Source organism: Streptomyces sp. NPDC048584, assembly GCF_043199595.1.
Taxonomy (GTDB): domain Bacteria; phylum Actinomycetota; class Actinomycetes; order Streptomycetales; family Streptomycetaceae; genus Streptomyces; species Streptomyces edwardsiae.
Window position 1 is genome coordinate 805,562 of sequence record NZ_JBICWF010000001.1, and the last position, 57,671, is coordinate 863,232.

Genomic DNA, 57,671 nt, shown 5'->3' on the forward strand with positions numbered 1-57,671 from the left:
ACCAGGGCGACCTGCTGGTCACTGCGGCCGGTCAGGCGCATGTAGTTCAGCGTCTCGTCGTCGATCGGGAAGATCGCGGCGGTGGAGCCGAACTCCGGCGACATGTTGCCGATGGTGGCGCGGTTGGCGAGGGAGGTGGCGGCCACGCCCTCGCCGTAGAACTCGACGAACTTGCCGACGACGCCGTGCTTGCGCAGCATCTCGGTGATGGTGAGCACCAGGTCGGTGGCGGTCGTGCCGGGCTTGAGCTCACCGGTCAGCTTGAAGCCGACGACGCGCGGGATCAGCATGGAGACCGGCTGGCCGAGCATGGCGGCCTCGGCCTCGATGCCGCCGACGCCCCAGCCGAGGACACCGAGACCGTTGACCATGGTGGTGTGCGAGTCGGTGCCGACCAGGGTGTCGGGGTAGGCCTTGCCGTCCCGGACCATGACGACGCGGGCCAGGTGCTCGATGTTCACCTGGTGGACGATGCCGGTGCCCGGCGGGACGACCTTGAAGTCGTCGAACGCGGTCTGGCCCCAGCGCAGGAACTGGTAGCGCTCGCGGTTGCGGCCGTACTCCAGGTCCACGTTCTGCTTGAACGCGTCGTTGGTGCCGAACTTGTCGGCGATGACCGAGTGGTCGATGACCATCTCGGCCGGGGAGAGCGGGTTGATCTTGTTCGGGTCCCCGCCCAGCTCCTTGACGGCCTCACGCATGGTGGCGAGGTCGACGACACAGGGCACGCCGGTGAAGTCCTGCATGATCACGCGGGCCGGCGTGAACTGGATCTCCTGCGACGGCTGGGCCTGGGAGTCCCAGCCGCCCAGGGCGCGGATGTGGTCGGCGGTGATGTTCGCGCCGTCCTCGGTGCGGAGCAGGTTCTCCAGCAGCACCTTCAGGCTGTAGGGAAGGCGCGCGGAGCCCTCGACCTTGTCCAGCCGGAAGATCTCGTACGACTCGTCGCCCACCTGCAGCGTGCTGCGGGCGTCGAAGCTGTTCGCCGACACGACAGTCTCCTTCATTGATGTGCGCGTACCACCGCATCCTGCCGCCACGCCGCCCTGGCCTATCCGCTGAGGTAAGGCTAAGTTAGGTAGCCCTTACCAGGGTGGCGGCTGCGGTGCGCCTCGGCAGATATCTCGATGTCGAGATAACTCTAGTACACGAGGGCCGAATGGTCATGCCCCGGACCCATCGCACCACCGCCACGCCCCGACCGCATCGCGACCGGATGTCATCAGTACGCCCGGCCGGGGTAGGCGACTGATACGAAGTCAGTTCCGGACGGGAAGGGACACGGGCATGCCGCTCACGTTTCGCAAGAGCTTTCGGATCCTTCCGGGGGTGCGGCTGAACATCAACAAGCGGTCGTGGTCCATCACCACGGGCAGCGCGAACGGCCCCCGGTACACACGGAGCAGTACGGGACGCCGTACGACATCGATGGATTTGCCGGGACCTTTCGGCTGGCGCCGGACTCGCCGGACGCGTCGCACCGGTTGACACTGACGTCACGTCACCCGAATGGACCCCTCAGGATGCCCCATCTCATATCTGAGATAACCTCATCCTCATGTCAGACGACTACCTCGTACGCATCGGCAAGCTCATCCGTGACGCCCGTCAGCATCGCGGGTGGACGCAGACGCAGCTGGCCGAGGCGCTCAACACCAGCCAGAGCGCCGTCAATCGGATCGAGCGCGGAAACCAGAACATCAGCCTTGAGATGATCGCCCGGATCGGCGAGGCCCTGGACAGCGAGATCGTCTCGCTGGGCTATGCCGGACCGATGCATCTGCGCGTGGTGGGCGGCCGCCGCCTCTCCGGCGCCATCGACGTCAAGACGAGCAAGAACGCGTGCGTGGCCCTGCTGTGCGGCTCACTGCTCAACAAGGGGCGCACCGTGCTGCGCCGCGTCGCCCGCATCGAGGAGGTCTACCGCCTCCTGGAGGTGCTGAACTCCATCGGTGTACGCACCCGCTGGATCAACGACGGCGTGGACCTGGAGATCGTGCCGCCGGCCGAGCTGGACCTGGCGTCCATCGACGCGGAGGCCGCCCGCCGCACCCGCTCCATCATCATGTTCCTCGGCCCGCTGCTGCACCGCCTCGACCGCTTCATGCTGCCGTACGCCGGCGGCTGCGACCTCGGTACGCGCACCGTCGAGCCGCACATGATCGCGCTGCGCCGGTTCGGCCTGGACATCGCCGCGACTGAGGGCCAGTACCACGCGGTGGTCGACCGTTCCGTCGCCCCCGACCGTCCGATCGTGCTCACCGAGCGCGGGGACACCGTCACCGAGAACGCGCTGCTGGCCGCCGCCCGCCACGACGGCACGACCGTCATCCGCAACGCCTCCTCCAACTACATGGTCCAGGACCTGTGCTTCTTCCTGGAGGCGCTGGGCGTCAAGGTCGACGGCATCGGCACCACCACGCTCACCGTGCACGGCGTGCCGAACATCGACGTCGACGTGGACTACTCCCCCTCCGAGGACCCGGTCGAGGCGATGAGCCTGGTGGCCGCGGCCGTGGTGACGGAGTCCGAGCTGACGGTCCGCCGGGTGCCCATCGAGTTCCTCGAGATCGAGCTGGCGGTCCTGGAGGAGATGGGCCTCGACCACGACCGCTCCCCCGAGTACTTCGCCGACAACGGCCGTACGCGCCTGGTGGACCTGACCGTGCGCCCCTCCAAGCTCGAGGCGCCGATCGACAAGATCCACCCGATGCCCTTCCCTGGCCTGAACATCGACAACGTCCCGTTCTTCGCGGCGATCGCGGCGGTGGCCCAGGGCCAGACCCTGATCCACGACTGGGTCTACGACAACCGCGCCATCTATCTCACCGACCTCAACCGCCTCGGCGGCCGCCTCCAGCTCCTCGACCCGCACCGCGTCCTGGTGGAGGGCCCGACCCGATGGCGCGCGGCCGAGATGATGTGCCCGCCGGCACTGCGCCCCGCGGTGGTCGTCCTGCTGGCGATGATGGCGGCGGAGGGCACGTCCGTACTGCGCAACGTGTACGTCATCAACCGCGGTTACGAGGACCTGGCGGAGCGCCTGAACTCGATCGGGGCACAGATCGAGATCTTCCGGGACATTTGATGTACGGATGCCGCCGTACCCCGTCTGACCTGCTGTTTAGCGGGTCAGGGAGTGGTACGGCGGCATCTCTGGGACTTCTCTGGGACTTTGGGCCTGCGGTGGGCTACGAGCCACGCTCCACAGACTCTGCCGAGGACCGCAGCTACGCGAAGATCGCGTCGATGGCCGCGCTGCCTCGTGCGCCGGCGCGGGGCAGGAAGTGGGAGTACTTCCGCAGCGTGAACCCGGGGTCGGAGTGCCCCAGCCAGCGTGCCAGGGAGACGATCGATTCGCCAGCCTCCAGTTCTTCGGAGGCGTAGAAGTGGCGGAGGGCGTGGAAGCCGTGCTCCCGGGACGGCTCCCACACGCGAGCACCCTCGGTGCTGCCCTCGTACAGCGGGACGATCACGCCCGCCGTTGCCGGAGCGGGCTTCCACACGTAGGAGTTGAAGTAGTTCCGGCCATGCGTCAACCCTGCCGGGGGTCGCGGGCAAAGGCCCGACCGTGCCGGACCGACATGGGTTGCGTCCGAGGCGACGGTCCTCAACGGCAGCCAGGCGTTCTCCCGAAGTTTCACGATCGCCGGATACTTGCCGGCGTGCCGACGGCCGGGACAGTGGGGCGACGCCGTAGCGGCTCAACGCGTTGAGGCTGTGGGCTTTCGGGCCCGGAAACATGCGAGCCGATCGGCATTGTGCGTTGGGTGAGGTCAGACCACCGGGACGGCGGGGAGCTTGAAGCGGTCGAATTCGCCGCCGAAGGCGTAACTGGTGTTGTCCTCGATGGACGGGGCGCTGGCCTCGTCGAGACGCCGGTAGTGTTCCGGCTCCAGATCGAGGGCGAGCGCCTTGACGTAATCCTGAACCTGCTCGGACGTGCGCGGCCCGACGATCGGAACGATGGCGGTGCTAGCCCGGTCGGCCCGGGCGAGCAGCCAGGCCATCGCGACGCGCCCAGGTGCCTCGCCGGCCTCCTGGGAGACTTCCAGCAGCGTGTCCAGGACAGTCTTCCGCTGTCCTGCGTCCTCCAAGGGGAGGTTCATATCGGTGAACCTTCCCTTCTCGCCGTGACGGTACTTCCCGGTGAGCCGCCCCGAAGCGAGCGGGAAGTACGTGCAGACCCCTAGGCCGAACGCCTCGGCGGCGGGGAGCATCTCGCGTTCCACACCGCGGTTCAGGAGGTTGAGCGGCTCCTGCACACCCAGGAGTGTCGGACTTTTCACCGCCGCGGCTGCCACGCGCCAGGCGGGGAAGTTCGACAGGCCGCCATGAAGGATCTTGCCGGACCGGGTGAGGTCGTCGAAGGTGGTGAGGATCTCGTCGATGGGCGTGACGCCGTCAGGCAGGTGCACCCACAGCACGTCAAGGTAGTCGGTATTCAGGCGCCGCAGACTGGCCTCGACGGAGCGGATGGCGGTCCGGCGGCTGTTACCCGTGAGGTTCACCCCGGTGAGCGGCATGCGCGTGTACTTCGTGGCGAGGACGAACTGCTCGCGGCGGTCTCGCAGCAGATCACCGAGGACGGCCTCGGACTCACCGAGTTCGTAGGCATCGGAAGTGTCGATGAAGTTCCCTCCGGCATCGGCATAGGCGTCAAAAACGGCGCGGGCCTGTTCGGGGTTGGCCCGGACACCGGGCCTCGTCCCGAACATCGCGGCGCCGAGCGCCAGTTCCGACACCCGAAGTCCCGTGCGCCGACCGAACGTCTGATACCGCATAACTACTCCCATGTGCCTAAAACGGAGACCCCCTCATGTTGATCGACGGTACACGAGTGCCTCGAGGTCGATTTCCCGGCCCGGGAAGGGCACAGCGTTTCTGGAACCGTGTAGCCCCAAAGCGGGCGCCGAGCGGCGGGGATGGCGCCTCACCGCTCGGGCGGTGCACCAACACGTGCGCCGTTCGCGGACCTTGGGGCCGCCGCGTGCCTCGTCACCCGCCGCGATTTCTTGAGTACAGTCCGCCGGCAGCGCCACGACCTGAGTCGTTCATGCCGTTCTTGCGCCCCACTGAGGTACCGTCCAGATCGCCTCATCCCCGGACGGCTCTGTGGGGCTCCCCGGTTCGGCCGGGCCGCGAGCACGACACCACCTGCGCCCGCGCACACGGCCTGGTCGACGCCCTGAACCGGCTTGCTGTCACCCTGAGCATCCCCACCCGCCGCCTCCCTCGTCCTGCTCCAGCTCGAACACGACCGCACGACCTCGACGGAGTTCACAGAACGTCACAAGCCGTACCGAGAAGGACTCAGTAGAACGACTGGTCTTGCAGCCTGGTCGGCCTTCCCATACGCTGCCAACGGAACCGAACGTTCTATCGCTAGCAGTGGGTGCGGTGCCCAGTGGCGACCTTCAGTTTTCGTCGATGCCGCTTTCCAGCAGGTCGCCCCATCCCAAGGAGCAGCATGTCCACGAACTCTGCGCTCGTCCTGGTCACTGGTGCCACGGGCAAGCAGGGCGGGGCCACGGCTCGGGCCCTGATCGCGGCGGGATTCCCTGTCCGTGCCCTGGTACGCGATCCGGCGGGCGCGTCGGCCCGAGCGGTCGAGGCGCTCGGCGCCGAACTCGTCAGGGGTGACCTCCTCGACCGCGACTCCGTGACCCGGGCCACCGAGGGTGCACGCGCCGTCTTCTCGGTGCAGATCGCGCCCGGCTCCGCGGAAGGTTTCGACTTCGACCTGGAAGCGGCCCAGGCCGTCAATCTCATCGAAGGCGCACGCGCCGCCGGCGTGTCGCATTTCGTGCAGTCGACAGTCAGCGGCGCCGGCCAGCACACTGAGGAGTTCCCCGGCTGGGATGAGGGGCGCTGGGCTCACATGGAGCCCTATTACTCCACCAAGAGCAGGATCCAGGACCGTGTCCGTGAAGCCGGATTCCCTTACTGGACGCTACTCAAGCCCGGCTTCTTCATGGACAACTTCCTCCCGTCCCTGCGGTTCTACTTCCCGCGTGGCGTCGAGGGCGGTCTGGTGGGCATCGTGAAACCCGAAACGTCGATGCCCCTCGTCGCGCTGCGGGACATCGGCAGCGCGGCCGCCGCGGCCGTCGCCGCGCCGGAGAAGTTCCACACGGTCGAGCTGGAACTGGCGAGCGACTACCTGTCGATGACGCAGATCGCAGAGATCCTCTCCCGCGTGCTGGACGTACCACTGTCCGCCCCTGACATGACCATGGAAGAGGCTTCCGCCGCCGGGATGCCGCCCATGGGTGCCGGGCACGAGCTGTACAACGTGGTCGGACAGCCGGCCCGGCCCGAGTTCGCGAGGGACCTCGGCATCCCGCTCACCAGCTTCGAGGAATGGGCGCGCGAGCACATGAATTTCGCATCCTGAGCTTAGTGGACCACTTGGGTCCGCCGGATTGAACTGTGCGGCGGTCGAACGGCGGACGGGAACCTCGTGCTCGGGGCCGACTCCTTCCGCCTTTTACCCCTTCAGCGGCCGGGCCTTGATTGCATTCATTTGAAAAAGGAAATGAAACATGGGATTCAATCGGTTTACGGACCGCGTCGCCCTGGTGATCGGGGGCAGCTCCGGTATGGGGGCCGCCATCGCCATACGGCTTGCCGAGGAAGGTGCGGCGGTAGTAGTCGTCGGACGGGACGCGGAGAAGCTGGACCGGACGGTTGCTCAGGCGCCCGAGGGCAGCACCATCGTTTCGCGGGTGGTGGACGTCCGAGACGAGGCCGCGGTCGTCGAACTGGTCGACGGAACGGCCGACGAGTTCCAGCGTCTGGACGTCCTCGTGAACTGCGCGGGCGTCAGCGATATCGGCCTGCTCGCCGATCTGGACACCCAGACCTGGCAGGACGTCCTCGCCGTCAACACGAGCTCGATCCTCTACACGGCCAGGGCTGCGATTCCGCACCTCAAGCGGACCCAGGGCAACATCGTGAACATCGGTTCATCGAACGCACTGCACAAGAATTACGGCCAGCCCGCTTACAGTGCCGCCAAAAGCGCCGCAGAGAGCCTGACCGCCAGCATCGCGATCGAATACGGCGCGCAGGGCATCCGTGCCAACACCGTGCACCCGGGCGTGATCTACCCGACCGGCATGACCGGGTTCATGGGCGACGTACCCGGTGCCGTGGATGCCTACTCGTCGCACATTCCCATGCGCCGCATGGGAACACCCGAGGAGTTCGCCGCCGTTGTGGCCTTTCTGGCAAGCTCTGAGGCCGGCTACGTCAACGGCGCGTCCATCACGGTCGACGGCGGACTGAACCAGGTGATCCATCTTCCCCCCACGGTAGCCACCTGAACCGGTGCGCCGAAAGTGCGCACGACAGACTCTGACGCCGCTGACCAGTGCTGAGAGCGGATCAGGATGTTGTTGACCGTGCTGGTCGCAGCCACTCGTCTATGGTTGCGACCAGCATCATCGGAGCGGTGAAGTCCCGCATGACCAGGTCTTTCGCCGGCACCGCCCTCCTGTCCTGGCGGGTCAGCGACTTACGCCGCCGCCTGGACGTGCCCTGGATGGCATGCTCACGCATGATCCGCGCGACCCGCTTCCTGTTCGCCATGGCGCCCCGGCGGTGCAGGGCCCTGGTCACACGCAGAGCGCCGTAGGTCCCCGACGAAGCGTCGTGGATCTGCCGGATCTCTGCGAGCAGGTCCTCGTCCGAAGCGTTCTTCGCGTCTCTGGCGGGCTGCCGGTCCTTCCATCCGTAGTAGCTGGATCTGTCCCATCCCAGCAGGTCACACACCCTTTTGACAGGGTGTTCCGCGCGGATCTCGTCGACGAAGCGGTAGCGGATCACTGCCTCGTCTCCCGTGCGAAACAGGCGGCCGCCTTCTGCGGGATGTCGATGTCCTGCCGGGCATGCGCCAGCTCGTGGTTCCGCTCGGACAGCAGCCGGTCCAACTCGCGGACCTGCGCTTTCAGCGCTTCGGCCTCCCGGCTCACCGCGGCGTCAACCGCCGTCATTGCCGGCGGCCTTGCGCCTCCGGCCCAGCTCACGCTCCACCCAGGTGCCCAGCGTCGCTTTGTGGACGCCCAGCGACCGCGCGATGTCCGCAACCGGCCTCTCCGACGAGGAGAGCACCAGCTCGACCGCGTCCTTTTTGAACTCCTCCGGGTACTGCTTGCCACGAGCCATGGCAGACCACTTCCACCCGCAGGCCGCCACGCGACCTGCCGTTCAGGTATCGGCATCGAAGGGGTCACTTCACCCGAGACCTTCCGCGCCCTCGCCTTCGCCCTCGGACGCCCCGGCCAAGGATCTCAGCACGTCGACGTCGAACTGGACACCGTGGAACCGGCCTGACGCATCCCCGCCGGCCCCGAGCGAAGGGCCGGCGGAAATCAGCGGTAGTGGATCGATCTTGGTTCCGCCTCGGATGTGCCCGTTTTGCCTGGTCAGCGGGCTTTGTGGTCCTCGGCATGCCAAGGACCGCGTTGCCGCGTTGCCGCGTCCTGGAGGTCGGGAACGCCTGGCCCAGGGTGGGGACCGATGCGGAAGCGGCCCGGAGAGATGCCGTACTCGCGGCGGAAGGCGGTGGCGAAGGAGAACTCGTTGGCGTAACCGGACTGACGGGCGATCGCGGTGAGTGGTGCGTCGGTCTCGCGCAACATGCGGGCGGCGGTGCTCAGTCGCACAACTCTCACGTAGGCCATCGGGGGTTTGCCGACGAGGATGGTGAATCGCCGGGTGAAGGCCGTGCGGGACATTCCTGCCTGGCTGCTGAGGAGTTGGACGGTCCACGGCGCGCGAGGATCGTCATGGAGGGAACGTACGGCGGCCGCGATGACCGGGTCGGGAAGCGCCCATGCGTCCGCCGTCTCCGCGTGGCGCAGCACCTGCACGACGACGAGGCCGACCAGCGCCGCGCGGTTCGCGTCCGCCCCGGGCCGGTCAGCGACAAGGTCGTCGCTCAGCAGGGTGGACAGCTCCGCCAGCCGGGGGATGCCACCGGTGACGACCGAGACCGGCGGCAGGCGTCGCAGAGCGGCATGTACTTGTGGGTCGGCAAGGTGGTAGCAGCCGGAAAGCAAGGTGACGTCTTCGCCGTGGAGCGCGTGTTCTGCACCGGTAGGAAGGAAAATCACGTCTCCTGCGGCCGCCCGCTCCGGTGGTTTCTCCGCGGACGTCAGCCAGACGGTTCCGCGCTGGATGACGTGGAAGCCGATGCCGGTTTTGGACGGGAACCTCTGCCGCCACGGCCCCGGCTCGCCGATTTGGCATGCGAAGGCGCGACCACCCCGAATCCGGCTGGCGATGTCGCTGAGCAAGTCCACCCGCTACAGGGTACTGCGGGGCGCGCACAACGGGACATGCACGGTGACCGTACGGACATGGCACCGTGACGGTCCACGATCTTGACTGTCGATCATGAAAGTTGTGCTGACAAGTCTTGCCGTGCCGTCTCATCCGAGGGCCATGACTGCGCCGACGGCCCAGTTGTTGCAGTCCGCAGGGCACGAGTCGCGATCGGGACCTCACAGGAAACATTCCAAATCACGGCATGGACGTTGTTCGCACCTTGACCGACGGGCAGCTCATAGGGCACTGGCTGGCGCACTCCAGCATCGATGCGACGGAACCATCGCCTACGCGATTGGAGAACGCGGACTTCCTGCCCCGCCTGCCTGGAACTGTTGCATAACGGGTGGCGCTGACGAGGGTGCGCGGATGGCTCGCCTCGTTGGACTCATGAATTGCTTGGAGAATTACTATGCCGGTTGATCACCCCACCGTTCCCTCGGCTGCCACCGCCGACCCATGCAGCCGCGCCCGCGCGGCTCGGGCGGTGCTCGCCGCGAACGCGGCGGCGACGGAAGAGCAGGGAAGGCCCACAGTGGAGAGTCGGGCCGCTGCCGAGGAAGCGGGTGCGTTCGCCCTGACTACCCCCGAGAATTTCGGAGGCCTCGACGCCGACCACCGCACGATGGTTGGGGTCTTTGCCGAACTGGGCGCGGGGTGCCCGTCGACCGCCTGGCTCGCGGCGGTGAGCGCCACCGCCAAATCGTTCTTCTTCGACTGGATGACGACCGAGGCGCAGGAGGCCGTGTACGCCGACCCGAACGTGCGGGTGTGCGGCACCGCCATGCCCGCAGGTCATGCCCGCAGGGTGGACGGCGGTTACCTGGTCGACGGGCGCTGGTCCTACGCGTCGGGGTGCCTGGAAGCCCGGTGGGCGGAGGTGGGCCTGGGCGTGATCGACGATGAGAGGACGGACCGCGCGTGTCTGGTCATCCTGCCCACGGAACAGTTGCTGATCGACCGGACCTGGGACCAAGCGGTGGGGTTGCGGGGCACCGGCAGCCACACCCTGGTGGCCGATGAAGTGTTCGTGCCGGACTCGTTCCTGATGACCCAGCCCGAACACCTGGAGGGTCCGGGTATCGGCACGCGCCAGATGTCGATCGTCCTGCACACGGTAGCACCGCTGATCGGGGCGGCGAGGGGAGCGTTGGACCTGGTCAGACCGCTGATGACAACCGAGCGCCCGGTGTTCGGCAGCCCCTACACACGGCGCAGCCAGTCACCGTCGGCGCGACACCTGTTCGCCGAGTCCAGCCAACTCGTGGACACCGCCGAGCAGCGCATGCTGGGGGTAGCGGACATGCTCGATGCTGCAGACCTTGGTAACACCTCCTTGGCCACCGAAGCGGCGGGCGCGCGGATGCAGCTGGTGTCCGCCCTACGGGACTGCCGTACGGCACTGGACATGTTGCTCGATCTGCACGGCTCCAGCGCGCTCACGGGGGGCAATGCGCTGAGCAGGTTCTGGCGCGATGTCGCCGTCGGAAGCCGCCACGGCGTGGTCAACCCATACGTGGTTGCCGACCAGCTCGGCAGCGCCCTGGCCCCCGAGAAGCTGCTCGCCGAGGACTCCTAGACGAGCCATTCCGAAAGCTGACGGCGCGTCCGGGAGCACAGACAGGGCATCCAAGATCGATCTCTGGCGAATGACCTGGACGCCGTGCTCACCGCACTGCACGTGACGATCGACGACGAGATCGGAGATACCAGATGGCTGGGCCGCCCTCCGCGGTTGACGGACCCCGAGCTTGTCTGCCTCGCCGTGGCCCAGGCGATGCTGGGCTTCGCGTCGGAGGCGAGGTGGTTGCGGTTCGTCCGCTCCCGTCGCCCTTGCGGGGTTTCTCTCGCTTGAACGACGACCGCAGCAGCTCCGCCCCGCACAAGGCCAGATCGGCCTCGAACTCCTTGGGGGCGATGCCCTTGTCCGCGATCAGCGGCAGGCCGGGCCGACCAGCAGCGCGGCTCTGAGCCGCTTGTTCCAGCCCGTCTGCTTCGGTACGTACGGGAACATCGCGCCCAGGCAGTCCCTGCTGAAGCGGGACGGCAGTTGATCGAGTCGGTGAACGACACCCTCAAAGGCCAGCTCGACCTGGAACAGCACGGCGGCCGCACCTTCGAGGGCGTCGCCGTCCGCGTCACTCAGCGCGTCCTCGCGCTGGCCGTGGCGATCTGACACAACCACAAGACCGCACAGCCGATCATGCGATCTCGAATCGCCTAAGACCACTGATCACATCGGAATGACTCGGCCAGGCATTCCGGGAGCGCGGGCACATAGCAGGCCCCCAGCCCTACAAGACGTAAGAGGTACGGATTATGAGCGAGAGCACGACCGATGGTGATCAGAACAGAAACGGTGAGCATGCCGACCTGGTCGCCCAGATCGACCGGGCCCGGCAGTCCTTGCGGGGGACCATCAGCGGCCTGAGCGACGAGGAAGCCCGCCGACGCACCACCGTCAGCGACCTCTGTCTGGGCGGCTTGATCAAGCACGTCACGGCTGTAGAGCAGATGTGGGCGAATTTCCTGGCGGAGGGCCCGTCTGCGCTGCCGGACTTTGCCAGCCTGACCGAGGCGGACTGGGCCCGCCATGCCGAGCAGTTCCGCATGATGCCGGGCGAGACGCTGGATGCTCTGCTCGCCGGCTACGACGTGTCGAACCGCCGGTTCGACACGTTGATCGCCACACAGCCCGACCTGGACATCACCATCGCGCTGCCGGATAGCCCCTTCTTCACCGAGCAGCGCTGGACGGTCCGCCGAGTGCTGCTGCACGTCGTGCTGGACACCGCCCAGCATGCCGGCCACGCCGACATCATCCGCGAAGCGCTAGACGGAAAGAAGAGCACGGGCTGAAGGAAAGGGCACTTTCCTCGTTATAGCTACGGCAAGGTGCGAGTAGCACCGTGTGGCGTTCTGGGCTGCGGCCTCGGCGGTATATCAGCGCCGAGCGTCGGCTACGAGGGAGTTGACGCGGTTCTCGTACTCGCGACGGTTCGCCCGGTGCCTGCAGTGTGCGGACCGGCTCGCACAGAAGGGACGGAAAGCTGTGCTCCGGGAGATGCAGGACTCCCGGAGCAAGGTGTTCGCTCGGTGGGCCTCCGCGGCAAAGCGGCTCGGAAGTCAATGGCGTCTCTTCCGGACCGCCTTCGGTTGCGGCCGGCCGCTCAGAGGCTATGCGTCGTCGTCCCCGTCTTCCTGCCGAGGATCGCGTAGAGGGCGCAGACCTGGTGCTGGGGGGCTGGTGAAGGCGTAGCGGCCGAGGAAGTTTATGTGGTCGTACTGGAGTGGGGGGAACCGTGCGACGAGTTCGTCGGCGACCGGGAGCCGTCGGCGGCCAACTGTTTGACGGCGGCGTCGATGTAGAGGCTGTTGAAGAGCACCACTGCGTTGAGGGCCAGGCCGAGGGCGCCGAGCTGGTCCTCCATCCCTTCGCGGTAGTGCCGGCGTAGTTCACCGGGCTGCCCGAAGAAGATCTGTCGTGCGAGGCGGTGGCGAGGCTTGGGTGACGTTGAGCCGGGCGCCGATCATCGTGGCGATAGTCACCGCACGCAGGTGGTGCTGGTCGACGTGGGCAGCCGGGCCCGGTGAGTGCCTCCTCCTCGGTGCCGGCGACGCGGGTGAGGACGGCCTGGCGGGCCCGTAAGGATTCGGCACGGCGAACGGTCACGGTGACCGTTTGCGCGAACACGTCTGGATCGCGCTTCTGACCAGATACCAGTCACTGCCGGTCAATCATTGTGATCATAGGCTTTACGGTCTGACTCTTTGGTTCGAGAGGTCAAGGGCACTTTTCGTGTTTCTGATCAACACTTGGACCGCCCAACTCGTGAAAGCGCGAGCCCAGGACTCTGGTAACCGCCTCGCGCATGGCAGGCATCACACCGGCCGGGTTCTCGCCCGCGATCAGTTGCGCTGCACGGAAGCAGCCCACGCCGACCTCCGCGGCGGTGCGGGCTACGTCGGGATCCGTGCCGAAGTCGCACAACACGTCGGTCAAAGCGTCGGCGATCCGGTCCAGCTTTCTTGCCGCGCGGTCGCGTAGCTCCGGATTGTCTGCGAGCAGACGCGACCGCAGCGCCCACAGCGCTGGGTCGCCGAACATCAAGCCGCCGATCGACTCGGCGATCCTCCACAGCTGCCAGACCGCGTCTGGCACGTCGGTTGCCGTTTCCTGCTGTCGGGGCGCGGTTCGAATGGCTGCGAGCAGAACCTCCTCATCGGCGAAGAGAACTTCCTGCTTGTCGCCGAAGTAGCGAAAGAACGTCGTCCGACCGACCTCGGCGCGTTCAGCGATATCGGCCACTGATACGGCCACGAAGCCGCGCTCGGCGAACAGCGCCCAGGCCGCGTCGACGATCCGCTGCCGAGCGCGCTGCTGCTTCCGCTCGCGCAACGAGAGGCTTTCCATGCACCCATCCTAGTCCGACAGGTCACAGTACGATATGGTACTCAGTACCACTTGGTACTCAAACCCTGGAGTATTCGTGCCCACCCTTGTCATGACTGGCGCGTCTAGAGGGCTCGGCCGACAAGCCGCCGAGCTGATGTTGCGCGATGACCCTGATCTTCGACTGATCGTGATCGCCCGCGGCGAGACGCTCGACCATCCGCGGGTGACCACGATCCGGGGCGACCTGGCCTCGCTGGCCGAGGTGTGGGCCGCCGCTGCGCAGGTCAAGGAGCAGGTCGACGGCTACGTGGGCAACGCCGCCCTGCAACTCAAGGACAGTCGAAGCGCAACGGCGGACGGTTATGAGCTGTCCTTCGGGGTCAACGTACTGGCACATTTCGCGCTAATCCGCGCGCTTACGTTCAAGCCGGGCGCTCGCATCGTGATCACCGGCAGTGACGCCCATTTCGGCACCTTGCGGTACACATTCGGCCTGGTGCCGGCTCCGCGCTGGACCAGCCCGGCTGTCATGGCCCGGCCAGCAGACGTGAACGGCCGCGTTGCCTATTCGACCAGCAAGCTCGGCGTCGTTTACCTGGTCCACGAGTTGGCCCGCCGTATGCCCGATGTCGACGTCTACACATTCAACCCAGCGTTCACACCCGGCACTGATCTGGTTCGGGCCGACAAAATCGGCAACTGGCTTTACCGCCACGTCTTCCCTCACATCCCGGGCGCCAACACCGCAGAGCGCGCCGGGGCTCAACTCGCCACTGTGGCCACCGGTCCGAGGCCCGCACCGTCCGGCGCCTACATCGACCGGGACAAAGTCACGCCCAGCGCTCCGGAGTCCTACGATCAGGAACGCGAGCACGAACTCTGGACGGCACTGGAAACCATGGCGGCGACCGACGGCGCTCCCCACTCAGGCACTCGCTGATCTCTTGCATGGAGCTCATGTCGTTCAGGAGGGTTGTGGATCAAGACGTCCGCCCCAATACCCGAGGAGTGCTGGGAATTCTCACAGTGGAGATGTCGCAGCACACAATGCCCCTCACTCGCATTCCGAACAATTAGCTCGGAAACCGTACACCCGTCCCCGTCGTCGCATACGCTTCCACAGCACAGCGACATCGAAGAAGAGCCATCAATGTTGGAAATCGATCTGCGCTCCTGGCACATGCGCTATGGCGTAGCACTGAACGCTTATGATTTCGACAGCATGCACGAGTTTATTAGCCTCGATCTTGCATGAGGGTCCGTCAGCTTGCTGAGGACCCTTTGTGGCGAGTGTTGGTGGGGAATTTCGGAGTCTGGGCAGGTGGAGTGCCCGGCTGTCGCGTCGGGTGCCACGGCTCCGGTGGGGTGGTGCTGCTCGCGGGGGCGGGAAGGTGCTGGTCAGCCGGGGTTCGGCAGGGACTGGAGCCGGTCCAGGGCATCGGTGATCGCGTCGGTCCAGGGCCAGTGTCCGGCGAGGCGGAGGATGCGGCGGCGGCCGGTGGTGATGAGCTGGGCAGCGGTGGAGAACAGCCGCAGGCGGAGCCGGCGGGGCTCCCAGAGCCGGGCTGTGCCGGTGAGGGCCAGCATCGGCATCCAGGCGAGCAGGTCGAGGGCGATCTGCACGATCTCCAGTCAGATCTGGTTCTGCGCGGAGTCGTGGAGAGGGAGATTGCGCAGGCAGGTGGCGCGGGCGGCGCGTATGCGGTCCTCGGCCCGGGCCCGCTGCCGGTGGCGCAGTTCGAGGGCTGCGATCGCCTCACCGGCGGTGTTGGTGGCGAAGCAGGTCAACCGCATGCCGTCGGCGTCGGTGAAACGCAACTGGGCACCGGGGTGCGGCCGTTCCTTGCGCACGATCAGCCGCAGCCCCCTTCGGCCAGCCCGTCAGGCAGTCGCCGGCGAGTTCGGCGACCCAGGCGCCGTCGCGGATCTCGCCGTCGGGTTCGACGGCCGGGGTCCAGGCCGAGGCCGGGACCTCGAGGACGGCCTGGTGGATGGCGTCGGTGATGGTCATGCCGACCGAGTACGACAGCCACCGTCCGCGCTTCGCGAGCCAGGCGACGGACTCGTGGGTGCCGCCGCCGGAGTCGGTGCGGATCAGTGTCTGACGCCCTCGCCGGAGCCGTTTCGGCAGCTGGGCCAGGGCCAGTCCTGTGGCTTCGATGTGCTCGGCGGCGGTGTTGGAGCCCGCGTTTCCGAGCCGCAGCATGCCCACGACCGGCTCGCCGGACCCGCCGCGGCCGTGGTCGACAAACCCCATCAGCGGGTGGTGCCCGAAGGACCGGGCGCCGCATCTCCCGCCAACCGCCAGACACGTTCGCGTACTTCGGCGCGGGCGGTGCGGAGCGCGGCCAAGACCTGATTGCCGCCCGACGCCAGTTTGCCGATCAGGCGGGAGACCGTGGGGTCGGAGGCCACCGGCCCGAACACGTCCGGCTCGGCCCGCAGCAGGGCCACATCGGCCAGGCAGTCCCCGCCCAGCGCGACGGCGAGCGCGACATCCAGCACGATCTTGCCCGGATCATGCACCGCCCGGGCCTTCCGCCATGGCTCAAGCGCCGCCGATATTGCGGCATCCAGACCGGACTTGCGAACCGTCTCGACCAGCAGCACCGCACCGGCCTGGGAGACCACCCGAACGACCGCCGCCCTCGACGCGGACACGAGGACAGGACCCGATACGCTTCTTCACCTGGGAAGTGCTTCTTTCCTCGCAGCCAACAGGACCCTCAGCAAGTCCTATCGTTGCAGGTCAGGAGCACTTTCCGCGTTTCTGATCACCCACTGGACGCCCCTCCGCGTGAAAGCGCGAGGCCAGCGTGAAAGAACCGAAGGGTCATTCGCGCAGGTCAGCGGTCATCACACGCCCATCACGCCAGGTCACGGCGCTCACTGGTCTTTCCCGGACATCTGACCCGCGGATGCCGCCGCACCTTGTTCCACCTGCTGCTCAGCGGGTCGGGACGGGGGCGGCGGCAGCTGTCTCGGTCCGGCGCCTGTGCGCTGTAGGCGCGGCAAGTCGCTCTCCCTGCCGCGCCGTGGGTCGACCCGGCGACGCCCACTGGACAACCCGAGTCTCCCGAGCCAGAGGTCTACGGCTGTCATGGCCTGTCAGTCCAGTGCGGATCCTGGGCATCTCCCGGATGTCCCGAGATGCGGCGCGAATACGCTGAAGCTACTTTGGATATGGGGGAGTTTCACGCACAACGCCGGTGGAGCGGCGACCCCGGGGGGCGCCTCGGTTCTCATGGGAACCAGCCGGGCATTCGACTCATGCTGGACCATCATGGGCAGCAGCGATTCCTGACCGGCGGCGAAGCAGCGGGAGCGGTGAGCGAGTTTTTCGCGAAACCCCGGCACCCTGCTCAAGAAGGAATACCTTCATGCCCGATCAACAAGCCGCAGACAATGGTCTGAGCAACTTCACGTTCCACACGTTCGACGAGTCGTCGTCCCGCACCGTCGCGCGACTGCAGGAGGAGCAAGCCGAACGTCCCGGGGTCAGGCCGGAGGGGCTCGAGAGCGAGCGCGACCTCGATCCCGAGACGGCGGCGCGTCGCTACCTCGGCCAGGCCCTGGCGAGCGCGACAGTGCCGTCCTTCAACGCTCCGGTGGCGAACGGAGTCACCAGCCGTTTCAAGACGATCGGCACGGAAACGCTCCCGCTCACCGGCACCCGCACGGTGAAGTTCCGTCAGACGCTGAACGACATCCCGGTCTACGGCTCACTGGTGACTGTGGAACTCGACAAGGACAACGATCTGATCGGCATCGACTCAGCGCTCGGCGAGCCCCAGGGGGTTGACCCGGTCGCCACCGTCTCGGCGGGCGACGCCCTGGCAGCGGCCGCCGCCGGGCCGCATGGTTATGTACCCGTCCTGGCCGGTGTGGTTCCTCGCCTGAACCACTACTTCGACGCCACCGCGTCTCGCTGGCGGCTCGTGTACATCCTCGAAGACGTGCCGGTGACCCTGGACGGCACGGTTGATTCCCAGCCGGGCGAGGAAAGCCCATTCGAGCCGCCCAGGTTCGTCGACTACGTGGTGGACGCTCACGACGGGCACGTCGTATCCATCCTGCCGCGCACACCCAGCATGACCACTGGTGAAATGCAGACGGCGGCCGACAGCTTCGGCGTCGATCGCACCTTCCTCGCCTCACGGCAGGGCGAAAGCCTGGTGATGAACGATCCCGTCCACCATGTGGAGACGTTCGGCTTCGACTTCGGTGACCCCTCCGTCGACCATGATCGGCTGCCGGGTGCCCTCGTCACCGATCCGCCGAGCTGGACACCGAGCGCCGTCAGCGCCCACGTCAACGCCGTCGCGGTATCCGAGTTCCTGCGCGATGTGCTGCGACGGGACAACATTGACGGACGGGGTGGTCCCATGCGGTCGACCATCAACTGCGTCGTCGCCGACAGCAGTCCCGGCCCCAGGCAGTGGATCAATGCCTTCTGGGACGGGCGGCAGATGGTCTACGGCCAGGTGCTTCGTGGAGACGAACTGCTCTCTCTGTCCGCCAACAGGGACGTGGTGGCGCACGAGATGTTCCACGGCGTCACGGACCACACCGCACGTCTGGAATACGCCTTCCAGCCAGGGGCCCTCAACGAGTCCTACTCCGACATCTTCGGAACGATCGTCGCCAACTCGGGGAAGGAGGATCCCCGCACCTGGGACTGGCTGCTGGGTGAGAACCTGCTGCCCGGGGACAAGCCGTTCCGGGACCTGTCGGACCCGCCTCGATTCGGGCAGCCGGCGCACATGGACCAGTTCCGCGTGCTGCCCCATACCCGGGCCGGTGACTGGGGCGGGGTGCACGTGAACAGCGGGATACACAACAAGGCCGCCTTCCACTTGTTCACCGCACAGGCCGACGACGGCTCACTCGAACTGAGCCCGGCTGAGGTGGCGGCCATGTTCTATCTGGCCCTCACGCAGCGGCTGTCGCGGACCTCGCAGTTCACGGACAGCCGACGCGCGGTCGTGGCCAGCGCGCGGACTCTGTTCCGGGCACTGCCCGCACACCGGATGACCTCCAAGGTCGCGGCAGTCGAAGCGGCCTTCGCTGCCGTCGGGATCCTTTGAACGCGTCGTGCCGTTCTGGACGAGTTCGAAGGTCGCGCGACCCTCGTTCTCCTGCGCCGTGTCCTCGCTCACGGACTTCAGGCTCTCGGCCGAGTGCGCGAGTGTCGACGGAGACCGACCGTCATGAGCGCGCAGGCTTCCGCTTCCTCCGGTACCGGAGCCGGGCCGGGCCGTCAGGGAGCGGCTGACATGCCCCCTTGCCGGAAGACGTCTAGCGTGGGCCGGACAGACTCACCGCGGAAAGGGGGCAGCCATGCCGGTCGTCCGCAGGCCTCTGGCCGGTCGCGTCGCCGTCGTGACCGGGGCCGCGCGCGGCCTCGGGGCGGCGATGGCGGAGGTACTGGTCGAGCGGGGCGCGCGGGTGGCGCTGCTGGGCCGGGAGGAGCGCACACTGGCCCGGGTCAGGGACTCGCTGCCGACAGGGACCTCCGTGTGCTGGGAGGCGGATGTCACCGACGACCTCGGCATGCACCGGGTCGGTGCCGAGATCCGGGCCCGGCTCGGGCCTGTCTCGGTGGTCGTCGCGAACGCGGGGGTGGCGGAGGGCGGTCCGTTCACCGAGTCGGATCCCGCCGTCTGGCGCCGCGTCGTCGAGGTGAACCTCATCGGCAGCGCGATCACCGCGCGCACGTTCCTGCCCGACCTGATCGATACGCGCGGTTACCTCCTGCAAGTGGCGTCACTCGCGTCGATAGGCGCGGCACCGATGATGAGCGCCTATTGCGCGTCGAAGGCGGGGGTGGAGTCGTTCGCCCACGCGCTGCGGGCCGAGGTCGCCCATCGGCGGGTGGGCGTGGGGATCGCCTACATCAACTGGACGGACACCGACATGGTGCGTGACGCCGACGAGCACGCGGTGCTGCGGGAGCTGCGCGGGCATATGCCGGCTCCGGCACGCAAGGTGTTCCCGGCCGCTTACGTGGCGGGGCGGCTGGTCACCGCCGTCGAGCGTCGCCGTGCGTCCGTGTACGTCCCCCGGTGGCTGCGCTCGACCCAGTTCGTGCGGGCCGCGATGCCGCCGGTCGTCACCTGGCTGTCCCGGCGCGAACTGCCGCGGCTCGCGGCGGCGGAGCCGTTCTCGGCGACGGGACTGCTCGGCGCCGGCGGCCGGGCCGACCAGGCGGCGGGCCGCGGGGGTCCGTCCGGTTGAGCGTTCGGGCGACGCGCGGGAGCCGGCGCGGCCGGCCGGCGCGTGTGCCCATGACGGCGGTCCTGGAGGCAGGACTGGGCAGGCGGTTCCCCTCGCGTCCCGCGCCGCCCGCGACGCATCCGGCGCCGGCGTCCCCGACGGGGCGTGGAGCACGAGGCACCCGTTCACGTATCACTGCGCCAGGAGTGACGCCATGACCGTCGCGGTCGTCCTGTTCACCTCGGACCTGCGTCTGCACGACCATCTCCCGCTGCGCGCCGCGCTGAAGGCGGCGGACGAGGTGGTGCCGCTGTTCGTACTCGATCCCGGCATCCACGCGGCAGGCTTCGACTCGCCCAACCGGAGTGCCTTCCTCGCCGACTGCCTGAACGACCTCGACGCCTCGCTGCGCCGCCGCGGCGGCCGGCTCCTGATCCGGAACGGACCGGTCGTCCGTGAGGTCCGCGAGGTCGCCGCCGAGTGCGGAGCCACCGAGGTGCACATGGCCGCGGGCGTCACCGCGTACGCCCACCGCCGGGAGGAGCGGCGGCGCGAGGAACTCCGCGGCACCGGTACCGTACTGCGCGTACACGAGACGGTGATCACCGCTGTCGCCCCGGGAGCGGTGACCCCCGCCGGCTCCGACCACTTCGCCGTGTTCACCCCGTACTTCCGCCGCTGGTCGCAGGAGCCGCTGAGGGAGCCGCTCTCCGCGCCGCGGACCGTGCGCGTCCCCGGCGGGATGCGCGGCGAGCCGCCGCCGGACCGGGCGAAGCCGGCCGGCGCCTCGCCCGGTCTGCCGACCGGTGGGGAGTCGGCCGGACGCGACCGGTTCGCACAGTGGTCGCGTTCCGGACTGTCCCGTTACGGGGACCGGCACGACGACCTGGCGGGTGACGCCACGTCCCGGCTGTCGCCGTACCTGCACTTCGGAGCGCTGTCACCCGTGGAGCTGGTGCACCACGCCCGGAAACACGGCGGGCCGGGCGCGGAGGCGTTCGTACGCCAGCTGTGCTGGCGGGACTTCCACCACCAGGTGCTGGCCGCCCGGCCCGGCGCGTCGGCCGAGGACTACCGCACGCGCCACGACCGGTGGCGGAACGAGGACGACGCCGCCGAGGACATCGCCGCATGGCGGGAGGGCCGGACGGGCTATCCGGTCGTCGACGCGGCCATGCGCCAGCTGCGCCACGAGGGCTGGATGCACAACCGCGCGCGCCTGCTGGTGGCGAGCTTCCTGACGAAGACGCTGTACGTCGACTGGCGGATCGGCGCCCGGCATTTCCTGGACCTCCTCGTGGACGGCGACATCGTCAACAACCAGCTGAACTGGCAGTGGGTCGCCGGCACCGGCACCGACACCCGCCCCCACCGCGTCCTCAACCCCCTCGTCCAGGCCAGGAGGTTCGACCCGGACGGCAGCTACGTACGCCGCTGGGTCCCCGAACTCGCGGGCGTGGAGGGGAGGAAGGTGCACGAGCCCTGGCGCCTCCCGGCGGACCGGCGCGACGCACTCGACTATCCGGAACCGGTCATCGACCTCGCCGACGGGCTCGCGCGGTTCAAGCACGCCCGCGGCCGCGACTGAGGAGCCCGCCCTCTCGCGCCCCGGCTCTCCGGGCGGCCGCCCACACCGTCGGACGCCTCCAGCAGGGCCCCGCCATCCGGCGCGGCACAGGTGCAGGGCACACGCCAGGCCGGCCAGGCGCCACGGCCGGGAGCCGTCGGACGACAACCCCTCACGGGGGCCCCGGGCGACCGCGCCGCGGCTCGGCTCGGTGACGACCGGAGGCCGCCCCCTGTCGGGCTCGGGGTGCGACGAGGCGGGAGCTCAGCAGGAGAGTGCCGGGACCGCTGTCGCGGGGTTCGGGCCGCTGACGTCCTGGACGGGACGGGTGAAGCGGTAGCACTGGGCGGTTGTCGCGTCCGGGGCCGTGACGAGGAGGGAGACGGTCGCGGTGTCTCCCTCGTGTGCCGCGCTCCTGACGTCGTAGGTGCGCCGCTGTCCGGTGGGGTCGAGGGCTTTCCGCACTCCGGCCCGCGTCAGGTCCTCGGTGTGCATGTTCGCGATGCGGGTGCGCGCGAGGTCGACCGCGCCGCTGATGCCGGTGCCCGGACGGCACGCGTCGGCGGCCCGCTCGGACACGCGTGACGTCCACGCCCGGCCGGGGTGCCGGGTGTAGGCGACGACGAAACACTGGCTCACCATGTCGGGCCCACCGCCGTGCAGTATGGCCTTCCTGGGGTATTCGGCGTGACTCATGGCCGTGGCCGTGAACTCGTGGCGGGACGCGTCGTAGGTGATCACGGGGGCCTCGGAGTGCCGCCAGATCACTTCCGTGAGCGCGTCGGCGTCGGTGGTGCCGGCCGTGCCGAGGGCGCGGGCCGTTTCGTCCGCCGTGTCACGGGCCTGTTGGCGGACCGAGGCGTACGCCGCTTCCCTGCGCTCGTCGTTGGTCTTCCCGTCGTGCCAGGCGCGATACCACAGCCAGGAGGCCACGGTGCCGAGGACGACGATCAGCACGGCCAGTACGGTGAGACAGCCGGTGGTCACGAGGCCGGTCGCCCGCCTCGTGACCACCGCACTGCCGGTTGTGTCAGATCCCACTAACTGCCTTTGTATCCGATGTCGGCCAGCTTCTGGTTCATCACCCCGGCGTAGCCCGTGGTGCCGGCGTTCTTCGGGTGGAACGACTCGAGGCTGGCACAGATGTTCTCCCCGGGCCAGGGCAGGCACGGGGCCTGGTTGGCCGGGTCGCCGTCGTGGAAGTCTCCGTCGCCGTTCGGGCCGGCGACGACGCCGTTGATCCACTCGTCGCTGTCACAGACCCCGTGGCCCCGGAACGCGGGGATCGCGTCGGCGAACTCCACCTTGACGCCGGCCTTCTTCAGCTCCTCGACCTTGGCCTTCTGCTTGTCCCGGACATAGTCGGCCAGTTCGTTCAGCGCGGAGTTGACCGCGGTGCACTTGTCCTCGCTGACCAGCCGGGGATAGCCCATGAGTACGATCTGCGCCTTCGACGCGGCGCCCGCGATCTGGTGGATGACCGACTCGGTGTCCGCGACCGCCGTGTCGACCTTGCCCTTGTAGTCGTCGGGATCGCACACCCCGATGACGTAGCAATTGGTCACGGCGTTGGTGAAGTTGTCGCCGTCGTTGCCGCCGATGGTCAGCATGACCAGGGTGGTGTCGTCACTGAGGACGCCGGAGTCGAGCTGGCTCTTCTCATGGTAGTTGCCGATCTTCCCCCACGGTGTGGGGTCTCCCGAGGTCAGCTGCCAGGTGTGCGCGCCCGAGCAACTGACGTCCAGGTAGTCGACGGCGGTGCTGCTGCCGTCCGAGAGGGTGCCGATGCTGGAACTCTGACCGGGCAGCTTCACCTTGCGCGGCCAGGAGTTGTCGCCGCGCCGGCACGCGTTCCAGCTGCTCTTGCCGTGGCCCCGGTCGGACTCGGGCGAGTAACTCCCGGAGCCCTCACCGGAGGTGTAGGAGTCGCCCATGGCGACGACCATGTGCTTCGGCTTGCCCGACAGCGGCTGGAAGGCGACCGCGTCCCAGGCGACGTCCTCGTCCGCGGTGCCGTCCTCCGTGGTGTTCGTCAGCTCCACTCGCGGGGTGCCGGTGAAGCGGTAGACGCCCAGCTCCACCCAGGTGTTCTCACCGAAGCGGGTGTTGATGTAGCGGTCGCGGTCGCCGCCCTCGACCCCCTTGATGACGTAGTGGGCCTGCTGGGTGTGCGCCCCGGTGTCGGGCATGTGCGCGTAGACGCGGGCCCATTCGACGCTGCTGCCGAGGGTCCAGGTGCCGTCGATGGTCATCCGGCCGCCCGAGCCGCCGAGATGGGCGGTGTCGCGGGTGTGCGTGTACCAGAAGTGGCCGCCGTGTCCGCCGCCTATCTGGTGCAGGTCGCCCTTGGCCTCGTACGGGCCGAGCCCCGGTCCGGTCGCCGCCGGGTTGGGATGGAACGTGAACTGGAAGCTTCCGGAGTCGGTGCCCGACGAACCGCAGTCGCTGTAGGTCTGGGTGCTGTCGGGGAGGGAGTCCACGATCAGTGCCCCGGCCGGGGCGGCGCCGCACTCCGAGTTGCCGTACTGCAGCCGGAAGCCGCGCCCCGGTTCCTCGCGCAGTGTCACGTACTTGATGTTCTCGTTGCCGCAGTCGGCGTCGCAGTTCGCCTTCCACGTCACGTTCGATCCGCGCCACCAGTACTTCTCGTAGCACTGTGCGTCGGGGCAGTCCGGCGGGTTGGCGGAGTCGCAGTTGTTCGTGGAGTTGCAGAACGCGTCCAGCGGCGGCTTCACCCGGTCGCGCTGCCCCGGGTTGACCCACCAGGCGGGCCGGAAACCGGCACTGGCGAACCCGGACTCACCGGGCCAGTCCTGCCGTCCGTCGGTGCCGTAGGAGTAGCCGGTGTCCATGGACCAGGCGGCCCAGCCCATCACCTTCTCCTCGTACGGCCAGTTCTGGGGCTTCGCGGCGTCACGCGGGTCGCTCATGAACGGGTGCCGTGACGGCGGGTAGAACGGGTTCGCCGGGTTGTTGTACCAGCCCAGGCCCCACGGCTTGCCGTCGCCCTTGTTCGGGTTGAAGCCCAGGTTGTAGTTCCACAGCGCGGCGAACCAGTTCTCCGGCTTGGACGGGTCGTCGTTGTTGACCGTGATGGTCTGGCCCGAGGTGTGGATCTGGTTCCACTTGTCCGCGAGGATGTACATCGACGCGGCGATGTTGACCGAGTAGTCCAGGGCGACGGCCTTCTGCGCGTTCGGCGCCAGGGAGGTCTCGCCCTCCTTCTCGTAGCCGGCGAGCCTCATGCCGTCGGTGACCTGGCCGACGCCGTAACCGCAGTCCGACTTGTTCCAGTTGATGCGCCAGTACTCGTCGGACGTCTCGCCGTCGTGGCCGTAGAACCCGGCGATCGCGGCCAGCGGGTTGCCCATCTGGCCGGGTACGGAGCCGGATTCGGCCTGCCACAGGTTCGACTCCTGGGCGAGCACACCGAGCAGCACCTGGGCGGGGATGCGTCCGCCGCCCTTCAGCGTGGGCGGCGGGAAGAGGCCCTGCGGGTCGATGGTGCCGAGCCCCGTCTGGGAGCGCCAGCCTCCCTGCTTGATCCACTGGGCGCGCAGTTCACCGCGGATCGCCATGTCGACGGCCCACTCGACCTGGTTCGGGGTCGGCTGAAGGGCGAGCGCCTTGACGTCGTTGCGCGGGACGGAGCACCAACGGTCGGTGTCGACGGGGTTGTTGGCCCGCGCGTCGGCGGCCAGTGCGGCTCGCGCGCTCTGCTTGCCGTTGGCGGGGAGAGCCGGTGAGAAGGATTCCTTGCCGGTGGTGGCGGTCGTGTCCGGGACCGTCTGGGTGAGCTTCTCGCCGGTGGTGGTCGCGGTGCTCTCGACGGTCAGCGGTGTGGCGGTCGCGGCCGCGGGCCCCTGCCCGGTGCGGGCGGTGTCGGGGGACGGTTCGGACTTGGTGAACCCCTTGCCCGCGTTCTTGATGTGGTCCAGGCCGGTGCGTACGCCGGGGCCGAGGACGGGTTCGACGGCGAGCCTGCCGTGGCTCGACACAGCGGTGTCGGCCGGCACGTCCAGGACGGTCACTCCGCTGCCGGCCACAGGAGCCTTCGCCGCCTGCCCGGTGAGGAACACCCGCCCGCCCACCCCCTGTTCGAGGGCGATGTCTCCCACCTTGCCGGACGCCAGCGTCGACGGCTCACCGCTCCCGGTCCACAGCCGCGCCCGGGCCTTCTCACCCGAGCGGTCCAGGAAGGCGACCCCGTCACGCGTGGGACGGATCTGGAAGGGGACGCCGTCCGCACCGGCCAGGGTGCGGGTCTTCCCGGAGGGGCTGAAGTGGACGAGGTCGTGTCCCCGTGCGGCGACGAGGCCGTCGTCGACGGGCACGGCCGAGGTCACCTGCCCGTTCACGGAGGCGTCCGCGGTGGTCTTTCCGTTGGTCGTGACCGTCAGCAGCCGGGTCCTGTCATCGCGGAAGGCCGTGAACGCGGCGGTGCCGGTCTCGGGGTTGCAGGTCGGGTCGAAGTAGGCGAGCGAGGCGGTGAACGGAAGTTTCGTCACCGTGCCGGTCTTCACGTCGACGACAGCGGTGAACGCGCCGCCCTGCATCAGGTCCGGCTTGTTGGTGAACGTACGCGGCGCGTAGACGGCGGCCACATGGTCCCGGTCCATCACGCACGCGTTGCCGATCCACGTGTCCGCGGGCATACCGGGCTCGGCGAGGGTGGCGACCGTCCGCCACTGATAGGCGTCCTTGCTGTCCGCGACGAGGATCCTCAGCCCGCCCGCGTCCGTCGCCGTGGTCACGGCCCGGTCGGCGGAGGACTTCCAGTCCTTGCCCAGCCTCTTGCCCGGGTCCTGCACCCGGGCGGCCGGCTCCGCGGGGCGACTGCTGTCGGGTTCCGGTGACGGTGGTTCGGGGGCCGCCAGGGCCGGAGCGGCCTGGACCAGCCCGGTCAGGAGCGCGATGGCCGCGAGGCCCGCGATCCTTCTTCGAGCGTTTCTCTGCACCTTCAAATCCACTCCCGTTTCATGGTTCCACGCGATTGCCATGCCCACGTCAGCACGCATGCCAGGAGTGATCTGCCCCGCCCGGGTGACGACCAGTCATACGCATCGGCGATGACTGCCCCTCAGGCGAGGAATGGTCTGGTCCACTCCCCCTGAGCGGCGCAACTGTAGGCACCGCCCGGGTGGGCAAGGCAACAGCCCGGACACGCATCGGCCGGAAACCGTCGCTCCGGCCGCGACTTGGGGACTCGGAATGGCTGGTCCTTGATCAGCGGCGAACGGCCGTGCCCGCCACCCTCGGCTGTCAGTGCCGGCTGCCACAATCGGCCCGTGATCGAGACCACCGGGAACCGTATCGACTGGCAGCAGTTCCTCCGCCGTTGGCAGGAGGAATGGGTTCCGGGCGAGGACGACGTAGAGGACCTGTCGGAGGGCGGCGTGACCCTGGCCGACCTCGCGCTCGCCGCCGCGCCCGCGACGGAGGCGCAGGTGGCCGCCGCCGAGGAGCGCCTGGGTGTGCGGCTCCCTCCGTCGTACCGGCGGTTCCTCGCGGCCAGTAACGGCTGGCGGCTCGACGAGGGGTCCGTCCACCGGCTGGGCGCGGCGCACGAGATCGACTGGTTCGGGGATCCTTTCGACATGACCCCGCTCTACGAGCAGGGGCTGACCGGGCGTTCGACCGAGGAGGAGGTGCTGCTGGCCGGCATGTGGCGGCGGGCACTGCGGCTGGAGACGGACTCGGACATGTCCTACGCCCTGCTGGATCCCGGTGACACGAACGAGGACGGGGAGTGGGCCCTGTACGTCTACAAGGGGTGGAGCGGTGAACTCCCGGACCGGTATCCGTCGTTCGGCGCGTACATGCAGCGGATGTACGAGCACTTCCACGCCGGCCGGGCGAGCGTACCCGGCTTCGTGAACGACACCACCCGGGCCCTGGACGCGGACGTGGAGCGCGCCCGGGACGAGGCGCTGAGCGGGAGGTGGGAGACGGCCCGGGAGCTCCTCACGGAGGCGGAGCGCTACGGACGGCCCCGCGCGCGGGGCATGCTGCACCAGCTGGCGGCGCTGTCGCACAGCGGTGGGGGCCACGGATTCGGCGAACTCGTCGCCGACCCCCTCTACACGGACGAACTGGTCCCCGTCATGGCCGCCAGGCACCTGCGGGACACCTGCCGCCGCCCCGGTCCCCACCGGTTCCTGCTGGGTGCCGGGACCGCTGACGACATCACCGCCGCCGCGGACGTGATCCTCACCCGCATACGCGACCGGTCCTACCGCTACGCGCCGGGCGGCGCGTTCGGCCGGGCGGTGGCCGAGGCGCGGGAGTCGGCGAGGCGGGGGAACACGGACGCGGCATGGCGGACGATCCGGGCCGCGCTGCCGTCGTGGTCACCGCCGGGACCGGACCTGCTGGCGCCGCTCGGTCTGCTGGGCGACCCCGTGCTGGGCCCGGTGGTGACACGGGAGCGCGGTCTCGAGCTGCTGGCCACACCTAGGGCCGGCCGGTCCGGCCGGCCGCCCCGCCCGGTGCCGGACCTGGACCCGCCGGGACTGTGCTGGCTGGCGGAGCCCGCGCGGTGGGACACCCCGTACGACTCCTACCGGTGTCTGTGGGTGGAGGGCGCGGAGCCGGAGGCACTGCCCGGCCTGATCGGGGAGGACGGGAGCACGGGCCTGACGGCTCCGCCCGTCCTGCCCGACGGGTGGTTCCCCTACGACTACCGGCAGCGGGACGACTTGGCGCCGTGGGAGGACCGGGCCGTGGTCGCGGTGGGCCGGACGGAGTCCGGGTGGGCGTTCGGCGTCGACGCGGCCCCGCGGAGATCGACGCCCGACGGCTTCTTCGTCTCCCCGGCCGCGGCCGCCTCGCGCGACGGCCGGGCCGTGGTGCTGTGGGCACGCCGCGCGCGCGACGGCGACGGCGGACTGTTCCATCTGTCGGTCGCCGAGCGGGGCGAGGAGCTGTACGCGTACACGCTGCGCGGCACGGACGTCGAACGCTCGGGTCCGGTACCCGACGCGCTCGACCCGGACCGCCTCCTCCACGACGTCGGCGAAGCCGACCGCCAACGCCGCCTGCTGGCGGCCGTCGAGGAGGAGTTCGCCCTCTCCCTCCCCCGGCACGCCCTGACCGAGGGCATACTCCCGCAATTGACCACCCGCTCCTGGTCCCGCGCACCACGTGAGGGCGAGCCGTACGCGTACGCCACAATCACCTTCGGGACGGATAAATCGCGTTGACAATGCCAACGCGCGTCCGCAGTGGTGTACGCTCCCTGCAAGTCATCCGGGCCCGTTCGCCGAGGGCGGGTCCGACACCTGTCGCTCACCCTGGGAACCAACGCACGTGGTACGCCGAAGCCAGAGCAGCAACCCCCGATCGGTCGTCGTCCTGACCTCGGGCACGGACTGGGGCACCCGTGCCGCCGGGCAGCGGCGGAGCAGTGGGGCGGAGTCCGAGATACCCCGGCGGCAGCCTGCGAAGATCAAGGCCTTGCAGCAGGCCCTCCACCTGGCCCGCGCGGCGATCGGCAAAAGGAACTGGCATGCGGCGCGTTACGCGCTCAGCCGGGCCCGCGCCCTCACCGACGCCCTTCCCGGCAACGTGGCCGTTCGAGAACGCGAGCAACTCTCGGAGCTCCGCAAGAAGTACGCGGCCCGCAATACGCCGGCCGCGAAGAACGCCAAGCAGGCGAAGTCGGCACCGGCCAAGCGGGTAGGCGGCAAGAAGTCCGCCCCTGCCTCGAAGAAGTCCCCCGCGCGGAAGCCCGCTCCCACGCCGGTGCGCGACCTCAGTGACCGTTTCATCAACCGCGAGGCCCTCGGCTACGGGGCCGAGGACTCCCGGACGCGGTGAGGGCTCGGGCGCCGACATGTCGTACGGCTGCTACCTCGAAAACGGAGACCTCCTGGCCGTACTACGTCGCGTACTTGCGTGACCGGTACAAGCTCGAAGTCGTCCTGCTGGTCCTGTGCGTGGACACGGCGACGGCGGCATGGGCGACCAGACCTTTGCGCACTGGTCTGGGGCGCGCCACCCAGGTGACCGTGCCTCACGTACTGGGCCCGGCGAACGTTCCGCGTATGAACCGGGTCCAGGACCCCTCGGCCGATCTGGACTTCGCCGCGTTCTGCCTGTGGATCCACAGCAACGACCCGGACATCGAGGGCATACTGACGGTGGTGGGCGAGGCACTGGCCCAGGACACGGACCGCGAAGCGCGGGACGACCTGGCGGGTCTGATCGAGGACGGCTTGGGCAGTGAGCACGCCCGGAAACTCTGGAGGAACCTGATGGAAACCCTCTTCACCCCCAGGCAAGGCACCATCGTGGGCGACGCCCGCCTCGCAGGACAGGAGGAAGGACGGCAGGAAGGACGCGTGGCCGGAAAGGCCGAACAGCTGCTGCGCCTGATGGAGCGCCGCGGCTTCTCCCTGACGGATGAGATCCGACAGCGCGTCATCACCTGCGCGGACATGCCGCTCCTGGATCTCTGGTTCGACCGCGCCATCGACGCCACCGCCCTCGACGAGATCTTCGCCGCCCCCTCCTCCACAGACCGCGTCCCCGCCCCCGCCCAGAGCCCGGAGCACGCCTCGGTTCCCGGCCGTGGGCCCACGGACCGCACGCCATCGACCGACTGACGCCAAGGACGCACACCGTTCCAGGGTGCGGCCCGCTCGGCTCATGGCCCGGTCCCCGACACCTCGTGAACGGTCCCGCCAGAGCCGGCCGCCCCGCCCATTGGCGCTCGGCGGGGAGAATGCGCCGTCCGAGTTCGGCGGACGGCGCGCCCGGGTCGCACAGCTCGGCGCGGAGACCGCGCCGCTGGACGGTGGGCACACGGAGGATCACGACGGGCCCCACAGTTCCGCGACCGCGGGCCTCCAGTCCGGCTCGTGGTCGTAGGGACACCGGAGGACCTGAAGCAGATCAGCCTGGCCGGGCGCCTCCTCGGGCGTGTAGAGGGACCGTAGGGGGCCTCGTACAGCTGGGCCGGCCTGTGCCTGTCGAGCCGCACTTCTGCCGGCGGCCGGCGAAGCCCCCTGTCACCGTGCAGGTGTGAGTCAGCCACGGCCCCCCGACCAATCTGTCCCCGACCGAAGGCGACCCCGGGCTCAGGCTCCCACGGTCCCGTCGACGCCTTCGCGCAGGAAGTCCGCGTGCCCGTTGTGGCGGCCGTACTCCAGGAGCACGTGCACCATCACCATCCGCAGCGACACCTCCTCGCCCCATCGTGGCTGGTACCCGGCCCGGTCCAGGGACTCCGCCTCCCGTTCGACACCGCGTGAGTACTCCACCTCGGCCTCCCAGGCCGCGAACGCCTCGGCCCTGGTCGACGCGCTCGCGTCGTACGCCGCCTGGAAGTCGATCCTGTCGGACCAGACCATGGGTGCGTCGTGATCGTCGAACACCCGGCGGAACCACGCGCGTTCCACCTCCGCCATGTGCCGCACCAGGCCGAGCAGCGACAGGGTGGACGGCGGCATCGACCGCTGCCGCAGCTCCTCGTCGGTGAGCCCTTCGCACTTCATGGCGAGGGTCGCGCGGTGGTAGTCGAGAAACGCCCGCAGCATGTCGCGTTCGCTGCCGAATGTGGGCGGTGCTGGGCGGTGGTCGCCGGTCACTTGGTCGCGCTCCTCGTCGGTGTCTGCGTGGAGGGGCCAGTATCCACTCCCCTCGCCCGTCACCCGGCGGGCCGCCGAACGCGGGAATCCTGCGCACCGCCCGCTTCCGCCGGTTCGTACGCCTACTCTCCGTGCGGGGCGTGGCACTCGTGCCCGCACGCATCCGGCCGCCACGCTGGCGCCATGAACCACGCGACATCCCACGCGCAAGCGACGATCAGGCACAAGGTGCTCACCGTTTTCAACAGGGCAGAGGCCACGAGCGCCCGAGGGCTCACGCCCAGCCGGGATGTGCCCGTTCGGGCAACGGGTTGTGCCCTCGGTTTCGTCCGTCCGGCTCTGGATGCCGGGCCGGTCGGGTACGAGACTGGGAGGCTCGGTACATCAGGTCACCGGAGGATGACATGCGTGCTCAGCGGACCGCCCAGCAGGCCGGCGACGAGAAGCTCCGTTCCGGCGGCGAGAGCGCGCGGCGGTCGTCCTCCGCCGTGAGCCCGACGGCGATGTCGGCTCTTCAGCGTTCCGTCGGGAACGCCGCCGTCTGCCGCATGCTCGAGGAACGGCGGCCCGATTCCTCGCCGGTGGTGCAGCGGTCGGGAGTGCACGAGGTGCTGAAGACTCCCGGGCGGCCCCTGGATCCGGCCGTCCGGGCCGAGTTGGAGCCCCGGATGGGCGCCGACTTCTCCGGTGTCCGCGTTCATGACGACGCCGCGGCGCGGGCCTCCGCGACCGAGGTCGGCGCCCGCGCCTACACCTCGGGGCACCACATCGTCGTCGGCGAAGGCGGCGCGGACAAGCACACCCTGGCCCACGAGCTCACCCATGTCATCCAGCAGCGGCAGGGCCCGGTCGCCGGCACCGACAACGGCAGCGGTCTGCGGATCTCCGACCCCGCCGACTCCTTCGAACGGGAAGCCGAGGCGAACGCCCGCCGGGTGCTGGCGGACCATGACCACGCCCCGGTCCAGCGGATCGCGGGCGGACCCCTCGCGCCGTCCACCACGATCCAGCGCATGCGGGACGACGATTTCGATGAGCTGATGAACGACAGGGACATCGACGCGTCGAGCGACGACATGGATTACGAGTTCGCGTTGGAGGACGCGCTGCGTTTCGCCCCCGCCGGAACCAGTACGGAGGAGAACCCCTTCGAGGAGGCGGTCGAGAAGGCCTCGGACGGCGCCTCCCGTCTGAAGCGGGCCAACGAACGCAGTACGGCGCGCGGAGTGCCGGCGAAGAGCGCCCTGGTCGGGAGCAAGCCGCAGACGCCGTTCGGCACGGTGTCGCTGAACCAGGGATACCAGGGAGACCTGGGGACCGTGGTGAAGAGCAAGAAGGACGACTACCCCGGGACGGAGGGGCGGGACTGGGAGAAGTACTCCCATCTGCTGCCGCATCTGAGCGCCGCGCAGAGAGTGGCCCTCGCGGACGCGGTGGGGACGGGTTCGCTGGCCGCCGGCTCCGCGAGCCTCTTCCAGGAGGACAGCAAAGCGCGACGTGCCGCCGCCGTGTTGTACGGCGTGGCGCGCAATTCCGAGGAACTCCGCTTCCCCGGAGCGGGCAAGGTCCTGCGCGCCGCGTTGCGGAAGAACAACGGAAGCTACTCCGTGGAGGAGTTCTACGAGAACTTCCCGATGGCGAAGCCCGGTGGCGCGGGGTCGTTCCGCGGGGATCCCGAGCTGTCGTCGCCGACGCTGGCCACGCTGGAGGCGATGTCCGAATCCTCCGAGGAGGAATGAGGGGACCGGCTACCGGCCGACCTCGCGATGCGTCCCGTCGGGGCGCGGAAGGGGTTTCAGGGTGACCTCGATACGGTGGGTGGCGTCGTGGCTCACCGAGCCGCCCAGGCGGGCCTCGACGACGCCCAGGCGCAGGCCCGCTCCGCCCTCGCCGGCGCGGTGGAACTGGACCGAGAACTCCAGGCTGACCTGCTCCACATGGAACCGCCAGTCGCTCTGCGCGCCCTCGGCCTGGGCCCGGGCCAGTTCCGCGCGTACCGTGCCGATGGCCTCCGCCAAGCCGATCGGTTCCGCGTTCGCCATATCAACACACCGCCACTTTCGGTTGATTGACCGGTACACCCTGCTCACAAGTCTAGGGACGTCCCACGCTTTGCACGTAATGTGAATCGGTATGGGGGAACTGCGTGCGGACTGGAGACTCAGACTGCGACGCGAGGACGCACACGGGCCGATCTGCGGCGCCGGCGTGCTCGTCGACCAGTACACGGCGCTGACCTGTGCGCATGTGGTGCGCGAGCCGGATGCCGTCATGTGGCTGGAGTTCGCGGAGAACGGCGGGCTGCCACCGGTGTCCGCACGGGTCCTGCCCGGGGGCTGGCTGCCGGCGGCCGCCGATGGTGAGGATGTCGCCGTGCTGCGTCTCGACAGCCCTCGTCCGCAGGCGCGGCGTGCTCCGCTGGACACCCGGCTGTGGGGCGGTATGGAGGTGTACGCGACCGGTTACGCGGAGGGCTTCGACGACGGTATGAGTCTGTGGGGGCGCATCGGCGGAGCGAGCGGGGAGCGTGTGCAGCTCGATGCGGTCACCAGGTCGGAGGTGGTGCGGGCCGGGTTCAGCGGTGCCGGTGTGTGCACCCGGCCGGAGGAGGGGCGGCCCGCGCGCGTGGTGGGCGTCGTCGTGAGCTGGCGGGGGGACCTGGGCGAGGCGCTGCCGGAGGACAACCGGCTCTCCTTCTCGTATCTGATCCCCGTCGAACGCATTGCCGAACTCTCACCGCCCATTAAGGAGTTGAGCGCGCCGGGGGCCTGGGATCACGGGTTCGAGGAGCGGTTGGGCCGGTGGTTCGACGATCCGGACGAGGACCCGGTGAAGATCACCGTGGTGGCTCCGGGGAGCGGGAAGGAGCGCTCGCTGCGGCAGCTGGCGCACCGCGCCCATGTCGTCCATCGGGGCGGGGCCAGCAGGCCGGACCTCATCGACCACGCTCTCGATCAGGTGACGTTTCCCGCCGGTGAGTACCTGGCGTACTGGGACTGGCTGCGCGGCGCCAGGAGCCGGCCGGAGCGGGCGGGCGACCGTGCGCCCGTGCGGCCGGTCACGGTGCTCGTGGACGGGCTCGACGAGGAGGCGCAGCCCGGGGCGCTCATCGAACTTCTGGCCAGGTTACGGGTGTTCGGATTCCGGCTGCTGCTCGTCTTCCGTCACGAGGGCGGGCCCGGCTGGACCGCGTCCCGTGATCTTCTGCTGCTGCCCGCGCTGCTGCGGCACGCGGACGGCCTCCTCGACCGCCTGCAGCGCGCGGAGTTCGGCCGGGCCGTCCAGCGCGACATCGTCAACAGCGCCTCCCTCGGCTCCGTGACCGAGACCGCCGACCGGCACCGGGCCACGCGCCGGCTCCTCGATGACGTACGGGATCCGCAGCAGCGGCTCAACCGGCTGCGCGCGCTCATCAGGACGCTGCGCGCCGATCTGAGCAAGGCAGCCCGAGGATGACCGGCTGTCCGCACCGGCGCTTCTCCGGCGGCCCCTGTGGTGGCGCGGTACTGCCCACCGGCTACTGCGGCGCGTGCGGGCGGGCGCAGGACGGACCAGGTCTGCCGGAACTACCGGCGCAAACACGCGAGTTCGGGCCACGTGAACTTCTCGAACTGCCCGAGCGTGAGCCGCGTCCCGCCGGGGAGCGGCTCATCCGGGCCGAGGCGCCGCTGCGTATCCGGATGAGCTGTTCGGCCGCGGGCTGCGGAATCGTCTTCGCGCCGCCCTACACCGAGGGGCCCGTGCCGATCGAGGGGTTCTGCCCGGCGTGCGGGGCGCGCTACTCGTACCGGCCCGAACTCGCCGAGGGCGATCTGCTGCGCGGCCAGTACCGGGTCATGGGTCCCATCGCGCACGGCGGTCAGGGCTGGGTGTACCTCGCCGAGGACACCCATCTGGGTGACGTCGTCGCCGTCAAGGGGCTGCTCAACCGGTACGAGCAGGACGGCGCCCGGCTCGCCGACGTCGAGCGCCGCAATCTCGTCGCCATACGGCATCCCCGTATCGTGCAGATCCGCGACTTCGTCGCCCGCGGGGACGACGGCGGGCAGGTCACCGGCGGCTACATCGTCATGGACGACGTAGGCGACGGCACGCTCGCGAAGGTCGCCGAGGAGGTGCGGCGCGGGGAGTCCGTGCTCGACATCGAGCATGTCGCGGCGTACGGCTGTCAGATCCTCGAGGCCTTCGTGCATCTGCACGCCGACGGTGAACGGGTGTTCGTGTACGGGGACATGAAGCCGTCGAACGTCGTGCACCACCGGGACGGCATCAAGGTCATCGATCTCGGCGGGATGCGCGAGCAGGGGCAGAGCCTGCCGCCCGCCCATGTCACGGCCGACTACATGGCGCCCGAGACCGGGACGTCGGCCGCGCCCACGGTCGCCCACGATCTGCACACCGTCGGCGTCACCCTGCGGGAGCTCGCCCGCTGGGCCGTGACCGAGGTGCCCGGTCTCGGCACGGCCTCCTTCGACCGGGTGGTCGACCGTGCCGTACGCACCGATCCCGGCCGCCGTTTCGCGGACGCCCGCGAGATGGTCGGCCAACTGCGGGGCGCACTGCGGGAGATCCGCGCGCTGCGCGGCAAGAGCGATCCGCCGGAGCCCTCCGACCACTTCCGGCCGTCGGCCCGGCTGCTCGGCGCCCGGCTCGGTGCGGTGCCCGGCATCGAGCACTGGCTGAACCGGGCGCACCGCGACCGGTACGCGCCGCCCGTGGCACCGATCCTCGACCTCGGCGCGCCCACCCCCGCCGAGATCGCCGCCTGTCTGCCGGTGCCGAGGCCCTATCCGGGCGATCCGCAGGCCGCGCGGTTCGAGGTGAGCAGCGGCTACGACCCGGACCGGCTCCTGGAGCAGGAGGACGAGCGGCCGCACTCGGTGGAGATCAGTCTGCACAACGTGCGTGTCCTGCTGGGCCGGAACACCACCGACGACTGGCAGCGGGCCCAGGAGGAACTCGACACCGCGGACTCCATCCCCGGACCGTCGGCCGTACGGCGGTGGCGGCTGGAGTGGCACCGCGCCCTGCTCGCGCTGCGCGGCGCCGAACTCGACGAGGACCCGCGCCAGGTCGGCGAGGCCCGGGACCACTTCAACAAGGTGCATCTCGAACTGCCCGGCGAGTACGCGCCCAAGCTGGCCCTCGCCTACTGCGCGGAGTGGCTCGGCGACGCGACGGCCGAGCCGACGGCGGAGGAACTGTACGAGGCGGTGTTCGCCCGTAATCCCGCACACGGCGGCGCCGCCCTCGGGCTCGCCAGGCTGGCACTGCGGGCGCGTGACCGGCGGACGGCCATCGACGTGCTCGGCCGGGTGCGGGCGGGGACGCTGGACCACACCGTCGCCCGGATCGCGTCCCTGCGGATCCGCGCGGCCCGGCTGCCCGGGGACGGTGATCCGCTGCCCGTGCCCACCGAGGTCGACGCGGCGCTGGCCGAGCTGCGGGGCATGGAGGGCCGGCGTCCGGGCGACGGGGAGCCGGGTCTGTCGGAGGACGAGGCACTGCGGCTGAGCACCGAGCTCCTCGAGTGGAAACTGGACGCGGTGCACGGCCTCAGTGACCGTCCCGGCCTGCCGGGAAGCGGTGCCGGACGGCTCACGGCCCGCGCCCTGCGCCGGCTGAGCGCTCCGGAGCGGGCGTTGCGCGAGCAACTGGAGACGCAGTACAAGCGGCTGGCGACACACCACCAGGCCGAAGCGCGCCAGGACCTCGTGGACCTGATGCACGCGGTACGGCCACAGACCGTGATCTGACGCATGGGAGGGGAACGGTGCCCGGCGACGAAGGTGAAGGAGCGGTGAAACAGGAGATGAGCAGCCACACCACCCGGCCGTCGAAGCCGGGCATCCGGCTGCACGTCGATCTCGGCGGCGATCCGCGCCCGCACCGCAGCGCGAAGATCGAGGCGCATCTGCGGGTCGACGTGGCCGCCGACGGCGCCCCCACCGACCTGCCCGCCGTCCAGCTCGCCGTGATGATCGCGGTGGACGTCGCCGAGTCCAACCGGGCGGCCGTCCGGCACGCCCTGCCGGCGGCACTGCGCGCGCTGCCCGACCGTATCTCCTTCACCGTGCTGGGCAGCGGGCCGGCACCGGTGCGGTGCTTTCCGCGCGACGACGACGAGTGGGCCGTCGCCGACCAGGGGGTACGACGCCGGGCCGCGTTCGTCGCGGGCTCGCTCCCGCTGCACCGGGAGGGGCCGCGTCCCGCCGGGTATGCCGCCTGGGTGGCCGGCGCGCGCGCCCTGCTCACCGGCCGGCCGGTGTCCGTACGCCATCTGGTGCTGATCACCGACGGCAGCAGCTTCTCCACCGAGGACCGGCTGGAGGAGGAACTGGACGCCTGCGCGGGCCAGTTCACATGCGACGTGTTCGCCGTGGGGGTGGACTGGAAGCCCGACCCGCTGCTCAAGCTGGCCGAACGGCTGCACGGTACGGCCGAGTTCATCGACGAAGGGCTCGGGCAGACGATCACGGGGGCCATTCAGCGGCTGCGCCGGGTGCACACACCGCAGTTGCCGATCGAGGTGACGGTACGGCCCTCCGTACGGCAGGTGTCGCTCGCCGAGAAGACGCCCCGGCCGCACCGGCTCGGCGGGCTGCCCGAGAGCGGCCGGCCGCACCGCTGGAGCTTCCCGACGTACCAGTGGGAACAGGGCCGGCGCGACTATCTGCTCACCCTGGTCGCCGACTCGGACGCCGACCCGCTGGAGACGGAGCTGCAGTTCGCCATGGTGTCCATCGGGGACGTGCACGCCCCGGTCACCGCTCGCTGGCATCATCCCGAGCACTCCCCGCTCCAGGAGCTGGCGGGCGCCGACAGCGTACGTACCCTCAACGCCACCGCCCGGATGCGCAGTGCGCTGCGCCGGGGGCTCATCGCCCTTCAGGAGAACCGGCGGGATGTCGCGCTGGAGCGGTTGGGGCAGGCCGCCCGGCTGGCGGTGCGGCTCGACGCGGAATGGGTGCTGGACGAGATCCGCACGGTCGCCGATATCGAGGACGCGGCCGAGGGGCGGGTCAGGCTGCGCAGCGTCGACGCCGGCACCCTCGGCCCGATGATCCTGCGGGCCGGGTCCCGGCCCGCAGGGCCGCTGGCCGACCCCGCCACCGCCCGGCCGGGACCGCGCTGCCGCGGCTGCCGCACCCCGGCGGGCCCCGAGGCCAGGTACTGCATCACGTGCGGGGAGAAACTGCTGTGACCGCCGCGTTCCGGCTCCGGTACTCCCCCGCCGCGCTCTGGCGCCGGTGCCTGAGCGGGCTGCGGACCCGGCGGCTGCTGGAGCTGCATCTGGTCGTGCTGCTCGTGCTCACGGCGGTGGCGGCGACCGCCCTGTTCCTCTCCGGCCGTCAGGCCCAGCGGAGCGCCGACGCCCTGGCGGCCCGGGAGGCACCGGCCGTCCAGGGACTCGCCGCCAGCCGGCTCGCGGCGCTGCGGGCCGACGAGGAGATCGCCAGACTGGTGAAGAAGAAGCTGATCGGCGTCGCCGGCTCGGGCGAGGCCTACCGGTCCCAGCTCTCGGCCGCCGACCAGGGCCTGTCCCGGATCGCCGACCGCACCGACCAGGACCTCGGCACGATCAAGGGGCTGCTCGCCACCTACAGCGACTCCCTCGCGCGCGGTACGTCCCTCTACCGGGACGATCCGCTCATGCGGACACAGCGGCTGCGGCAGGCCGAGTCGCTGCTCACCCGCGAAAAGGTGGGGGTCGCGCCGCGCCTGAAGGTGCTGCAGAGCGCGCAGTTGGAGCACGCCGAGGCAACCGCGGCCATGGGATGGTGGCAGCACGCCGGCTGGTGGACCGCCGAGATCGCGTTGTCCGGCGCGGTGCTGACGCTGCTCTCGGCGTTGTTCGTGCTGCGCGACCGCTGCGGCCGGGACTGGAATCCCTATCTGCTCGCCGCCCTCGTCCTCACCGTGCTGCTGGCCGTGGTCCCGCTGATGACGGCGTACTCCACCCAGAGCGCCCTCGACGGCGTGCTCGAGGACTTGCGGCAGATCACGGAGACCTCCTGGCAGGGCGGCGCGACGGAGGCGGCGCAGCGGAACGTCACGGAGATGTCCGAGGAGGTCCGGCGGCAACTGGCCGGCGGCACATGGACGGACTCGGTGTACCGGGGTGCGCTGGTCGGCAGTCTGCTGGCCGTGGTGCTGCCCGTGCTGGGGCTCGGACTGCGGCTCGACCGCGACTACTGGAGGCGATGGTGACCCGGCGGTTCACGATGCTGGTGTTCGGGGTGGTCATGCTGCTGATCACGGCCGTCGGCCTGGTGGTGGTCTGGTCGCAGCACGACGACGAGAAGCCGGTGACCATCCTCGGGACGTGGACGGCGGAGCAGGCGGACCATTTCGAGACGGTGCTGCGCGGCTTCGGCATCCCCTTCCACTACCAGGGCACGGCGGCCCTGCGGGAGGTGCTGCTCTCCAAGGTTCAGGCGGGTGACCCCCCGGACATCGTGATCATGCCGGGGCTCGGTGAACTCGCCGAGTACGCCGGACGGGACCTGCTGGAGCCGCTGGACAAGCTCTACGATCCGCAGGAGTACGAAGCCCCCTGGATGCCGCCCGCCTCGTCCCCCGGCCCCGTGTACTGGGTCCCGGTCAAGGCCGACCTGAAGAGCATCGTCTGGTACCGCGAGGGTGACACGCCGCCCACCTCATCCGCTCCGCTGGTGAGTTGGTGCATCGGCATGGGGGACGACGGCACCTCGGGCTGGCCGGGCACCGACTGGATCGAGGACCTCGTACTGCAAGGGGCAGGCCCGGACGCCTACGAGAAGTGGGCGCTCGGGAAGGGCAAGTCGAAGTGGTGGAGCGGCGATTCGGTGCGCACCGCCTGGGAGGCCTGGGACGGTCTGCTCCGACAGGACCCTGAAGCGGCCCGTCGGGCACTGCTCACCGACCATCGTGGCGAACCGGGCGGCAAAGGGCTGCTGTTCGACGACAAGAGGGCGTGCGGGCTGGAGCATCAGGGCTCCTTCGCGCTCTCCCTCTACGAGACCGCCGCGCCCCGCGCCCGTCTGACCGACTCCGCTCCGCTGCTGCCCGAGGGGGACGGCCAGGTCCAGGCGCACGAGGTGACCGGCGACTTCGCGGCCCTGCTCAGCGACCGCCCCGAAGCGCGGGACCTGATCGAGAAGCTGGCCTCGAAGAAGGGCCAGCAGGAGTGGGTCGACCGGGGGCGCGTCTTCTCCGCGAACCGTCAGGTGACACCGCCGGACGACGCGGTCAGGGGCGAGATCGCCCGGCGGCTCGCCCGGGGGCCGCGCTGTCTGGACGCCTCGGACGTCATGGCACCCGCCGTACGGGACGCGTTCTACGAGGCCGCCCTGCTGACCGTCGCCCGCGCTGCCTCCGGCCGGAACGCCGGCATCGGCGACCTCCTGCGGGACGTACAGAAGGTCCAGGACGCCCAGTCCGCGCAGGGCGGGGTGGCTCCGAGAACGGTGTGCAGCAGAAAGTGACCACGCTGGGGAGCGCCGCTGAACGGCGGGCGGACGGCCGGTGCTGGGCCGCGCTCCGACAGCTGGCGGTGGGCCGTCGGACACGGTTTGGTTGCGGCGTGCAACCGTTCGAGGGGTTCGTGGGTCTTGGCGGGTGACCGTCTTGGTCGTATTCATGAGGAGACGTCATTTCCGCCATGCGCAAGACCCTGACCGCCGCCGCCGTCGTCACCGCCGTGCTGGCGGGTTCCGCCGCCTGTGGCACCGTGGAGAACCTGTCGGCCGGGCAGAAGCTGGACCAGGCCTTCGAGGAGCTCGGCAAGGAGCGTTCGCTCTCCTTCGAGCTGGACCTGGACACGGACGCCGCTTCGCTGAAGGCGCTGGACGCCGACGCGGAGCCGGGTGAGGAGATGCCCGACGAGATCGCCGAGTGGCTGGCCGAGGCGCGGTTCTCCTTCTCCGTGCAGTCGAAGAAGCCGCTCGAGGACTCCGGTGAGAAGGACTTCACCGGCATGGCCATGAAGGTCAGCGGCGCGGACGGTGCCGCCCTGCTCGAGTACCGGCTGGTCGGCGACCACTTCTACGTCCGTCTCGACGCCGAGGCGCTCGGGAAGATGTCCGGCAGCCCCATGCCGCCGGCGGACGAGCTGCCGGACAGCGCCGGAGCGTTCAAGAAGGTGCTGAGCGGTGAGTGGATCAAGATGTCCGTGAAGGACATGGAGGGGGCCCGTGAGCAGATGCTCGGAGAGGGGGGCCCCGACGAGCCCTCGGCCGAGCCGACGCTTGACGCGGGGACGCAGAAGAAGCTGGTGAAGGCGCTGCGGGGGGTCATCGCCCAGGAGGTCGACTTCAAGACGTCCGGGGGATCGGACGGGACCGAGCACATCACGGCCACGGCGCCGTTCCGGACGTTGCTGACCGAGCTGTTCGATGAGCTGGGTCCGCTGGCGAAGGAGCTGCCGCCGGGGGCGGAGATACCGACGGCCAAGGACCTCAAGGACGCGCCGAACGAGAAGGTCACGGCCGACTTCACGCTGAAGAACGGCGAGCTGACCGAGGTGTCGGTGGACCTCGCCAAGCTGGCCGAGAAGGCGAAGGTCAAGAAGTTCGCGCTGGTACTGCGCCTGGGCAAGGGCGAGAAGGCCACGGCCCCGGCGAACGCCACCGAGGTGAACATCGACGAGCTCATGGAGGGCTTCTTCGGCGGCTTCGCGGCCAACGAGCTCGGCGAGGAGGAGTTCATGGAGGGCGCCGAGGGCTGGCACCGGGGTCCATGACGGGGCGCCGTCTCGTGCGAGCGCATGAGGGAAGGCCCGGTGTCCGGCTGCGCCCGGACCGCGGGCGACGCGGTGGCCGGCACGGTCGCCCTCCCTCTCGGGGCGCTGGTCACGGCGGTGTTCCAGGGGCTCGGCGGCGTCTGCCGGCCCGACTCCGCGCCGGGGCGCCCCGAGCCGCCGCGCGCCGCGCACCCGGCGTGAGAGCGGGAGTGGTCAGCGACGGCCGCCGAACTCCCAGTCGTGGACCTCGACGACCGCGTACCGGGCGGCGGTCAGCACGGCACGCGCGGCGTCCCGGTCCGGTGCGCGGACCAGGGCCGCGGTACCCAGCCAGGCCGTGCCGTCGTCGGACAGCAGCGGCCCGTACGCGATGGGTTCGGCCGGGCCGGACGGGACGTCGAGGTCGGCGGGCCGTCCGGCGCCGAGGCCCAGCACCAGGTAGCGGTGTCCGCCCGTCCGCCCGCCGGGGAACTCCCACATGGTCCGGCCCAGCGTGTTCCGCCAGCGTCGCAGCAGCACGTCGCGGTACGCGCCGGCCTGATAGGAGGGCTCGTCGAAGGCGAAGGCCCGGGCTGCGGCGGCGTCCGGCAGGTCCACGATGTGCACGCTGCCGGTGAGCGTCTCGCCGTCGTCGGCGAAGGTCGGCCCGCGGGCGATCAACTCCCTCTCGTAGCCGTCCATGTAGGACCAGTGCGCCTGCGTCGATTCCTCTCGCAACGGCGTGGATCCGGGCCGGTCGCGGTGAAAGCAGAAGAATTCCATGGGTGGGAAGCGTAGATCAGCGCGGTTCTGTGACCGTCTTCCAGTGGACGGTGCGGTCGCACCAGTGGGACAGGAGGGTGTGGTCGTGGGCTACGGCCAGGAGGCCCGCGCCTGTCGAGGTGCGATAGGCCTCCACCACCGCGACCAGTGCGGCCGTGGTCGAGGCGTCCAGCATCGCGGTCATCTCGTCGCAGATCAGCCAGCGGGGACGCAGGACCAGCGCGCGGGCCACGCAGGCGCGTTGCAGCTGCCCGTCGCTGACCTCGTGGGGGCGGCGGGTGAGCAGGTCCGGGGTCAGGCCGACGGTGTCGGCGAGTTCGGCCACGCGGTCCTCGGCCGAAGCGCGCCGGCCCGTCGCTCGCAGCGGTTCCGCGATCAGGTCGGCCAGGCGCAGCCGGGGGTCGGCGGAGAGGCGGGGCTGCTGGAAGACCACGCCGACGGCGGTGCGCAGTTCGCGTGGGGCGCGGTGGCGCCAGTGGCGCACGGGGGTGCCGTCGAGGACGACCTCCCCGGAGTCCGGCCGGTGGAGCAGGGCGGCGACCCTCGCCAGGGTGGACTTGCCGCAGCCGCTGGGGCCGAGCAGACCGACGGCCTCACCCGGGGAGACGGTGAGGGTGACCTCCCGTACGGCGGGGGCACGGCGGTCGTATCCGGCGGTGATGGAACGCAGTTCAAGCACGGATGTTCTCCGGGGTGGGTGCCGGGGCCGGGTGGTGGCAGGCGATCGACCCCGTGAACGGCGGCAGGGCCGTACAGGCGTCCGTGGCACGGTCGCAGCGGGCGGCGAAGGCGCAGCCTTCGGGGAGGTCGCCGAGTTCGGGGGGCATGCCGGGGATGGGGGTGAAGGACCGGTCCGGCAGGGCCTGCAACAGGCCCCGGCTGTAGGGGTGCCTGGGACCCGACGTGCCGAAGAAGTCGCTCGCCGCGGTCAGTTCGACGATGCGGCCCGCGTACATGACCGCCACCCGGTCGGCGATGCGTTCCGCGGCCGCGAGGTCGTGGGTGATCATCAGCAGGGCCCGGTCGGCGTCGACGTGGCGGCGCAGTTCGTCGACGGTGCGGTCCACCAGGTCGCGGTCCAGCCCGGTGGTGGGTTCGTCGGCGAGGAGCAGCGGTGCGTCGCCGATCAGGGCGAGGGCGGTGGCGGCACGCTGGGCGAGACCGCCGGAGAGTTCATGGGGGTACCGGTCGAGGTGGCCCGGTGGGAACCCGGCCCGTTCGGCGGCCTGTTCGGCGGCGGCGCGCAGGGCGGCCCGGCCCCGTACGCCGGTGAGCCGGGCGACCGTCTCCGCCAGCTGGGAGCGGATGGTGCGTACCGGGGTGAGGTGTGCGGCCGGGCTCTGCGGGATGAGGCCGATACGGCGGCCCCGTACCGTGCGGGCGAGGACGCGTTCGCCGGCGGTCAGCAGATCCAGGTCGCCGAGGTGCGCGTGGCCCGCCGTCTGGGCGTTGGCGGGGAGCAGGCCGAGGAGGGCGGAGGCGAGGACGGACTTGCCGCAGCCGCTCTCGCCGATCAGGACGAGGCATTCGCCGGGCGCCACGTCGAAGTGGGCGTCGGTGACGGCGGCGATCCGGCGCCCGCCCGGCAGCAGGAACCGTACGGACAGGCCGCGCACCGACAGTACGGGGGCTCGCTCGGTCACAGCGACAGCTCCGATCTACGGCGGGGATTGATCCGCTCGCGCCAGACCCCGGCGAGGCCGGCGATGGCGAGCGTGGGGATGATCAGGAACAGGCCGGGGAAGAGGGTCGGCCACCACTGTCCGGCGAGCAGGGAGCCGCGGGCGCCCTGGACGAGGGTGCCGAGGCTGGCCGTGTGGGTGGGCAGCCCGAGGCCGAGGAAGGACAGCGCCGACTCGTGCCACATGGCGTGCGGCACCATGAGTACGGCGGCGAGGCCGGCCTGCGGCAACACACCCGGCAGCAGATGCCGTACGACGACCCGCCATCGGGAGGCGCCGCCGGAGACCGCCGCGTCGATGAAGGGACGGGAGCGCAGCGAGAGGACCTCGGCGCGGACGATCCGGGCGGTGGACAGCCAGTGGGTGAGGCCGACGGAGATCACCACCGGCCAGACGCCGGGCCGGAACATGGCGACGATGAAGATGCCGAGCAGCAGGTGCGGCACGGAGGAGAAGGTGTCGACCAGGCGCATGACCGTACGGTCGACCCAGCCGCCGAGCGCGCCGGCGGTGGCGCCGACGGCGGTGCCGATCACGGTGGCGGTGAGCGCGGCCACCACGCCCACCAGCAGGGACACCCGGAGCCCGTAGACGCAGCGCAGCAGCAGGTCGCGGCCCACGTCGTCGGTGCCGAAGGGGTGGGACCAGGACGGCGGCAGGAGTTTGGCGGCGAGGTCGACGGCCTGCTGGTCGAGCTGGACGAGCGGGGGCAGCAGCAGCACCGCGAGGGCGGTCACGGCGACGAGTCCGGCGGAGACGTACAGCCGCAGGGTGTGGGTGGAGCGGCGGGCGGTGCCCTGCGCGCGCCACACCGTCTTCTCCACGGCAGTGGTGTCAGCAGACATGTGGGTCACATCTCATTCAGCTTCACCCTCGGGTCGATCAGTCCGTAGAGCAGGTCGGCGAGGAGGTTTCCGGCGAGGACGGCGGCGGTGGCGAGGGTGGTCAGCGCGGCCAGCAGCGGGAAGTCGACGGAGGTGGCCGCCTCCACGGTGGCGGCGGCGATGCCGGGCCAGCTGAACACGGTCTCCACCAGCAGGGCGCCGGTGATGAGTTCGGGGACGCGGGAGCCGATCAGGGTGAGTACGGGCAGCAGTCCGGAGCGCAGGGCGTGGCCGAGCAGGACCGTGCGTTCGCTCAGGCCGCGGGCGCGGGCGCCGCGCACGGGGTCCTCCGCGAGGGCGTCGCCGACGCCCTGACGGACGTAGAGCGTGAACCAGGGCAGCTGGGAGACGCCGAGGACACCGGCGGGCAGGATCAGATGGCTGATGACCTGGCCGGGGGTGACCTGTTCGCTGCCGGTGTCGGTGAGACCGCCGGCCGGGAGGACGTCCAGGTTCAGGGCGAACAGCCAGACGGCGAGCAGGGCGATCCAGAAGACGGGGGCGGCTTCCAGGGCGTAGGCGAGGGAGGTGATCGTACGGTCGAGGAGCGAGCCGGGGCGGCGGGCCGCGAGGACGCCGAGCACGGTGCCGAGCAGCACGGCGAGGGCGAACGCGACGGCGCACAGCAGGGCGGACCAGACGAGGCGTTCGCCGATCACCTCGGCGACGGGCTGGCGCATCACGGTGGACCGGCCGAGGTCGCCGCCGAGCGCGGAGGTCAGCCAGTCCCACCAGCGGGCGGTGAACGGCCGGTCCACGCCCAGGTTCTCGCGCAGCCGGTCCAGGGTCTCCTGGTCGGCGCCGAGTGCGGCGGTGCCGGCGTACGCCTTGACCGGGTCGAAGGGGGAGGCGGCGGCGACGGCGAACACGCCGAAGGTGACGACGAGCAGCACCGGCACGGCGAACAGGGCCCGCCGTGCCGTGAGCCGGGTCATCTCTCCCCAGGGGAGTGCGCTCATGTGGCGGGCTGCCAGTCCTCGATGTTCCACCAGGGGCCGCTGGCGAAGCCGTGCTCGTGGGGTTCGGTCTGCGTGGTGAGGTCCTGCCAGCGGTCGGCGAGGACGTACATGTGGTCGATGTGGGTGAGGAAGGTGTAGCCGGGGTTCTTCACCAGTTCGCGCTGCAGGGTGTCGTAGGCGGCCTTGCGGTCGGCGGGGTCCTGGGTGCGGCGGCCGGTGTCGAGGGCCTCGTCGACGGCCGGGTTGTCGTACAGGGCCATGTTGTTGAAGCCGTCGCCGGCGAGGGTGGAGTGCAGAAGCGTGTAGAGGCCGAAGTCGGGGTCGCCGGTGCTGCCGAAGCCGGCGAGGACGGCGTCGTGCCTCATCCGGGGTTCGATGACCTCCCAGGTGGCGCTCTCCACCTTGACGTCGACTCCGGTCTTCTTGGCGTCGGAGGCGTAGGCGAGGGCGTGGTCCTGGCGGACCTTGTCGCCGGAGGGGTAGTAGAGGGTGAAGCGGGCGGGGCGGCCGTCCTTGGCGCGGATGCCGTCCTCGCCGGCCTTCCAGCCTGCCTGGTCGAGGATGCTCTTCGCCTTGTCGAGGTCCTGGGCGCGCTTGACGTCCTGGGCGTACCAGGGGTCGTCGACGGGCAGCGGGCCGTAGGCGGGGCGGCCGGCGCCGTCGAGGATCTTGTCGACCATGGTGGTGCGGTCCACGGCGAGGTCCAGGGCGCGGCGGATCGCGGTGTCGCCGGCGACCGGGTTGCCGGTGGGCAGGGTGACCGCGCGGAAGTCGTACGACGTCGCCCGGTACGTCTTCCTGCCGTCGTCGTCCTTGAAGGTGGCGGCGAGGTTGGGCGGGAGGGTCGCGCCGTCGAGGTCGCCGGAGCGCAGCCGGGTGGCGCGGACGTCGTCGTCGGCGATGATCGCCATGGTGAGCTTTTTCACCTTCGGGGCGCCGCCCCAGTAGTCCGGATTGGCCTTGAAGGTGAGTTTTTCGCCCTTGCTCCAGCCGGCCAGGACGTAAGGTCCGGTGCCGACGGGCTTGGTGTTGAACGAGCCGGTGTTGGGGTCCTGTCCGCCCGCGATGTGCTCGGGGACGACGGGCAGCACGGTGCGGGCGGCGAAGGCCGCGTAGGGGTAGTCGAGGGTGAAGACGACCTTGTCGTCGCCGTCGGCCCGGACGTCCTTGATCGCGTCGAGTTCGCTCTTGGCGGTGTTGTTGGTCCTCCCGTCGAGGACGGTGTCGTACGTGAAGACCACGTCGTCGGCGGTCAGCGGTTCGCCGTCGCTGAACTTCACGCCGTCGCGCAGGGTGTACGTGTAGGTGCGGCCGCCGTCGGTGATCTCGGGGAGCGCCTTCGCCAGGGCGGGCTTCAGCTCCATGCCCGCGTCGCGGGCGAGGAGCCCGTCGAAGATCTTGGAGTTGCCGTCCTTGCCGTAGCCGAGCAGGGGGCTGAGGGTGTCCGGTTCGGAGGGGACGCCGATCACGACGGACTCGGCGGAGGTTCCGCCGTCCGCGCCGCTGCCGCCCGGCGCCGAGCAGGCGGCTGCCGCACCGGCCATCGCGACCGCGGCGGCGGCGCCCCGTATTCGTCGGGTCGTCATCGAGACTCACACTCCTGTTGCCTGAAAACCGTTGTTGCATATTAATTGCAGCAAGGTTCTGCCCAGGACGGCGGGCCCCCACTCCCCCGCGCCGGCGGGCCGCGCCACCCTGTCAAGTACGCAGGTGTGCGCCGGGGTGCGAGCCGCCGGGCGCCGTCCGCGCGCCCCCTGTGGCCGCTTGTCACCGGGCCGGACGGGGAACTACTGTCACCACGCCTTGGTGACGGGAAATCGGTGCGATACCGGTGCGGCCCTCGCCACTGTGATCGGGAAGTCCGGCTCCGGTCCTCACGGACAGCCACTGGGTTTCACAACCCGGGAAGGCGGAGCACGGGCGGTGGTACCCGTCAGCCAGGAGACCGGCCAAGGCGCGTCAACCATCCACGAGGTGCTGGAGAGGGTCTGCTGAGCCATGCACATAGCCGAGGGTTTTCTGCCACCGGTGCACGCGGTCGCCTGGGGCGTCGCGTCGGCGCCGTTCGTCGTCCACGGAGCCCGGTCACTCATCCGTGAGGTGCGGGAACATCCCGAGAGCACCCTGCTGATGGGCGCGTCGGGAGCGTTCACGTTCGTCCTGTCCGCGCTGAAACTGCCGTCGGTGACCGGGAGTTGCTCCCACCCCACCGGCACGGGACTCGGTGCGATCCTGTTCCGGCCGCCGGTCATGGCGGTGCTGGGCACCATCACCCTGCTGTTCCAGGCCCTGTTGCTCGCCCACGGCGGGCTGACCACCCTGGGCGCCAACGTCTTCTCGATGGCGATCGTGGGCCCCTGGGCCGGGTACGGCGTCTACAGACTGCTGCGCCGGTTCGACGTGCCGCTGATGGTCGCGGTGTTCTTCGGCGCGTTCGTCGCCGACCTGTCGACGTACTGCGTGACCAGTGTGCAGCTGGCGCTCGCCTTCCCCGACCCGGGCAGCGGATTCTGGGGCGCGCTGGGCAAGTTCGGCTCCATCTTCGCCGTGACGCAGATCCCTCTCGCGGTGAGCGAGGGGCTGCTGACGGTGCTGGTGATGCGCATGCTGGTGCAGTCCAGCAAGGGCGAACTCACCCGGCTCGGCGTGCTGGTGACGTCGGTGGCCGGGCGCAGGGCGGCGAAGCCGGCCGACGCGGAGGCGGTGGCCCGATGAGCCGTAACACGAAGATCAACACGCTGCTGCTGGTGCTCGTCGCCGCGCTCGCCGTGATCCCGCTGGTGTTCGGGCTCGGCGATCACAAGGAGGAGCCGTTCGCGGGCGCGGACGCCGAGGCGGAGACCGCGATCACCGAGATCGACCCGGACTACGAGCCCTGGTTCTCCCCGCTGTACGAACCGCCGTCCGGGGAGATCGAGTCGGCGCTGTTCGCCCTTCAGGCGGCGATCGGGGCGGGTGTCCTCACGTACTACTTCGGGGTGCGCCGCGGACGCCGGCAGGGCGAGGCGCGGGCGCTGGAACGGCTGCGCGCGGAGTCGGACAAGGAAGCGGACACGGACGCGGACACGGACGCCGGGACCGTATCCGAACCGCGACGGGTCTGACGGCGGGTGCTGCCGATCGACGCGGCGGCGCACAGCAGTCGCTGGCGCCGCCGTCATCCCGTGGACAAGGCCGTACTGGGGCTGGGCCTCACCGTGCTGGCGATCTCCCTGCCGCCCTGGCCGGGCGCGGCGCTGGTGCTGGTGACGGCGCTCGCGGTGCTGCTCGGCCCGGCCGGGGTGCCCGGGGGGCGGCTGTGGCGGGCGTACCGGGTGCCGCTGGGCTTCTGCGTCACCGGGGCGCTGACGCTGCTGGTGCGGGTGGGCGGTCCTGGCGGATTCCTGTCCTGGGCCGAGGACGGGCCGCTGCGCGCAGGTGAGCTGCTGCTGCGTACGTCGGCGGCCTCGCTGGGCGTGCTGTTGTTCGCGTTCACCACGCCCATGTCGGATCTGCTGCCGCGGCTGGTGCGGGCCGGGGTGCCGGCACCGCTGGTGGACGTGGCGCTGGTGACGTACCGGATGAGCTTCCTGCTGCTGGACTCGGTGCGCCGCGTCCGGGAGGCGCAGGCGGCCCGGCTCGGGCACACCACCCGGGCCGCGACGTGGCGTTCGCTGGGCGGGCTCGGCGCGACCGCGTTCGTCCGGTCCTTCGACCGGGCGGCGCGACTGCAGACGGGACTCGCGGGACGCGGCTACGACGGCACCCTGCGCGTACTGGTCCCCGAGGCCCGCGTCTCGGCGCGGTTCACGGCCGCGAGCGTGGCGCTCCTCGCGACGCTGGTCGCCCTCACCTTCGTACTGGAAAGGCCCCTGTCGTGAGCGAGAACGTCCTGGTGGCCCTGCGGGGCGTGTCGTTCACGTACGAGGACGGCCCGCCCGTGCTCAGCGGTCTGGACTTCGAGGTACGTGAGGGGCGTGCGCTGGCACTGCTGGGGCGCAACGGCAGTGGGAAGACGACGCTGATGCGGCTGTTGAGCGGTGGACTGCGGCCGGACGGGGGTGAGGTGACCGTCGAGGGGCGGGCGGTGCGGTACGACCGCAAAGGGCTGACGGCGCTGCGCACCACCGTGCAGCTGGTGGTGCAGGACCCCGACGACCAGTTGTTCGCCGCCTCCGTGGGGCAGGACGTGTCGTTCGGGCCGCTCAACCTCGGCCTGTCCGATACGGAGGTACGCGCCCGGGTCGCCCAGTCGCTGGCCGCGCTGGACATCACCGCCCTCGCCGACCGGCCCACGCATCTGCTGTCCTACGGGCAGCGCAAGCGGACGGCGATCGCGGGCGCGATCGCCATGCGGCCCCGCGTGCTGATCCTCGACGAACCGACGGCGGGCCTCGACCCGGACGGCCAGGAACGCCTGCTGGCCACCCTGGACGGGCTGCGGGCGAGCGGTACGACGGTCGTCATGGCGACCCACGACGTGGACCTCGCCCTGCGCTGGGCCGACGACGCGGCCCTGCTGACCCCGTCCGGCGCGCACACCGGTCCGGCGGCCGGGATGCTGGCCCGCACGGACCTCCTCGCGGAAGCGGGACTGCGGCTGCCGTGGGGGGTGGCGGTGGCACGGCTGCTGCGGACGCGGGGGCTGCTGACCGGGCCGGCCACCGGTCCCCGCTCCCCGGAGGAACTGGCGGCTCTGGCCGCCGAGACCGCCGACGGCGGTGACGCGCACGTGCCGTGAGGTCACCGGGGTGCCGACGGCCCCTCGAGGGAGCTGCCGGGACCCCCGGGCCCGCCGGCCGGCACGGGGGCGACGTGCCGGCACCGGTGACCGGAGCGGACGCGGGACCCCGGTCCCCGGGAAGGGTGCACGGCCCCGGCCGCCGGAACCGCCGACGCGCACGTGCCGTGACGCCGACGGCCCCTCCGGGACATGCAGGGACCCGGTAGGCGCAGGGCCGGAGGGCCGGGCGGTCCTGGTCAGCGGGGCCCGGGCGGTGCCTCCGGGAGTTGTCGCGGGGCCGGGGCGGACAGAAGGCGGCGGGGGTCCGATGCCCGGGTGATGGCCGACTCGACGGCGGCTATGCGGTCGCCGAGGAGGGCGAGCGCGGCGACCGCGCGGGTCAGGGTGTCCTCGTCGGGGCCGCCCAAGGTGAGGGTGCGGGTGTGGGCGGACTTCACCTCGGTCCAGCGGGCCGCCGTTTCGGCGGTGAGCGTGCCGCGGAGTTCGGCGAGTTTGAGGAGGCTCGCCTCGGCGCCCGTGGTGAGGGTCTGGGCCTCGGCCGTGTAGTGGTCGTCGATGACGGCGGTCAGCTCGGCGGCGTTCATGACGGGCTGGATCCGCTGGGCGATCTTGTTCATGTTGCGGTAGGAGCCCTGGAGCCGGAACGGCGGCTCGGTGCGGGCGTCGTCGGACTGGGCGGCGGAGGCGATGTAGGCCGCGTTCACGGCGAGGACGGTTCGGCGGGCGGTGAGCAGATGGCGCAGCACCGCAAGGACGCGGTCGAGTTCGGTGGGCGCGTAGGGATGGGTGAGGCGGTCGGGGCGGGCCGTGGGGTCGTCGCCGGCGAGGCGGATGAGGAGGTCCAGGTCGGCGCGGTCGCGGGCGGCGAGCGGGGCGAGGACCGGGTTCGCGGTGAGGGCGTTCTCCACGAAGCTGAGCGCGAAGACGTCCTCCTTGCCGGTGAGGACGTCACCGAGGTTCCACACGTCGGCGCGGTTGGCCAGCATGTCGGGGACCCGGAAGGCCTCACCGGACTCGGTGTAGGGGTTGCCGGCCATACAGACGGCGAACCGCTTCCCGCGCAGATCGTAGGTGCGCGGCTCGCCCTCCCACACGCCCTCCATCCGGCGCGTGGCGTCGCACAGCGGAATGAACTTCTGCAGCAGTTCGGGCGAGGTGTGCTGGATGTCGTCCAGATGGAGCAGTGTGTTGTTGCCGGCGGCCAGCGCGAAGTTGATCTTATCGATCTCCTGGCGGGCGGTGGCGTTCGGCGCCTCGGCCGGGTCGAGCGAGGTGACCGCGTGACCGAGCGCGGGGCCGCTGATCTTCACCAGGACCAGGCCCAGCCGGTCGGCGACGTACTCCATGAGGGTCGTCTTGCCGTAGCCGGGCGGGGAGACGAGCAGCAGCAGCCCGCCGGTGCCGGTGCGGCCGGACTCCCCCGTGGTGCCGAGCTGTTTGGCGAGGCTGTCGCCGATCAGCGGGAGGTAGACCTCGTCGACCAGTCGGTTGCGGACGAAGGTCGACATCACGCGCGGCCGGTGGTCGTCCAGGCGCAGCCGGGTTCGCTCGGCGGTCACCAGCGCGGTACGGCGGCGCTGGAAGGCACGGAAGGCCGGCACGTCGCGCAGCCTGAACTCCTCGGTGCGGGCGAGGAACCCGTCCAGGCGGAGGGTGAGGCGGCGGTCGGTGATCCGGGGGTGGGTGCCGAGCAGGCCGTCCACGGTGACGGTCAGGGGCGCGTCGCAGGTGTGGCGGGGGACGTCAGGGCAGAGTTCGGCCGCCACCGCCTCCGCGAGGTCGCCGGCGGTCGGTTCGTCTCCGGTGGTCGCGGCGTACGCGGTCAGCCAGGCCTCGACCAGCTGGCGGCGGGCGGTGAGTCCGGCGAGGCGGGGGAGGTCGTCGTCGTAGGCGTCGGCGGGGGCCTTGCGGCGGAACGTGTCGAGGAGCGTGCGGGTGCGGGCGCTGAGGACGAAGCCCTCGGGTCCGGTGGTGAGTTCGTCGAAGAGGTACGCGGCGGCGGCCTCCGGGCGGGCGCCGGAGCCCCACTCCCCCATGGCCTCCGCGAGTTCGGCGCGCAGCGCGTCGAGGGCGGGCGGCGGGCCGAAGGCGTCGCGGACCCGGGCGAGGGAGCCGGCGCGGCGGGTGAGGTCCGCGCGCTCCTGCGCCGTGGTTCCGTGCGTCCAGTACAGCAGGGCGTGGGCGCGGGCGGCCGGCTCGTGGCGCAGCAGGCCCGCGCTGTCGTACAGGGGCAGTACGGCGGTGAGGATCGCGGTGGCGTCATGGTCGTGGACGCCCCGCTCGTACCCCTCGTCGTACGCCTCCTCGGCGGTCCGGCGGACCAGGGCGCCGAGGTCGTCGGCGGCGGCGAGGGCGCCGGGGCCGGGTTCGTGCAGCAGCCGGCCGGCGAGGTGTTCGGCGCGGTAGACGCCGGGTGACTCGGACGGCAGGTGCCGGTTCCACAGCGGGCGGTCGGCGAGGAGGGCGGGGTCGGTGACGGGGGCGCGGTAGTCGGTGCCGGTGAGGGCGAGCGCGAGGCCGTCGCCGTGCGGGACGACGGTGAGGTCGAGGGGCTGGGTGGAGACGGCGAACCGGTGGCCGCCCAGCCGGATGGCGCGGCCGCCGTCGGCGTACAGGTCGGTGCGGTCGCGCAGGGCGCGGGCGGCCTCCTGCCGGGCGGAGCGCAGCCGTCCGTCGAGTTCCTCCGCCCGTACCCGGTCGCCGAGTTCACGCAGGTCGTCGGTGGTGCGGCGGACCTTGGTGACGAGCGGGTCGGAGGCGAAGTAGGTGCTGACCGCGTCGGTGTCGGCGAGCCCGGCGGACCGCCGGGTGATCGTCTCCAGTACGCGCTCGGCGGCGGACGCGAGCTGTTCGGCCCTGCGGGCCCGCGCGTCGGTGAGGCCCTGTTTGCGGGCGGAGAACGCCTCGTAGATTTCGGTGCGCCGGTCGGCCAACTCGCCGAGGACGTCGTCGAACTCGGCGAAGCGGGACTCCAGCGTCTCCAACTGCGCCAGCACACGGGTCAGTTGCTCGTCACAGGCCTCCGGGGTGTCCGCCGCCGCGAGGGAGCCGGTGACCGTCTGGCCGAGCAGGGCGAGTTCCGCGGCGAACCCGGCGCGGGCCTCGCGGTCCAGCAGGGAGCGGCGGCGGGTGTCGAGGGTGGCGCGGGCCCGGTTGACGCCGCCCATCGCCCCGGCGACCCGTTCCAGTACGGCCGTACGGACGGTGGCGTCGGCGATGTCGAGCCCGGCGACCACCTCGGTCACCGTGCGCAGCCCGTCGGCGAGTTCGTCCAAGTGTGCGGTGACCGGCACGGCTTCGGCGGCGGTGCTGATCGACTCGGCCTCGCCGACCAGCCGTTCGACGTCCGTGTGATGGGCGGCGAAGGCGTCCTCGCGGGCCAGGAAGGCGATCGCGCGCTGCCCGAACGAGGTCAGGTCGGACTCCGCCCCGGCCGCGAGTTCGTCGATACGGGCGTGGTCCGCGTACCGCATCTCCTTCAGGGTCAGCAGATGGCCCTGGGCGTGGCGGAGTTCGGTCAGTCCGGTGACCCAGGCGGCGGCCGCGCGCGGCTGCTCGCCGCGCAGCCGGCGCACCACGGAGGCGATCCGGTCCGCGGCCTCGTCGAGCGCTTCGGCGGCCCGGACGGTGAGGTCGCGCACGGTCTCGAACTCGGCCAGCACCTGCTCGGCCGTGGCACGCATCTGCTCCAACGGAGCGCGGGGGTCACCGAGTTCGGGGTCGCCCAGCCAGTGGTGGGTGTCGAGGGCGCGGACGCAGGCGGTCGCCAGGGCGGAGTACACCTCGGTGGTCGGGGTGGTCTCGGCGACGGAGCGGGCCAGGGACAGACAGTCGGAGATACCGCGCACCAGGTCGGCGTTGCCGACCCGGGCCAGCGGGCCCTCGCCGACCGGCTGGGCGGCGGCGTGGGTGTCGGAGACGTAGGGCGACCGCCACAGCTGTACGGGGTGGACGCGGGCGGGTTCGTCGCCGTCGGGGCGGAGCAGGGCGAGGAGTCCGTCGTCGAACAGGGCCCAGCCGTGGCAGGCCATCGGGGTGGCGACCGTCTCGCGGATGAGGTTGTACGACAGCAGCAGCGCGCGTCCGCGTGCGGGCGCGTGGAAGACGTACAGCGCGTCCTCGCCGTGCGGTGAGCGCACCTCGCGGGCGAACTCCATGCCGGAGGTGTCGAGTTCGTACGTCTTGTGCGGGCCGGCCGCGAGGCAGTAGCCGCCGGGGAAGACGATGCCCTGGTCGTCGGGGAGACGGCGGCAGCCCTGTCCGATGCCGTCGAGCCGTACGACGGAGCGGGTGAGGGTGTTGAAGACCAGATAGCGGTGCGCGGTCTCCTTGTAGGGGAGGATCCGCAGCAGGATCAGGGGGCCGACGCGGGCGTGGGCGATGTCGGCGTCGGCGAGGGACTGCAGGGGCTCGTCGACGGGTTCGCTGTGGATGCCGTCGGGGGTGGCGGTGTCGTCGTCGGTCTTGACGGTGAGGGTGCCGCCGAGGGTGTCGACGAAGATCTCGCCCTGGACGGAGACGTGCGAGTGCCGGCCGAGGACGTGGTCCTCGCGGGTGGACGGCGTCCACTCGATGTCGGCGGGCGGGACACGGGCGTGGTCGCGGTCGCCGCGCGCGTCCAGGAAGGCCGCCCGGCCGTCCTCGGTGACCGTCCAGCGCAGGACGCGGATGTCGCCGGCCTTCTCGCCGGTCTGGAAGACGGCGAGCAGCTTGCCGTCGACCCGGCGCAGCCGCAGCAGGCGGGCCTGGCGGTAGTAGCGGTGCAGGGCGACGAACTCGCGGACGAAGGCCGGGTCGTCGAGGAGGCCGGGAACGGCGTCGTCGGGGAGGCGGTTCAGGTCGCGGTCGTGCGGGGCGAGGACGTCGGGGACCGCGATGTCGCCGTCGGGGCGGGGCCGGACCTCGTAGCCGAAGAGGAGGACGTCGCCGACGGCGACGATGTCGCGGGGCACGCTGCCCCGTTCGGTGCGCAGCCGCTCGGTACCGGTGAGACGCAGCTCGGGCGCGCCGAACTCCGCCGCCCGGCGGTGGTTCAGCTCCTCGACTCGGCCGGCCAGTTCGGCGGCCTGCGCGGCGAGGCGGTCGCGCAGCACCTGGTAGGCGCCGCCGTCGACGGCGGTCGCGTCGGGAGAGGACGTGCCGACGGGCTCGCCGGCCCCTTCCGCGCCGGCCGCGCCGCGGGCTCCGGCCTGCGGTGACGCCCCGCGGGCGGCGTCCGGTCCGGCGTTCCCACCGGGTCCGCCCGAACCGGATGCCGTCCGGGTCCGGCCCCCGCCGGACGTGCCCGGCGCCGGGCGCGCGCCGGAACGGCTCGTACCGGGCGAAGCCCCGGAGCCGTTCGCTCCGGGTGCCCCCGTGCGGCCGGGCGCGGTGCTGGTGCCCGGCGTCTCGCGCGGGACCGGGTTCATGGGCTCGTGGGTGCCGGTGCTCATGGCTGCCTCTCGGAAGGTGCGGCGGGGGTCGCATCTCGGAAGGTGCGGCGGGGGTCGCATCTCGGAAGGTGCGGCGGGGGTCGCATCTCGGAAGGTGCGGCGCGTGGCTGCGCCTCGGAAGGTGCGGCGCGGAAAACGCACCTGGGAAGGTGCGGCGTGACCGCTCCCCGGACGGTGCGGCACTTCGCCACATCTCCGAGGACGCGGTGCCGGGTCGCGTTCCAGAAGGTGCGGCACCACCGCGCCCCGGAGGTGCGGCACCACCGCGCCCCGCAAGATGCGGCACCGCCGCGCCCCGAGGTGGGCCGGGAGCCGCCGTCCCCTGTGCGGCGGCTCCCGGCCGGAGGGTGGTCAGGCCCTGCTGCTGCCGTTCAGCGCGGCCAGCGGTGTGTCCGAGAGACCCAACTCCCCTGCTTTTTCGATCAGTTCCTTGAACCGACCGGTGTTGTCACCGCCCTGCTGCATCAGCCGCATCAGCAGGGCGGAGACCGTGAGGTTCTGCACATCGGCGGTGGAGACCGAGCCCAGGATGCGGCTCAGGTCGTCGGTGAAGCTCGCGGAGCCGTCCAGCCAGGGCCCGGCGAGGGCCTTGGCGGTCTCGGAGTTCTGGACGAAGCCGTCCACGCTCTTGCCGAGCGCGATCGAGTTCACCAGGCGGTCGAAGAAGACCGACTCGCCGCCGACGATGTTGATGTCGGCGTTCTCCAGTCCGGTCGCGAGGACCGTGGCCTGCGCCTCGGCGACCTGCCGCTGCACATCCAGTCCGGCGAGCCGGATGGCCTTCTCCGCCTCCAGCCGCAGCCGGTACTCCTCGTGGCCGCGGGACGCCTCGTCGAGGGCGGCCATCGCCGCCGCCTTCTCGGTGAGGCCGGCCGCCTCCGCGCGCAGCCTGCCGCTGATGGCCTCCGCCTCGGCGAGGGCCTTGGCGCGTGCGCCCTCGGCCTCGGCGCGCAGCCGGGCCTGGGTGGCCTCGGCCTCGGCGCGGCCCGCCTTCTCGATGACGTCGGCCTCCTTGTCGCGGACCTGCGCGGCCGCCAGTCCCTCGGCGGCGGCCTCCGCCTGGACGCCCTCGGCCAGCCGCACCTTGGCGCGCGCGTCGAGGTCGGCGGTCTTCAACCGGGCCTCGGCGAGGGTGAGTTCCTCGGAGGCGCGGTGCGTGGCGGCCTGCTCGGCGGCCTCGGCGGCCTTGATGTCCTTGACCAGCTTCTCCTGCGCCTCGGCCTCCGCCGCGATGATCACGGCCTGCCGCTGCCGCTCCGCCTCCTCCACGGCCCGCAGCTTCTTGATGGACTCCTCCTGCTCGGCGACCGTACGGTCCACCGCGACCCGCTCCCGGACGACCTCGGCGATCTCCCGCTTCTCCGCCTCGACCTCCTTGTCGGCGGCGATCCGGGTCAGTTCGGT

At 70.5% G+C, this 57,671-nt stretch carries 46 protein-coding genes, 3 pseudogenes and 1 riboswitch (2 of these 50 running past the window's edge); of the genes and pseudogenes, 26 read left to right on the forward strand and 23 right to left on the reverse strand.

Annotation, left to right across the window (positions count from 1 at the left end; translation table 11 throughout):
• Nucleotides 1–992, reverse strand: the start of a protein-coding gene (gene acnA / locus ACGFR9_RS03395; RefSeq protein ID WP_393202470.1) for an aconitate hydratase AcnA. The gene continues 1,732 nt to the left of window position 1, outside the view; only the first 992 of its 2,724 coding nucleotides appear in the window; it begins with the start codon at nt 990–992; its stop codon lies off the left edge, out of view.
• Between the two features lie 295 nt (nt 993–1,287).
• Between acnA and ACGFR9_RS03400 the strand changes: the two genes are divergently transcribed.
• Together ACGFR9_RS03400 and ACGFR9_RS03405 are read left to right on the forward strand one after the other, a co-directional pair.
• A complete protein-coding gene (locus ACGFR9_RS03400; protein ID WP_393202472.1) occupies nt 1,288–1,488 on the forward strand; it encodes a DUF4236 domain-containing protein in 201 nt (66 codons plus the stop codon).
• A 70-nt stretch (nt 1,489–1,558) separates the two neighbouring features.
• Entirely contained in the window at nt 1,559–3,088 is a 1,530-nt protein-coding gene (locus tag ACGFR9_RS03405; RefSeq protein WP_030212771.1) for a UDP-N-acetylglucosamine 1-carboxyvinyltransferase, read from the forward strand.
• A gap of 142 nt (nt 3,089–3,230) precedes the next feature.
• Here the strand turns inward: ACGFR9_RS03405 and ACGFR9_RS03410 are convergent, their stop codons facing one another.
• Together ACGFR9_RS03410 and ACGFR9_RS03415 are read right to left on the reverse strand one after the other, a co-directional pair.
• A complete protein-coding gene (locus ACGFR9_RS03410; protein ID WP_393202474.1) occupies nt 3,231–3,539 on the reverse strand; it encodes a hypothetical protein in 309 nt (102 codons plus the stop codon).
• 237 nt (nt 3,540–3,776) lie between these two features.
• Entirely contained in the window at nt 3,777–4,745 is a 969-nt protein-coding gene (locus ACGFR9_RS03415) for an aldo/keto reductase (protein ID WP_393202476.1), read from the reverse strand.
• A gap of 334 nt (nt 4,746–5,079) precedes the next feature.
• On the opposite strand from ACGFR9_RS03415, the pseudogene ACGFR9_RS03420 reads away from it, so the two are divergent.
• The 3 genes and pseudogenes from ACGFR9_RS03420 to ACGFR9_RS03430 form a co-directional block, all read left to right on the forward strand.
• Nucleotides 5,080–5,224 (forward strand): annotated as a pseudogene (locus ACGFR9_RS03420) (IS5/IS1182 family transposase); the annotation flags it as partial.
• 246 nt (nt 5,225–5,470) lie between these two features.
• A complete protein-coding gene (locus ACGFR9_RS03425) occupies nt 5,471–6,397 on the forward strand; it encodes an NmrA/HSCARG family protein (protein ID WP_393202478.1) in 927 nt (308 codons plus the stop codon).
• 148 nt (nt 6,398–6,545) lie between these two features.
• Entirely contained in the window at nt 6,546–7,328 is a 783-nt protein-coding gene (locus tag ACGFR9_RS03430) for an SDR family NAD(P)-dependent oxidoreductase (RefSeq protein ID WP_393202480.1), read from the forward strand.
• Nucleotides 7,329–7,389: 61 nt separating this feature from the next.
• On the opposite strand, the gene ACGFR9_RS03435 is transcribed toward ACGFR9_RS03430, so the two are convergent.
• The 4 genes from ACGFR9_RS03435 to ACGFR9_RS03450 all read right to left on the reverse strand — a co-directional run bounded on the left by ACGFR9_RS03435 (nt 7,390) and on the right by ACGFR9_RS03450 (nt 9,308).
• Nucleotides 7,390–7,830, reverse strand: coding sequence for an IS3 family transposase (locus tag ACGFR9_RS03435; protein ID WP_393202482.1), 441 nt, complete (start codon nt 7,828–7,830; stop codon nt 7,390–7,392).
• Nucleotides 7,827–7,997: a hypothetical protein gene (locus tag ACGFR9_RS03440; RefSeq protein ID WP_393202484.1), complete on the reverse strand. Its 171-nt coding sequence runs from the start codon at nt 7,995–7,997 to the stop codon at nt 7,827–7,829. The genes ACGFR9_RS03435 and ACGFR9_RS03440 overlap by 4 nt, the downstream gene beginning before the upstream one ends.
• Nucleotides 7,984–8,169, reverse strand: a complete 186-nt coding sequence (locus ACGFR9_RS03445; protein WP_393202485.1) for a transposase — start codon at nt 8,167–8,169, stop codon at nt 7,984–7,986. Before ACGFR9_RS03445 ends, ACGFR9_RS03440 begins: the two co-directional genes overlap by 14 nt.
• A gap of 260 nt (nt 8,170–8,429) precedes the next feature.
• A complete protein-coding gene (locus ACGFR9_RS03450) occupies nt 8,430–9,308 on the reverse strand; it encodes an AraC family transcriptional regulator (protein ID WP_393202487.1) in 879 nt (292 codons plus the stop codon).
• A gap of 437 nt (nt 9,309–9,745) precedes the next feature.
• On the opposite strand from ACGFR9_RS03450, the gene ACGFR9_RS03455 reads away from it, so the two are divergent.
• Complete coding sequence (locus ACGFR9_RS03455) at nt 9,746–10,912, forward strand: acyl-CoA dehydrogenase family protein (RefSeq protein ID WP_393202489.1); 1,167 nt, start codon at nt 9,746–9,748, stop codon at nt 10,910–10,912.
• Nucleotides 10,913–11,266: 354 nt separating this feature from the next.
• On the opposite strand, the gene ACGFR9_RS03460 is transcribed toward ACGFR9_RS03455, so the two are convergent.
• Nucleotides 11,267–11,512, reverse strand: coding sequence for a hypothetical protein (locus tag ACGFR9_RS03460; RefSeq protein WP_393202491.1), 246 nt, complete (start codon nt 11,510–11,512; stop codon nt 11,267–11,269).
• Between the two features lie 140 nt (nt 11,513–11,652).
• On the opposite strand from ACGFR9_RS03460, the gene ACGFR9_RS03465 reads away from it, so the two are divergent.
• Complete coding sequence (locus ACGFR9_RS03465; RefSeq protein ID WP_393202493.1) at nt 11,653–12,192, forward strand: DinB family protein; 540 nt, start codon at nt 11,653–11,655, stop codon at nt 12,190–12,192.
• A gap of 318 nt (nt 12,193–12,510) precedes the next feature.
• Here the strand turns inward: ACGFR9_RS03465 and ACGFR9_RS03470 are convergent.
• Together ACGFR9_RS03470 and ACGFR9_RS03475 are read right to left on the reverse strand one after the other, a co-directional pair.
• Nucleotides 12,511–12,833 (reverse strand): annotated as a pseudogene (locus ACGFR9_RS03470) (Tn3 family transposase); the annotation flags it as partial.
• Nucleotides 12,834–13,117: 284 nt separating this feature from the next.
• On the reverse strand, nt 13,118–13,747 hold the full coding sequence (locus ACGFR9_RS03475; RefSeq protein WP_393202495.1) for a TetR/AcrR family transcriptional regulator: 630 nt from the start codon (nt 13,745–13,747) through the stop codon (nt 13,118–13,120).
• Between the two features lie 76 nt (nt 13,748–13,823).
• On the opposite strand from ACGFR9_RS03475, the gene ACGFR9_RS03480 reads away from it, so the two are divergent.
• Nucleotides 13,824–14,669, forward strand: a complete 846-nt coding sequence (locus ACGFR9_RS03480; RefSeq protein ID WP_393202497.1) for an SDR family NAD(P)-dependent oxidoreductase — start codon at nt 13,824–13,826, stop codon at nt 14,667–14,669.
• A 458-nt stretch (nt 14,670–15,127) separates the two neighbouring features.
• Here ACGFR9_RS03480 and ACGFR9_RS03485 read toward each other — a convergent pair.
• Nucleotides 15,128–16,418: pseudogene (locus ACGFR9_RS03485) on the reverse strand (IS1380 family transposase).
• A gap of 691 nt (nt 16,419–17,109) precedes the next feature.
• On the opposite strand from ACGFR9_RS03485, the gene ACGFR9_RS03490 reads away from it, so the two are divergent.
• The 3 genes from ACGFR9_RS03490 (at nt 17,110) to ACGFR9_RS03500 (ending at nt 21,533) form a co-directional block, all read left to right on the forward strand.
• A complete protein-coding gene (locus tag ACGFR9_RS03490) occupies nt 17,110–18,816 on the forward strand; it encodes a M4 family metallopeptidase (RefSeq protein WP_393202499.1) in 1,707 nt (568 codons plus the stop codon).
• Between the two features lie 253 nt (nt 18,817–19,069).
• Nucleotides 19,070–19,966 (forward strand): SDR family oxidoreductase, encoded by an 897-nt coding sequence (locus ACGFR9_RS03495; protein ID WP_393202500.1) that lies wholly within the window; start codon nt 19,070–19,072, stop codon nt 19,964–19,966.
• Nucleotides 19,967–20,159: 193 nt separating this feature from the next.
• A complete protein-coding gene (locus ACGFR9_RS03500; RefSeq protein ID WP_393202502.1) occupies nt 20,160–21,533 on the forward strand; it encodes a cryptochrome/photolyase family protein in 1,374 nt (457 codons plus the stop codon).
• Nucleotides 21,534–21,776: 243 nt separating this feature from the next.
• Here the strand turns inward: ACGFR9_RS03500 and ACGFR9_RS03505 are convergent, their stop codons facing one another.
• Entirely contained in the window at nt 21,777–22,553 is a 777-nt protein-coding gene (locus tag ACGFR9_RS03505) for a hypothetical protein (RefSeq protein ID WP_393202504.1), read from the reverse strand.
• Complete coding sequence (locus tag ACGFR9_RS03510) at nt 22,553–26,470, reverse strand: SGNH/GDSL hydrolase family protein (RefSeq protein ID WP_393202506.1); 3,918 nt, start codon at nt 26,468–26,470, stop codon at nt 22,553–22,555. The genes ACGFR9_RS03505 and ACGFR9_RS03510 overlap by 1 nt, the downstream gene beginning before the upstream one ends.
• A gap of 330 nt (nt 26,471–26,800) precedes the next feature.
• Between ACGFR9_RS03510 and ACGFR9_RS03515 the strand changes: the two genes are divergently transcribed.
• From ACGFR9_RS03515 to ACGFR9_RS03525, 3 genes are all read left to right on the forward strand, one after another.
• Complete coding sequence (locus ACGFR9_RS03515) at nt 26,801–28,714, forward strand: SMI1/KNR4 family protein (protein WP_393202508.1); 1,914 nt, start codon at nt 26,801–26,803, stop codon at nt 28,712–28,714.
• 106 nt (nt 28,715–28,820) lie between these two features.
• Nucleotides 28,821–29,330, forward strand: a complete 510-nt coding sequence (locus ACGFR9_RS03520; protein WP_393202510.1) for a hypothetical protein — start codon at nt 28,821–28,823, stop codon at nt 29,328–29,330.
• 74 nt (nt 29,331–29,404) lie between these two features.
• A complete protein-coding gene (locus tag ACGFR9_RS03525) occupies nt 29,405–30,118 on the forward strand; it encodes a hypothetical protein (RefSeq protein WP_393202512.1) in 714 nt (237 codons plus the stop codon).
• Nucleotides 30,119–30,592: 474 nt separating this feature from the next.
• Here the strand turns inward: ACGFR9_RS03525 and ACGFR9_RS03530 are convergent, their stop codons facing one another.
• The gene (locus ACGFR9_RS03530; RefSeq protein WP_393202513.1) at nt 30,593–31,102 is read right to left on the reverse strand and encodes a DinB family protein; all 510 of its coding nucleotides are present in this window, start codon (nt 31,100–31,102) and stop codon (nt 30,593–30,595) included.
• Nucleotides 31,103–31,506: 404 nt separating this feature from the next.
• Here ACGFR9_RS03530 and ACGFR9_RS03535 point away from each other — a divergent pair, with 404 nt between their 5' ends.
• Nucleotides 31,507–32,841: a DUF4157 domain-containing protein gene (locus tag ACGFR9_RS03535; RefSeq protein WP_393202515.1), complete on the forward strand. Its 1,335-nt coding sequence runs from the start codon at nt 31,507–31,509 to the stop codon at nt 32,839–32,841.
• 9 nt (nt 32,842–32,850) lie between these two features.
• Here the strand turns inward: ACGFR9_RS03535 and ACGFR9_RS03540 are convergent, their stop codons facing one another.
• Entirely contained in the window at nt 32,851–33,144 is a 294-nt protein-coding gene (locus ACGFR9_RS03540; RefSeq protein ID WP_393202517.1) for a trypco2 family protein, read from the reverse strand.
• A gap of 91 nt (nt 33,145–33,235) precedes the next feature.
• On the opposite strand from ACGFR9_RS03540, the gene ACGFR9_RS03545 reads away from it, so the two are divergent.
• The 7 genes from ACGFR9_RS03545 to ACGFR9_RS03575 all read left to right on the forward strand — a co-directional run bounded on the left by ACGFR9_RS03545 (nt 33,236) and on the right by ACGFR9_RS03575 (nt 42,026).
• Complete coding sequence (locus tag ACGFR9_RS03545) at nt 33,236–34,558, forward strand: serine protease (protein ID WP_393202519.1); 1,323 nt, start codon at nt 33,236–33,238, stop codon at nt 34,556–34,558.
• Nucleotides 34,555–36,858, forward strand: a complete 2,304-nt coding sequence (locus tag ACGFR9_RS03550; protein ID WP_393202521.1) for a tetratricopeptide repeat protein — start codon at nt 34,555–34,557, stop codon at nt 36,856–36,858. The genes ACGFR9_RS03545 and ACGFR9_RS03550 overlap by 4 nt, the downstream gene beginning before the upstream one ends.
• Before the next feature lie 56 nt (nt 36,859–36,914).
• Complete coding sequence (locus tag ACGFR9_RS03555; protein WP_393202523.1) at nt 36,915–38,306, forward strand: hypothetical protein; 1,392 nt, start codon at nt 36,915–36,917, stop codon at nt 38,304–38,306.
• Complete coding sequence (locus tag ACGFR9_RS03560; protein WP_393202525.1) at nt 38,303–39,313, forward strand: hypothetical protein; 1,011 nt, start codon at nt 38,303–38,305, stop codon at nt 39,311–39,313. Before ACGFR9_RS03555 ends, ACGFR9_RS03560 begins: the two co-directional genes overlap by 4 nt.
• Nucleotides 39,310–40,569 carry an ABC transporter substrate-binding protein gene (locus ACGFR9_RS03565; protein ID WP_393202772.1) on the forward strand — a complete coding sequence of 420 codons (1,260 nt, stop codon included), beginning with the start codon at nt 39,310–39,312 and terminating at the stop codon, nt 40,567–40,569. The genes ACGFR9_RS03560 and ACGFR9_RS03565 overlap by 4 nt, the downstream gene beginning before the upstream one ends.
• 176 nt (nt 40,570–40,745) lie before the next feature.
• Nucleotides 40,746–41,825, forward strand: coding sequence for a hypothetical protein (locus ACGFR9_RS03570; protein WP_393202527.1), 1,080 nt, complete (start codon nt 40,746–40,748; stop codon nt 41,823–41,825).
• A 24-nt stretch (nt 41,826–41,849) separates the two neighbouring features.
• Nucleotides 41,850–42,026, forward strand: a complete 177-nt coding sequence (locus ACGFR9_RS03575) for a hypothetical protein (RefSeq protein WP_393202529.1) — start codon at nt 41,850–41,852, stop codon at nt 42,024–42,026.
• Between the two features lie 12 nt (nt 42,027–42,038).
• On the opposite strand, the gene ACGFR9_RS03580 is transcribed toward ACGFR9_RS03575, so the two are convergent.
• Genes ACGFR9_RS03580 through ACGFR9_RS03605 form a run of 6 tightly spaced genes read right to left on the reverse strand, consistent with a single transcriptional unit; the run spans nt 42,039 to nt 47,698 of the window.
• On the reverse strand, nt 42,039–42,587 hold the full coding sequence (locus ACGFR9_RS03580; protein WP_393202531.1) for a YciI family protein: 549 nt from the start codon (nt 42,585–42,587) through the stop codon (nt 42,039–42,041).
• 16 nt (nt 42,588–42,603) lie between these two features.
• The gene (locus tag ACGFR9_RS03585) at nt 42,604–43,266 is read right to left on the reverse strand and encodes an ABC transporter ATP-binding protein (RefSeq protein ID WP_393202533.1); all 663 of its coding nucleotides are present in this window, start codon (nt 43,264–43,266) and stop codon (nt 42,604–42,606) included.
• Nucleotides 43,259–44,230, reverse strand: coding sequence for an ABC transporter ATP-binding protein (locus ACGFR9_RS03590; RefSeq protein ID WP_393202535.1), 972 nt, complete (start codon nt 44,228–44,230; stop codon nt 43,259–43,261). The genes ACGFR9_RS03585 and ACGFR9_RS03590 overlap by 8 nt, the downstream gene beginning before the upstream one ends.
• On the reverse strand, nt 44,227–45,114 hold the full coding sequence (locus tag ACGFR9_RS03595; protein ID WP_393202537.1) for an ABC transporter permease: 888 nt from the start codon (nt 45,112–45,114) through the stop codon (nt 44,227–44,229). The genes ACGFR9_RS03590 and ACGFR9_RS03595 overlap by 4 nt, the downstream gene beginning before the upstream one ends.
• A 5-nt stretch (nt 45,115–45,119) precedes the next feature.
• Nucleotides 45,120–46,088 (reverse strand): ABC transporter permease, encoded by a 969-nt coding sequence (locus tag ACGFR9_RS03600; RefSeq protein ID WP_393202774.1) that lies wholly within the window; start codon nt 46,086–46,088, stop codon nt 45,120–45,122.
• Between the two features lie 20 nt (nt 46,089–46,108).
• Nucleotides 46,109–47,698, reverse strand: coding sequence for an ABC transporter substrate-binding protein (locus tag ACGFR9_RS03605; protein WP_393202539.1), 1,590 nt, complete (start codon nt 47,696–47,698; stop codon nt 46,109–46,111).
• 201 nt (nt 47,699–47,899) lie between these two features.
• Nucleotides 47,900–48,081, forward strand: a riboswitch (cobalamin riboswitch).
• Between the two features lie 29 nt (nt 48,082–48,110).
• Here ACGFR9_RS03605 and ACGFR9_RS03610 point away from each other — a divergent pair.
• Genes ACGFR9_RS03610 through ACGFR9_RS03625 form a run of 4 tightly spaced genes read left to right on the forward strand, consistent with a single transcriptional unit; the run spans nt 48,111 to nt 50,832 of the window.
• Complete coding sequence (locus ACGFR9_RS03610; protein WP_393202541.1) at nt 48,111–48,827, forward strand: energy-coupling factor ABC transporter permease; 717 nt, start codon at nt 48,111–48,113, stop codon at nt 48,825–48,827.
• Nucleotides 48,824–49,216 carry an energy-coupling factor ABC transporter substrate-binding protein gene (locus tag ACGFR9_RS03615; RefSeq protein WP_393202543.1) on the forward strand — a complete coding sequence of 131 codons (393 nt, stop codon included), beginning with the start codon at nt 48,824–48,826 and terminating at the stop codon, nt 49,214–49,216. Before ACGFR9_RS03610 ends, ACGFR9_RS03615 begins: the two co-directional genes overlap by 4 nt.
• A 6-nt stretch (nt 49,217–49,222) precedes the next feature.
• Nucleotides 49,223–49,972, forward strand: a complete 750-nt coding sequence (gene cbiQ, locus ACGFR9_RS03620; protein WP_393202545.1) for a cobalt ECF transporter T component CbiQ — start codon at nt 49,223–49,225, stop codon at nt 49,970–49,972.
• Nucleotides 49,969–50,832, forward strand: a complete 864-nt coding sequence (locus ACGFR9_RS03625) for an energy-coupling factor ABC transporter ATP-binding protein (RefSeq protein WP_393202547.1) — start codon at nt 49,969–49,971, stop codon at nt 50,830–50,832. Before cbiQ ends, ACGFR9_RS03625 begins: the two co-directional genes overlap by 4 nt.
• A 239-nt stretch (nt 50,833–51,071) precedes the next feature.
• Here the strand turns inward: ACGFR9_RS03625 and ACGFR9_RS03630 are convergent, their stop codons facing one another.
• Nucleotides 51,072–56,267 (reverse strand): DNA repair ATPase, encoded by a 5,196-nt coding sequence (locus ACGFR9_RS03630; protein ID WP_393202549.1) that lies wholly within the window; start codon nt 56,265–56,267, stop codon nt 51,072–51,074.
• Between the two features lie 351 nt (nt 56,268–56,618).
• Nucleotides 56,619–57,671, reverse strand: the 3' portion of a protein-coding gene (locus tag ACGFR9_RS03635; protein WP_393202551.1) for a flotillin family protein. 993 nt of this gene lie beyond the right edge of the window; the window shows 1,053 of its 2,046 coding nt (coding positions 994–2,046); its start codon lies off the right edge, out of view; it ends in the stop codon at nt 56,619–56,621.

Excerpts from the sequence above, each read along its gene's own strand:
- ACGFR9_RS03400 (WP_393202472.1), top strand. The coding sequence starts at position 1,288 with ATGCCGCTCACGTTTCGCAAGAGCTTTCGGATCCTTCCGGGGGTGCGG.
- ACGFR9_RS03405 (WP_030212771.1), top strand. The coding sequence starts at position 1,559 with ATGTCAGACGACTACCTCGTACGCATCGGCAAGCTCATCCGTGACGCC.
- ACGFR9_RS03425 (WP_393202478.1), top strand. The coding sequence starts at position 5,471 with ATGTCCACGAACTCTGCGCTCGTCCTGGTCACTGGTGCCACGGGCAAG.
- ACGFR9_RS03430 (WP_393202480.1), top strand. The coding sequence starts at position 6,546 with ATGGGATTCAATCGGTTTACGGACCGCGTCGCCCTGGTGATCGGGGGC.
- ACGFR9_RS03440 (WP_393202484.1), bottom strand. The coding sequence starts at position 7,997 with ATGACGGCGGTTGACGCCGCGGTGAGCCGGGAGGCCGAAGCGCTGAAA.
- ACGFR9_RS03445 (WP_393202485.1), bottom strand. The coding sequence starts at position 8,169 with ATGGCTCGTGGCAAGCAGTACCCGGAGGAGTTCAAAAAGGACGCGGTC.
- ACGFR9_RS03455 (WP_393202489.1), top strand. The coding sequence starts at position 9,746 with ATGCCGGTTGATCACCCCACCGTTCCCTCGGCTGCCACCGCCGACCCA.
- ACGFR9_RS03465 (WP_393202493.1), top strand. The coding sequence starts at position 11,653 with ATGAGCGAGAGCACGACCGATGGTGATCAGAACAGAAACGGTGAGCAT.
- ACGFR9_RS03475 (WP_393202495.1), bottom strand. The coding sequence starts at position 13,747 with ATGGAAAGCCTCTCGTTGCGCGAGCGGAAGCAGCAGCGCGCTCGGCAG.
- ACGFR9_RS03490 (WP_393202499.1), top strand. The coding sequence starts at position 17,110 with ATGCCCGATCAACAAGCCGCAGACAATGGTCTGAGCAACTTCACGTTC.
- ACGFR9_RS03495 (WP_393202500.1), top strand. The coding sequence starts at position 19,070 with ATGCCGGTCGTCCGCAGGCCTCTGGCCGGTCGCGTCGCCGTCGTGACC.
- ACGFR9_RS03500 (WP_393202502.1), top strand. The coding sequence starts at position 20,160 with ATGACCGTCGCGGTCGTCCTGTTCACCTCGGACCTGCGTCTGCACGAC.
- ACGFR9_RS03535 (WP_393202515.1), top strand. The coding sequence starts at position 31,507 with ATGCGTGCTCAGCGGACCGCCCAGCAGGCCGGCGACGAGAAGCTCCGT.
- ACGFR9_RS03540 (WP_393202517.1), bottom strand. The coding sequence starts at position 33,144 with ATGGCGAACGCGGAACCGATCGGCTTGGCGGAGGCCATCGGCACGGTA.
- ACGFR9_RS03545 (WP_393202519.1), top strand. The coding sequence starts at position 33,236 with ATGGGGGAACTGCGTGCGGACTGGAGACTCAGACTGCGACGCGAGGAC.
- ACGFR9_RS03550 (WP_393202521.1), top strand. The coding sequence starts at position 34,555 with ATGACCGGCTGTCCGCACCGGCGCTTCTCCGGCGGCCCCTGTGGTGGC.
- ACGFR9_RS03555 (WP_393202523.1), top strand. The coding sequence starts at position 36,915 with ATGAGCAGCCACACCACCCGGCCGTCGAAGCCGGGCATCCGGCTGCAC.
- ACGFR9_RS03570 (WP_393202527.1), top strand. The coding sequence starts at position 40,746 with ATGCGCAAGACCCTGACCGCCGCCGCCGTCGTCACCGCCGTGCTGGCG.
- ACGFR9_RS03575 (WP_393202529.1), top strand. The coding sequence starts at position 41,850 with ATGAGGGAAGGCCCGGTGTCCGGCTGCGCCCGGACCGCGGGCGACGCG.
- ACGFR9_RS03580 (WP_393202531.1), bottom strand. The coding sequence starts at position 42,587 with ATGGAATTCTTCTGCTTTCACCGCGACCGGCCCGGATCCACGCCGTTG.
- ACGFR9_RS03595 (WP_393202537.1), bottom strand. The coding sequence starts at position 45,114 with ATGTCTGCTGACACCACTGCCGTGGAGAAGACGGTGTGGCGCGCGCAG.
- ACGFR9_RS03600 (WP_393202774.1), bottom strand. The coding sequence starts at position 46,088 with ATGACCCGGCTCACGGCACGGCGGGCCCTGTTCGCCGTGCCGGTGCTG.
- ACGFR9_RS03605 (WP_393202539.1), bottom strand. The coding sequence starts at position 47,698 with ATGACGACCCGACGAATACGGGGCGCCGCCGCCGCGGTCGCGATGGCC.
- ACGFR9_RS03610 (WP_393202541.1), top strand. The coding sequence starts at position 48,111 with ATGCACATAGCCGAGGGTTTTCTGCCACCGGTGCACGCGGTCGCCTGG.
- ACGFR9_RS03615 (WP_393202543.1), top strand. The coding sequence starts at position 48,824 with ATGAGCCGTAACACGAAGATCAACACGCTGCTGCTGGTGCTCGTCGCC.
- ACGFR9_RS03630 (WP_393202549.1), bottom strand. The coding sequence starts at position 56,267 with ATGAGCACCGGCACCCACGAGCCCATGAACCCGGTCCCGCGCGAGACG.